The sequence below is a fragment of the Nostoc sp. DedQUE07 genome (assembly GCF_034530975.2).
Taxonomy (GTDB): Bacteria; Cyanobacteriota; Cyanobacteriia; order Cyanobacteriales; family Nostocaceae; genus Nostoc.
This window is the reverse complement of record NZ_JAVRCC020000007.1, coordinates 1-57,671: the sequence shown is the minus strand read 5'-3', so window position 1 is coordinate 57,671 and position 57,671 is coordinate 1. Positions and strand designations below refer to the sequence as shown.

Annotated in this window: 45 protein-coding genes, 1 tRNA gene and 1 pseudogene (1 of these 47 running past the window's edge); 32 read left to right on the top strand and 15 right to left on the bottom strand. The window is 41.4% G+C overall.

The window, feature by feature from the left end:
- Positions 1-633 carry the 3' portion of a universal stress protein gene (locus RMZ95_RS07895; protein ID WP_322686228.1) on the top strand. The gene continues 516 nt to the left of window position 1, outside the view, so 633 of the gene's 1,149 nt are visible here — the last part of the coding sequence; its start codon lies beyond the left edge, outside the window; its stop codon occupies positions 631-633.
- A 4-nt stretch (positions 634-637) separates the two neighbouring features.
- Here RMZ95_RS07895 and RMZ95_RS07890 read toward each other — a convergent pair whose 3' ends face one another.
- Positions 638-2,134, bottom strand: a complete 1,497-nt coding sequence (locus RMZ95_RS07890) for a carotenoid oxygenase family protein (RefSeq protein ID WP_322686176.1) — start codon at positions 2,132-2,134, stop codon at positions 638-640.
- A 130-nt stretch (positions 2,135-2,264) separates the two neighbouring features.
- A complete protein-coding gene (locus tag RMZ95_RS07885; RefSeq protein ID WP_322686175.1) occupies positions 2,265-3,680 on the bottom strand; it encodes a folate/biopterin family MFS transporter in 1,416 nt (471 codons plus the stop codon).
- A 454-nt stretch (positions 3,681-4,134) separates the two neighbouring features.
- Between RMZ95_RS07885 and RMZ95_RS07880 the strand changes: the two are divergent.
- Positions 4,135-4,378, top strand: a pseudogene (locus tag RMZ95_RS07880) (hypothetical protein); the annotation flags it as partial.
- A gap of 251 nt (positions 4,379-4,629) precedes the next feature.
- Here the strand turns inward: RMZ95_RS07880 and RMZ95_RS07875 are convergent.
- Positions 4,630-4,995, bottom strand: a complete 366-nt coding sequence (locus RMZ95_RS07875; protein WP_322686174.1) for a hypothetical protein — start codon at positions 4,993-4,995, stop codon at positions 4,630-4,632.
- A gap of 1,955 nt (positions 4,996-6,950) precedes the next feature.
- Here RMZ95_RS07875 and RMZ95_RS07870 point away from each other — a divergent pair.
- The 6 genes from RMZ95_RS07870 to RMZ95_RS07845 all read left to right on the top strand — a co-directional run bounded on the left by RMZ95_RS07870 (position 6,951) and on the right by RMZ95_RS07845 (position 18,259).
- Entirely contained in the window at positions 6,951-9,758 is a 2,808-nt protein-coding gene (locus RMZ95_RS07870; RefSeq protein WP_322686173.1) for a calcium-binding protein, read from the top strand.
- A 402-nt stretch (positions 9,759-10,160) separates the two neighbouring features.
- Entirely contained in the window at positions 10,161-11,645 is a 1,485-nt protein-coding gene (locus RMZ95_RS07865; RefSeq protein ID WP_322686172.1) for an ABC transporter substrate-binding protein, read from the top strand.
- 12 nt (positions 11,646-11,657) lie between these two features.
- The gene (locus RMZ95_RS07860; protein ID WP_322686171.1) at positions 11,658-13,103 is read left to right on the top strand and encodes an ABC transporter substrate-binding protein; all 1,446 of its coding nucleotides are present in this window, start codon (positions 11,658-11,660) and stop codon (positions 13,101-13,103) included.
- 94 nt (positions 13,104-13,197) lie between these two features.
- On the top strand, positions 13,198-15,678 hold the full coding sequence (locus tag RMZ95_RS07855; protein ID WP_322686170.1) for a hybrid sensor histidine kinase/response regulator: 2,481 nt from the start codon (positions 13,198-13,200) through the stop codon (positions 15,676-15,678).
- Positions 15,679-15,904: 226 nt separating this feature from the next.
- A complete protein-coding gene (locus tag RMZ95_RS07850; RefSeq protein WP_322686169.1) occupies positions 15,905-16,717 on the top strand; it encodes a response regulator in 813 nt (270 codons plus the stop codon).
- 882 nt (positions 16,718-17,599) lie between these two features.
- Positions 17,600-18,259, top strand: coding sequence for a sigma-70 family RNA polymerase sigma factor (locus tag RMZ95_RS07845; RefSeq protein WP_322686227.1), 660 nt, complete (start codon positions 17,600-17,602; stop codon positions 18,257-18,259).
- 161 nt (positions 18,260-18,420) lie between these two features.
- Here the strand turns inward: RMZ95_RS07845 and RMZ95_RS07840 are convergent, their stop codons facing one another.
- From RMZ95_RS07840 to RMZ95_RS07825, 4 genes are all read right to left on the bottom strand, one after another.
- On the bottom strand, positions 18,421-18,627 hold the full coding sequence (locus RMZ95_RS07840) for a hypothetical protein (protein ID WP_322671657.1): 207 nt from the start codon (positions 18,625-18,627) through the stop codon (positions 18,421-18,423).
- A 129-nt stretch (positions 18,628-18,756) separates the two neighbouring features.
- Positions 18,757-19,149: a hypothetical protein gene (locus tag RMZ95_RS07835; RefSeq protein WP_322699241.1), complete on the bottom strand. Its 393-nt coding sequence runs from the start codon at positions 19,147-19,149 to the stop codon at positions 18,757-18,759.
- A gap of 319 nt (positions 19,150-19,468) precedes the next feature.
- Positions 19,469-21,043, bottom strand: a complete 1,575-nt coding sequence (locus RMZ95_RS07830) for an AAA-like domain-containing protein (protein ID WP_322686167.1) — start codon at positions 21,041-21,043, stop codon at positions 19,469-19,471.
- Positions 21,044-21,048: 5 nt separating this feature from the next.
- Positions 21,049-22,491, bottom strand: coding sequence for an AAA-like domain-containing protein (locus RMZ95_RS07825; protein WP_322686166.1), 1,443 nt, complete (start codon positions 22,489-22,491; stop codon positions 21,049-21,051).
- Positions 22,492-23,140: 649 nt separating this feature from the next.
- On the opposite strand from RMZ95_RS07825, the gene RMZ95_RS07820 reads away from it, so the two are divergent.
- The 10 genes from RMZ95_RS07820 to RMZ95_RS07775 all read left to right on the top strand — a co-directional run bounded on the left by RMZ95_RS07820 (position 23,141) and on the right by RMZ95_RS07775 (position 36,895).
- Complete coding sequence (locus RMZ95_RS07820) at positions 23,141-23,671, top strand: AbfB domain-containing protein (RefSeq protein WP_322686165.1); 531 nt, start codon at positions 23,141-23,143, stop codon at positions 23,669-23,671.
- Between the two features lie 347 nt (positions 23,672-24,018).
- Complete coding sequence (locus RMZ95_RS07815; protein ID WP_322686164.1) at positions 24,019-24,831, top strand: class I SAM-dependent methyltransferase; 813 nt, start codon at positions 24,019-24,021, stop codon at positions 24,829-24,831.
- Positions 24,832-24,966: 135 nt separating this feature from the next.
- Positions 24,967-26,943, top strand: coding sequence for a CHASE3 domain-containing protein (locus RMZ95_RS07810; RefSeq protein ID WP_322686163.1), 1,977 nt, complete (start codon positions 24,967-24,969; stop codon positions 26,941-26,943).
- Complete coding sequence (locus tag RMZ95_RS07805; RefSeq protein WP_322686162.1) at positions 26,912-28,459, top strand: sensor histidine kinase; 1,548 nt, start codon at positions 26,912-26,914, stop codon at positions 28,457-28,459. The genes RMZ95_RS07810 and RMZ95_RS07805 overlap by 32 nt, the downstream gene beginning before the upstream one ends.
- 198 nt (positions 28,460-28,657) lie before the next feature.
- The gene (locus RMZ95_RS07800) at positions 28,658-29,101 is read left to right on the top strand and encodes a response regulator (RefSeq protein WP_322686161.1); all 444 of its coding nucleotides are present in this window, start codon (positions 28,658-28,660) and stop codon (positions 29,099-29,101) included.
- A 64-nt stretch (positions 29,102-29,165) separates the two neighbouring features.
- Positions 29,166-31,958: a response regulator gene (locus tag RMZ95_RS07795; protein WP_322686160.1), complete on the top strand. Its 2,793-nt coding sequence runs from the start codon at positions 29,166-29,168 to the stop codon at positions 31,956-31,958.
- Between the two features lie 258 nt (positions 31,959-32,216).
- Positions 32,217-32,984: a class I SAM-dependent methyltransferase gene (locus RMZ95_RS07790; RefSeq protein WP_322671667.1), complete on the top strand. Its 768-nt coding sequence runs from the start codon at positions 32,217-32,219 to the stop codon at positions 32,982-32,984.
- Positions 32,985-33,441: 457 nt separating this feature from the next.
- Positions 33,442-34,527, top strand: a complete 1,086-nt coding sequence (locus RMZ95_RS07785; RefSeq protein ID WP_322686159.1) for an ABC exporter membrane fusion protein — start codon at positions 33,442-33,444, stop codon at positions 34,525-34,527.
- The gene (locus tag RMZ95_RS07780; protein ID WP_322686158.1) at positions 34,524-35,732 is read left to right on the top strand and encodes an FtsX-like permease family protein; all 1,209 of its coding nucleotides are present in this window, start codon (positions 34,524-34,526) and stop codon (positions 35,730-35,732) included. Before RMZ95_RS07785 ends, RMZ95_RS07780 begins: the two co-directional genes overlap by 4 nt.
- Before the next feature lie 26 nt (positions 35,733-35,758).
- Positions 35,759-36,895 (top strand): ATP-binding cassette domain-containing protein, encoded by a 1,137-nt coding sequence (locus RMZ95_RS07775; RefSeq protein WP_322686157.1) that lies wholly within the window; start codon positions 35,759-35,761, stop codon positions 36,893-36,895.
- A 41-nt stretch (positions 36,896-36,936) separates the two neighbouring features.
- Here RMZ95_RS07775 and RMZ95_RS07770 read toward each other — a convergent pair whose 3' ends face one another.
- On the bottom strand, positions 36,937-37,902 hold the full coding sequence (locus tag RMZ95_RS07770; RefSeq protein ID WP_322686156.1) for a class I SAM-dependent methyltransferase: 966 nt from the start codon (positions 37,900-37,902) through the stop codon (positions 36,937-36,939).
- A 369-nt stretch (positions 37,903-38,271) separates the two neighbouring features.
- Between RMZ95_RS07770 and RMZ95_RS07765 the strand changes: the two genes are divergently transcribed.
- Together RMZ95_RS07765 and RMZ95_RS07760 are read left to right on the top strand one after the other, a co-directional pair.
- Entirely contained in the window at positions 38,272-38,970 is a 699-nt protein-coding gene (locus RMZ95_RS07765) for a glutathione binding-like protein (RefSeq protein WP_322686155.1), read from the top strand.
- Between the two features lie 59 nt (positions 38,971-39,029).
- Complete coding sequence (locus tag RMZ95_RS07760; protein ID WP_322686154.1) at positions 39,030-39,626, top strand: GNAT family N-acetyltransferase; 597 nt, start codon at positions 39,030-39,032, stop codon at positions 39,624-39,626.
- 99 nt (positions 39,627-39,725) lie between these two features.
- On the opposite strand, the gene RMZ95_RS07755 is transcribed toward RMZ95_RS07760, so the two are convergent.
- Positions 39,726-40,046: a cytochrome P450 gene (locus RMZ95_RS07755; RefSeq protein ID WP_322686153.1), complete on the bottom strand. Its 321-nt coding sequence runs from the start codon at positions 40,044-40,046 to the stop codon at positions 39,726-39,728.
- 188 nt (positions 40,047-40,234) lie between these two features.
- Between RMZ95_RS07755 and RMZ95_RS07750 the strand changes: the two genes are divergently transcribed.
- From RMZ95_RS07750 to RMZ95_RS07735, 4 genes are all read left to right on the top strand, one after another.
- On the top strand, positions 40,235-41,539 hold the full coding sequence (locus tag RMZ95_RS07750) for an O-acetylhomoserine aminocarboxypropyltransferase/cysteine synthase (RefSeq protein ID WP_322686152.1): 1,305 nt from the start codon (positions 40,235-40,237) through the stop codon (positions 41,537-41,539).
- Between the two features lie 259 nt (positions 41,540-41,798).
- Complete coding sequence (gene metX, locus RMZ95_RS07745) at positions 41,799-42,878, top strand: homoserine O-acetyltransferase (RefSeq protein WP_322686151.1); 1,080 nt, start codon at positions 41,799-41,801, stop codon at positions 42,876-42,878.
- A gap of 447 nt (positions 42,879-43,325) precedes the next feature.
- Positions 43,326-43,901: a YybH family protein gene (locus RMZ95_RS07740; protein ID WP_322686150.1), complete on the top strand. Its 576-nt coding sequence runs from the start codon at positions 43,326-43,328 to the stop codon at positions 43,899-43,901.
- A gap of 8 nt (positions 43,902-43,909) precedes the next feature.
- Positions 43,910-45,190 (top strand): glycosyltransferase, encoded by a 1,281-nt coding sequence (locus RMZ95_RS07735; RefSeq protein WP_322686149.1) that lies wholly within the window; start codon positions 43,910-43,912, stop codon positions 45,188-45,190.
- Between the two features lie 198 nt (positions 45,191-45,388).
- Here the strand turns inward: RMZ95_RS07735 and glmM are convergent, their stop codons facing one another.
- Positions 45,389-46,861: a phosphoglucosamine mutase gene (glmM, locus tag RMZ95_RS07730; RefSeq protein ID WP_322686148.1), complete on the bottom strand. Its 1,473-nt coding sequence runs from the start codon at positions 46,859-46,861 to the stop codon at positions 45,389-45,391.
- 571 nt (positions 46,862-47,432) lie between these two features.
- On the opposite strand from glmM, the gene RMZ95_RS07725 reads away from it, so the two are divergent.
- From RMZ95_RS07725 to RMZ95_RS07700, 6 genes are all read left to right on the top strand, one after another.
- Entirely contained in the window at positions 47,433-48,149 is a 717-nt protein-coding gene (locus RMZ95_RS07725; protein WP_322667120.1) for a heme oxygenase (biliverdin-producing), read from the top strand.
- A 385-nt stretch (positions 48,150-48,534) separates the two neighbouring features.
- The gene (locus tag RMZ95_RS07720) at positions 48,535-48,708 is read left to right on the top strand and encodes a hypothetical protein (RefSeq protein WP_322671681.1); all 174 of its coding nucleotides are present in this window, start codon (positions 48,535-48,537) and stop codon (positions 48,706-48,708) included.
- A gap of 114 nt (positions 48,709-48,822) precedes the next feature.
- Positions 48,823-49,920 carry a dimethylsulfone monooxygenase SfnG gene (sfnG, locus tag RMZ95_RS07715; protein WP_322671682.1) on the top strand — a complete coding sequence of 366 codons (1,098 nt, stop codon included), beginning with the start codon at positions 48,823-48,825 and terminating at the stop codon, positions 49,918-49,920.
- A 151-nt stretch (positions 49,921-50,071) separates the two neighbouring features.
- Entirely contained in the window at positions 50,072-51,280 is a 1,209-nt protein-coding gene (locus RMZ95_RS07710; protein WP_322671683.1) for an SfnB family sulfur acquisition oxidoreductase, read from the top strand.
- Between the two features lie 478 nt (positions 51,281-51,758).
- Positions 51,759-52,799 (top strand): cobalamin biosynthesis protein CobW, encoded by a 1,041-nt coding sequence (gene cobW, locus RMZ95_RS07705; protein ID WP_322671684.1) that lies wholly within the window; start codon positions 51,759-51,761, stop codon positions 52,797-52,799.
- A gap of 111 nt (positions 52,800-52,910) precedes the next feature.
- Entirely contained in the window at positions 52,911-53,381 is a 471-nt protein-coding gene (locus RMZ95_RS07700; protein ID WP_322686147.1) for an ABA4-like family protein, read from the top strand.
- Between the two features lie 68 nt (positions 53,382-53,449).
- Here RMZ95_RS07700 and RMZ95_RS07695 read toward each other — a convergent pair whose 3' ends face one another.
- The 3 genes from RMZ95_RS07695 to RMZ95_RS07685 form a co-directional block, all read right to left on the bottom strand.
- The gene (locus RMZ95_RS07695) at positions 53,450-53,665 is read right to left on the bottom strand and encodes an acetyltransferase (protein WP_322671686.1); all 216 of its coding nucleotides are present in this window, start codon (positions 53,663-53,665) and stop codon (positions 53,450-53,452) included.
- 276 nt (positions 53,666-53,941) lie between these two features.
- Positions 53,942-54,250 carry a DUF3181 family protein gene (locus tag RMZ95_RS07690; RefSeq protein WP_322667128.1) on the bottom strand — a complete coding sequence of 103 codons (309 nt, stop codon included), beginning with the start codon at positions 54,248-54,250 and terminating at the stop codon, positions 53,942-53,944.
- Between the two features lie 119 nt (positions 54,251-54,369).
- Entirely contained in the window at positions 54,370-54,627 is a 258-nt protein-coding gene (locus tag RMZ95_RS07685) for a hypothetical protein (protein ID WP_322667130.1), read from the bottom strand.
- Positions 54,628-54,751: 124 nt separating this feature from the next.
- Here RMZ95_RS07685 and RMZ95_RS07680 point away from each other — a divergent pair, with 124 nt between their 5' ends.
- Positions 54,752-55,465: a Uma2 family endonuclease gene (locus RMZ95_RS07680; protein WP_322686146.1), complete on the top strand. Its 714-nt coding sequence runs from the start codon at positions 54,752-54,754 to the stop codon at positions 55,463-55,465.
- 87 nt (positions 55,466-55,552) lie between these two features.
- Here the strand turns inward: RMZ95_RS07680 and moaC are convergent, their stop codons facing one another.
- Positions 55,553-56,062: a cyclic pyranopterin monophosphate synthase MoaC gene (gene moaC / locus RMZ95_RS07675; RefSeq protein ID WP_322686145.1), complete on the bottom strand. Its 510-nt coding sequence runs from the start codon at positions 56,060-56,062 to the stop codon at positions 55,553-55,555.
- Positions 56,063-56,096: 34 nt separating this feature from the next.
- On the opposite strand from moaC, the gene RMZ95_RS07670 reads away from it, so the two are divergent.
- Positions 56,097-56,170, top strand: a tRNA-Arg gene (locus RMZ95_RS07670).
- A 39-nt stretch (positions 56,171-56,209) separates the two neighbouring features.
- On the opposite strand, the gene RMZ95_RS07665 is transcribed toward RMZ95_RS07670, so the two are convergent.
- Positions 56,210-57,463, bottom strand: coding sequence for an MFS transporter (locus tag RMZ95_RS07665; protein WP_322686144.1), 1,254 nt, complete (start codon positions 57,461-57,463; stop codon positions 56,210-56,212).
- Between the last annotated feature and the right edge of the window lie 208 nt (positions 57,464-57,671).

The window sequence follows — 57,671 nt, the reverse complement described above, 5'->3', positions numbered from 1 at the left end:
ATTATGGATGAAGCAGATGAAATAGTGGTAGTAGATGTCACACCAGAGACACTGCAAGAACGGTTATTAGAAGGGAAGATTTACGCACAGCCAAAAATCCAACAATCCCTCGATAATTTTTTCCAACGCCGTAACCTGATTGCTTTGCGGGAGTTGGCTTTGCGGGAAGTGGCAGACAACGTGGAAGAAAATGCGATCGCCTCTACTCCCAACGGACAATTTTGTAATATTCACGAGCGGGTTTTGGTGTGTGTATCCACTTATCCCAACTCAGTGCAATTGTTACGTCGGGGTGCGAGGTTGGCTAACTATATGAACGCGCCGCTTTATACCTTGTTTGTTGCCGATCCAGAACGCTTCCTCACTAAGGAGGAAAGCTTGCATATCCACACTTGTGAGAAACTTTGTAAAGAATTTGAAGGTACTTTTCTTCGTGTTACCAACAGTAATATAGCTAATGCGATCGCCCAAGTCGCCGAGAGACACCGGATTACTCAAATTGTAATCGGTGAAAGTCAGCGATCGCGCTGGCAAATGCTCCTCAAAGGATCTTTGACGCAAAAATTGGTGCGCTTGCTCAAAAATATAGATTTGCATATTATTGCCAGCGAAAAAATGGTTTCACCCAAATAGGGGATCAAATTTCCCCAAAAACCTCAGAAGTAAAGCTTCCATGCAGACCATAGGGGATATGATGCTTCAGATGTAACCGTGCAATTACTCCTTTAGAGAAATCACTAGCATCCAAAATTACCAAATCTGAGCGGTGATGAGCAGCATCATAAACCAAAGCTAATATCCAACCATCATCTTCCTTTTCGGAATTTGGACGCGGGACAAAAATTGGTTCACCTACAAAACCACGGGGTGCAGCACTCCAAAATTGTCTTTCTCCAGACTCTAAATCAATTTTCAACAATGCTTGTAAGGGAGCATTACCAGTTTCTGCATGAGCCGCACCTATATATAGATATCGATAAGGGCGTCCCACATTCGCCGGATGTATACTGGGAAATTCACAACATCGGCTCTCAATCAATTCCCGCCGTACTATCCCATCCTTTAAATTCAGAGAAAATCGCCAAAGTTGCCCAGGTGAAGAAGCTTCAAAATCAACTTGTCGAAAATCACTGTTGGGTTCCACTTCTGGCAAATTTTGGTAACAAATGGAGTCAATCAAAACTTCTCCTCCTACCTCAAAAGCATTAACGTGGTGGAAGACAAAACCCGACTGAGTTTCCAGAAATTTTATCTCTTCTTTCCCTGCTTTGGGGAAGCGGGGAATAATTAGAATTTGAGTTGGCTGATTTGGCTGAAATTTGATACATTCTCCCGCCGCACGTATTCCCAAAGCGAAAGGTATGGGATTAAATTTAACAGGATTTTGAAAGAAGATGCAGTAATTAGGAGTAATGACAAAATCGTGAATGAAACAGAAACCTGGAACCTTATGAGCGTGCTGTCTGACAATTTCACCCGCTGGGTTTAGCTCAAAAATAGTAATTGTGGTAGATAATCCCGGCTTAATCGAGAAGTTGACTAGGCAAGGTGCGCCCCCATCTTGCTCACAATTATTTTCCAAGCGGGGATGTGCAGCGAAAGCTTCACCTGCTGACAAAGCACCATTAAAATATTCATTTCCTAGCGTTTCAAGAGTATAAGGATCGAGACGATATGCTTCAGCCGCTTCCCACATTGCTAGCAGTTTACCGCCCCAATAGATAACATTTGTATTGGCGATATTTTTGAGTTTAAAGTTAAAAATATTAGCTAACCAACCGCCGGGTTTTTGAGTACCAAAAGTACCGCGATAGAGAATTTTTCCCGCCTTTTGCTCTGCCAAATAGCCAGTTGTGCGGACAAAGCGATTGCGAAAATGAGCGCGATCGTTTGTAAAGGTAATTTTGCTAATCATCCCATCCCCATCAAAGGGGTGATGAAGAGGTTGCCCATTCACATCTAGCAAACCGGGGCCATTTCTAAACAGCGTACCTTGTAATTGTTTGGGAATTTGCCCTTCTATATCATCAATCCAATAATCAAACTCTTCGGTGATAGATTGATATCCTCCTTGCCAATCTGCACGGGTGTAGGATTTTTCTGTAACTGAGGTTTCTTGACTTTTCAAACGCATATACTTGGTTTTTTCTGGTTATTTTGGACGAAAATATGTAGCCGCTAATAGTTTTTTTGCGGCTTCACTATGCCAGTTGCTAACACGGCAAGGCAGCGCAATGGCTTGAATTGGCGTGATATTTATTACACTATTCGACTATTTCTGACTTTGGTTCTCTCAGTACCAACTCAGACATCAAATCTGGCAAAAACGCTTGTTCCTCATTTTTGAGTGTCTCAGTTTGCTCTTCAGCAGCAGGTAGCCATTTGATAAATGGTAAGGGTAACAGCGTGCTGAGGTTAGTAATTAACACCAAGAGCCAAAGTGACTCAAAGTTTGTTGCGGTGATCCCCAGCCAATAGGTGATTAATGCTCCAATTGCATGGGAAACCGTTCCGGCTGAATTATAGACTGACATTAGCAAGGCAAATAATGTCGCTTCCACACCAGAAGGACAAAGCCTTGCTGTTAGCACCATCACTTGCATAAAGGCAATTTTTCCCATCACAGTCAAAATCAGGCTATCACCCAAACTAAACCAGTGGTCATCTATACCCAATAGCCTGTTTGTGTGAGTTACCAACAACAGCATCGTCATCCCCAAAAGTGACGAAAGCACAGTACTCCAAGCAAAAATCACGCGAAAAGGGATGCTTTTGAGGAAACGTTGAAAAATCCAAACACCTGCCAAAGAAGCGAAACTTCCCACCAAGTTTACTCGCCCCAAAAATTCTGGTTCAAAGTGGAGTTCGTTGGTAGCGAAGTAGAAAAAGGCTGAGTCAGCATTTGGGGTAGCTTGCCAAATGAAGATAAACGCCGTTGGTAGCCAAATTGTTTTTTGGCTAATGGCTTGGCGTAGCTGTTCCAGTTGATGTTTGATTGGTACAGAGTTAGTCTGATTACTATCTTCAGGATCTTTGCTAACGGGGGACTCAGCAATTAACCAAGCCACCCCTGAAACGATCAGCGGAAATAAAGCGGTAATCCCAAAGACGGTACGGGTAGTAAAGTATTGAAGTAGTAGACCGCTACAGTAGGCTGTTATTAAACCTCCGATCGCAGAAGCACCCCAACAGAGAGATTGTAATGAACCGGCTTTTGCTTGCGATTCGCCTCTGGCTCGTTCTACAACTAGCGAGTCAACGATAACATCACTCATGGCGACACTAAGAGAACCAAGAGCGATCGCTAAGGTAGCTGCCCAGCTAGTATGAACTATTGTGGCCAGACTCATCCAAGAAGCAGTTCCCAGTATCCCGGATAAAATCAAGTAAGGACGGCGACGATAGCCAAATATAGGCAAGCCATCAGAGATGAAACCAAACACCGGCTTGATCATCCAAGGTAGGAAGACAATTCCCAATAGCGCCGATACCTGGACTGGACTCAGGAGTAGTTCATCTTTGAGAAAAAAGCTAACGGCTAGACGCGATAGCCCTAAAATTCCTTGGACAAAGTAAACGGTGAGAATTGCAATTAACTCTGCATTAGGTTCATTACCCAAGAAGAGTTTTTGTGTTATTGAGTCTTTGACCTTGGACAAGCCAGATGATTGATCTACCATTCGATAAATATTTTTTAAATTTTGTTTACTTGTCTATCATATCGATTCTTAAGAGGTGGGTTTTTTCTCACCTTTTCCTTTGGTTTCTTCTTTGAGTATTATTTAACGTGAGTTCGATGAACCTCTCCCTCCCAACCTCCCTCTCCCACGGGGAAAGGGAGGAGCAACGAGAAATTAGGGTTTTGGCTCCCCTCTCCGTGTCGGAGAGGGGTTGGGGGAGAGGTCAAAAAAGGGCTTGTCGAACTCACGTTATTTAAGGCTTTACTAACAACTTTTCTTTCTTATAGCAAGATGTTCTCGTTTCTGAACGGCTATTCGCCTTTGAATTTGGGACATCAAATACAGTTCTATCTACTGCGATAATTTGCTCTAGTTGCTTGTATGAAAAAACACATACAAACTGATGTTACTGGTTTGAGAACAATAAATTTAGAAATCACCAGGGTTTAGCAGTATGGTCAGTATTCCTGGATACGACATAAGTAAAGAAATCTACAATGGTTCCAGAACTCTAGTTTCTTGTGGGTACTGAGAAACTGACTCATTACCTGTAGTAATATAAACTGCTCAAAAATTCATATCCCAGTTTCAGCGATCTGTTGCAGTTTTGCAATCAGTACACAATTGCCAAAAATCTTAACTCATCTGCGATCGTCCAAATCTACAGTCTGGAAGCGTATCAAAATAGTTATGCGTTACAAGGGTTTTTAACCCTCTGCGAAAGTAGGTTTTGATTGTGTAGGCGTGATTTCCAATCACTTAGGCAAGTAATAAATGAGACTTTTCAAACAACCTCTAATAGCAAAAATTGGTTGAAACGGACTAATAAAGTATTTTTAGTCCGTTTCAACCAACTTGAGCTAATAGCCTGAAAATAAATTTTCGGGCGGTTTTTAAGCTTTTGTAACAGCTTTTAAGATGGTGGTTCTACACATATTCATGTCGGGAATTAGGAATACTTAACATCTAGAAAAGGCAGTTGCTTGGAACCATTAGCACCAATAACTTCAATACCTTGTTTGCCACGAATGCCGTCTACTGGCAGAGAAACTATATAAGGTGCGATCGCTGGTAGTCCAATTCCAGGCAAAGTACCAACGACCTCCACTCCCCAATATTCAGGTTGCTGGACGTATACAAGTGGCACAAGATTCACTTCCAAATTCAAGTATGGTTTCGTTCCTCTGACAATTAAAATATAAGTGTCATTTACTATACCAGGACGAATTTCTGCTTCTTCAAAGTCAATTAATCGAGATGACTCTGGTTTTGGTAAAGCTCGGAATTGACTAAGACTTTGCTCTAATGTACTCATTTTTTCTCCTTTAGAAGAACTATGTTGTTGAAGCAACTAATTAAGGAGATAACAAGATATTTTCAATCTTGTACCTTCAATTTTTTAGTTTCTTAGTTAATTCATCAAGCTAGAAAGCAAAGTTTATGCAATGCCAACTTCTTCTTTACATTTATTTATCAAGCTCAGAAATTACCATACAAGGTGGTTAATCTAAAAGAATCCTTGCATTGACAGTGATGTACCATCGATCTCTTCGTTTGCGATCGCAGATCCTTGAAATCATCAGAGTTCCTACATTATCCGAATAACGATCTCAAACAGTTCGCGTGCAGAGATACCATCGGGGGTGAATTATATGCAGCTTCACAAATAAACGGTATTACAGCAGTTTTCATGTATTTGAATCATATCTGTCGTAGGGACGCAAGTCCTTGTACCCCTACTGCGTGGTCTATTTACCTGAAAATAGCTGTAAACAAAAAGCACATACTACGTTAAATCGATACACAAACAATTGTAAACGCATACAATACTGATTGTATGAAGAATTAATGAAGTGAAGAGGAATAAATTTATATATCTATAAGTACTATAAAACTCATATTTTATTTTTGAAAAAAACTCAGTACAACTTTATTCCTTCTTCCCAGTCCCCAGTCCCCAGTCCCCAGTCCCCAGTCCCCAGTCCCTAGTCCCTACGATTAACTCAGAAATCAAATCAGATTGCTATAGTTGACCTTCACTGTCATCTATATGAATACTATACTGATGCCAATTTAAAAAATTTTTGCTAATCAGAACGCACACTCGCACACTCTCTTATATCTATATATTGATATTGCATTCTTTTTTCAAATTGGCATGGTTAAAGAAATCCACTATATTAATACGCCTTCATTTCCTGACGACTGTTTTTTTGAATAAAAATCTATTTTTGTCCAAAACTTCCTAATATAATCGAGTTTCAGATTCACCGTCCTCAGTAATTTCTTGGCTATGGTTAGGACGGGCTACGCCTACGCTACGAGAGTATGTTTGGTGGAGGTTATTCTTAAGTAGCTCTTGATAATATGGCAATCCTTTGGAGCGATCGCTTTCAACTCCTGTAACTTATCGTCATAAACTCACAGTATAACCCCAGATTTCAAAAACTCTTACAGCTTGCTTGTTTACTAAGGGCAACGACACGCTACACGAGCAAATAAAACAACTGTTTAGCTGCTGTTTAGCTGCTGTATTCTAGATTATTAGTGGTTTTCAGACATGAAGAATATATAAAGATAAGTACTGAGATTATACCGATCGGCAAATAATGTAAAGAGTATGCAAAGATATGTCTATAAGTGTGGACATCTCAGTAAATCTTCAGATATGGTTATCAAAGTGTTATTTAGATGTTCCCTATTTTTAAGCTACACACTTACGGGCAATAGCCCACAACAACTGCATAAAAATTATTTCCCTATCGAAAGTGAATTATTCTCTATATTTACCACAGTAGGGCTACGCTTTGAGAAGAAATATGAAGTGTGGGTTTTAGGCATTCAAGCTTGATTTTTCGACACTTTGTCAGTGATGGCTAGGTTGATCTGCGGATCGAGAATGATAAAAAAGTGTGAAACCATCTGTTTTCCTAAATACACGCTCATAAATATGTACAATGCTAAGACTTAGATAGTCTTAACTAGCATTATTAACGGGTACACAAATAACGAATGAAAAAGGAAATAGGGAATAGGCAAAGAATTTAACTTTGAATCTCCTGCCTCCTAACTTTTTCAAGTCAGTTAGATAAGTCCTACTTACAAGCTCATCAATAGGGTAAATCTTCGAGAAAATGCTAACCCTCAAGGGTGGCATAACAGTATGTCGAAAGCGTCAACTCTCGGCGATTTCCGTGTGTCCTCAAACAACATTAACAACAAGTTAATAGCTGAAGTTACTCAAAATATCGATTCAGGAAGGTAAGAGTTATGGTGAATATCATTGGAACCAACGGTAAAGATACTCTATTGGGTACTCAGGACGCAGATACAATTAACGCTAAAGTGGGTGATGATATCATCGATGGCAAAAATGGCAACGACCTTTTAAGCGGTGATGCCGGAAATGATACCCTCATTGGTGGTGCAGGCAATGATACTCTCCTTGGTGGTACGGATAACGACTCCCTCCGTGGTGGTACAGGTAACGACTCTCTCCGTGGTGGTACTGGTAATAATCTGGTGCGGGGTGATGAGGGAAATGATACCCTTGATGCTTCCTATTCTTCTGGAAATAACATCCTCAGTGGAGATGCAGGAGATGACTACCTTGATATTAGCTATTCTGCTGGCAACAATACGGTTTCAGGCAAAGACGGCGATGATTCCTTTTACGCCGATGAAGTCCGGGGTAGAAACACTCTAAATGGAGGCGCTGGTAATGATGACTTCCATTTGTCCGCCTCAAAAACTGCCCCCTCTTCCTTAACGACTCAAAGTGTAAATGGAGAAACAGGTCAGGATTCTTTGTCTGTATATTACACCCGTGCTACTAAAGGAATCACTTCGAGTTTCGATGCTGCTACTAACACTGGCTCAATTCAGGCTGGCACAAATCGGATTAACTACACCAATATCGAACAATTAGAAATTAGAGGTACAACCTACGCTGATTTTATTGTCGGAAGCAATGGCAACGATTTACTCTTCGGAGGCAGTAGTGGCAACGATTCAAATTATGGCAATGATACAATTTTTGGCGGTGAAGGTAACGATTACTTGAATGTTGATTATTCAACAAGCGATAACATCCTTAACGGTGGTGTTGGTAACGATCAATTCAGTGCTACCTCTTCAACAGGCGATAACATCCTCAATGGAGAAGATGGCAGTGATAATCTCTCTGCGTCTAAGACAGATGGCAATAACACCCTCAACGGTGGTGCTGGTGACGATCAATTAGATGCTAACTTTTCAACAGGCGATAACATCCTCAATGGAGGAGATGGCAATGATTCTCTTAGTGCCTCTCGCGAATACGACTATTCCGCCTCTTTTACCTCTGGTGATAACACACTCAATGGTGGTGCTGGTGACGATCAATTGAGTGTTAACTATTCAACGGGCGATAACATCCTCAATGGCGGGGATGGCAATGATTCTTTCTTTGCCTCTGGCTACTACGACGACAAAAAAGCCGAGGGTAGGTTTGGTAATAACATTTTCAATGGAGAGAATGGTAATGATTCCTTCTCTTTCGTCCTATATACTTCTCCACTTTCCTTAGCGACTCAAACAGTAGATGGGGGAACAGGTAACGATTTGTTAAGCGTTTCGTATATCTATCCTAGTGGGGGAATTACAACAACATTCAATGCTGCTACTAACACTGGCTCGATTAAGGCGGGCACGGATCTGATTAACTACAAGAATATCGAAGGATTACATATCTCAGGTACAGCCTACAATGACTTGATTGTGGGGAGTAATGGCAACGATACTATCTCGCTCTATGCCAATAGTAGCAATGATACTATCGATGGCGGAAAAGGTGATGATTTATTAGAAGGCTATTATTACAGTAATTCTAGCGGGGGTGAGGGAATCACTTCGACATTCAATGCTGTTACTAACACTGGCTCCATTACATCAGGCACGAATCAGGTTAGTTACAAGAATATCGAACGATTAAATATTTCAGGTACAGCCTACGATGATTTGATTGTCGGGGGCAATGGCAACGATACACTCACCGGAGGCGATCGCGGCAAAGATACTATAGATGGAGGGAAGGGTGATGATTTGTTGTCTTTCTATAACTATTCCATCGGCCAGGGAATCACTTCAACATTCAATGCTGCTACTAATGCTGGTTCGATTACAGCAGGCCCGAATCAGGTGAGCTACAAGAATATCGAACAATTAAATATCTCAGGTACGAACTACGATGATTTGATTGTGGGGAGCAATGGCAACGATACCCTCGCTGGGGGACGTGGAAATAACACGATTCTCGGCGGTGCAGGTAAGGATTACTTGAGTGCTGACTATTCAAATGGGAATAATTCGCTCTCTGGTGGTGATGATAATGATTCTCTTAACGTCTCTGGCTCCTATGACGACTACCGAGGCGATTTTGATCTCGATGCAATCTCTGGTAAGAACACCCTCAATGGTGGCGCTGGTGACGATAACTTAGTTACTGACTATTCATCAGGCAATAACCTACTGAATGGGGGCGATGGCAATGATACTCTCACAGCCGCTGGTTCAGCCTCCTTATATTCCTCATACGGAGCTTATACTGTCTCTGGCAATAACACGCTCAATGGTGATGCTGGTGACGATCGCTTGATTGTTGACTATTCATCAGGCAATAATCTACTGGATGGAGGCGATGGTAATGATACTCTCACAGCCTCTGGCGCTTCTGGCAAGAACACCTTCAAAGGTGGCAAAGGTAATGACAACCTTTATGGAGGAGCTGGTACTGATACCTTTGTTTTCAATAGTTTCAGTGAAGGCATTGATAATATTTATAATTTCAACGCGACTAATGAACTGATTCAGGTATCGGCTGTTGGTTTTGGTGGCGCGTTATCATCAGGTTTACTCTCAGCTAGCTCTTTTACCCTTGGAACATCTGCAACAACCAGCAATCAGCGAGTTATCTATAACAACACTACAGGCGCACTATATTTTGACCAAGATGGTAGTGCGGGTGGATTTGCTCAGGTACAATTTGCACAACTATCTGGTGGAGTGTCACTAAGTCAAAATAACTTGGTAGTTGTTTAATCCTCAACCCCACAGTCAAATAGAAATCTTCAGAATGCGAGGTGCTTAATATAACGCCTTGCATTCGATTCATCAATGGAATTATTAAACCACGCGGCAGAATAATTATTCTAATCGGTGCAAATAGGGAGGCGAGGTGCTAGCGCCCCGCTTTGCTAAGGCGCTTCCTTCCGTGCAAAGAGCAAGCAATTGCCCATCTCTTTTAAGAGCGATCGCTTGTAAATTATTGAGAGACCAACAAAAAGCCTTAAATTGAATATACAGTAGATTTCAAGCTGTAAAGTAAACAAGCTAAATCTGTTACTCAGATATAAAGCGTGTTTTACTCCTGAATTCTGACTTCTGAATTCTGAATTCTGAATTCTGCTGTATCTATTCAGTTTAAATATAAGCTCTAGAAGTGTGGTGTCCAGAAAAAAAGCCAGTCAGATTACTCAAGTCTTGAAGAGTCAGCAGAAAGCTAAAGAAGCTTTTAGTGTAGTACCAAGACTAACCAACCGTCGCTACGCACTCATCGCATTAATCCTCTGCTTAATAATTGTTGCTTGCACTAACACATATCAATCCTCGCCTTCCCCATTTAATAAGTTATCTAGTGAAAGTACCGATTTAAGGATTTGGTGGGATAAAGGTTTTACTCAGGAAGAGGATGAAGCTCTCAAGCAACTAGTTAGTGAGTGGGAAAAACAAACTGGCAACAAAATCAAGCTTTCTTTATATTCCACAGATGAGCTAACACGGAAGATTCAAAGAGAAATTCAGGCTGGCAACCTACCTGATATTGTTACCAGTTATACTGCCGATCGAGAAATTATTCCCCGTTTAAGTTGGGAAGGCAAACTAGCAGATGTATCAGATGTAATTGAGCCACTTAAAAGTTTTTATCCAGAAAAAATCCTCAAAACTGTTCAGTCTTATAACAATGTTACTCAAAAGCGAAGCTACTATGCTCTGCCAATGAGCCAAGCAACTATTCACATTTTTTACTGGCGAGATTTGCTAAAGCAAATAGGTCGTAAAGAAAGTGATGTACCAAAAGATTGGGATGATTTTTGGGAGCTTTGGAAACAAATACAGGATGACTTGCGGACAAAACAAATACCAGATAAAAAACAGAATATTTATGGATTAGGATTTACTTTCGGCATTAGTTCTGCTGATACATACTATTTATTTGAGCAGATTTTAGAAGCATACGACGTGCAAATTTTAGATTCTATGGATAAACTCCTTCTTGACGAGCCGAAAGTGCGTCAAGGCATTATTAACAGCTTAAAATGGTACACAAATTTTTATCAGCAAGGCTATGTTCCACCAGATGCTATAAATTGGTTGAATCCAGATAATAATCGTAGCTTACTCAATCAAAGCGTGGTGATGACTCCTAACAACTCGCTTTCAATTCCTGCTGCTGTGCGGCAAAACCCCGATACATATTATCAAAAACTTGGGATCTTAGAGTTTCCAAATAAACCCAATGGCTTGCCAATGCGCTACTTAATTACGGTGAAGGAAGCGTTTTTATTTGCCGATTCTCAGAAACAGAAACTAGCTAAGGAGTTTCTTGCATACTTAATACAACCAGAAGTGATGGGAAATTATCTCAAGGCTTCTGGAGGCCGTCATTTACCAGTTTTAACATCAGCGTGGGAAGATCCTTTTTGGAAAAATTCCAAAGATCCTTATCTCTCGACTGCCATTAATATATTTCTCAACAGAGAAACTCGCTCATTTTATTTTGTCCAAAACCCAGCCTATAGCTTGGTTTTAAAAGATAATGTCTGGGGTAAGGCGCTCAATCGAATTGTTGTAGATAAAATTTCTCCAGAGCAAGCAGCTGATGAAGCGATCGCCCGAATTAAGCAAATTTTTGACCAATGGCAGTAAGCTTTTATAAATATGACATTTAAAACAAAAGCTAGTCAAATTGCTAAAGGCTTTCATAATCAGCCGCAATATTACTATTATTGCAGATATGTGTTCATCGTATTGACACTCAGCTTGATAATTATTGCTTGTAGTAACACCTCTCAATTAAAACAATCTTCAGTCACCCATTCCCCTACTGACAACACCGTTTTAAAGATTTGGTGGGATAAAGGTTTTACTGTCGATGAAGATGAAGCAATCAAGCAGTTGGTGAGCAACTGGGAAAAACAAACTGGTAATCAAGTCAAGCTTTCCTTCTATATTGGCGATGAGCTACCGCAGAAGGCGCGTAGGGCCATTCACGCAGGTAATCCACCCGATATCATGATGAGTTACGGCGCTGAAAGAGCCTTGAATCCGCATTTGGCTTGGGAAGGGAAACTAGCGGATGTAACGGATGTAATTGAGCCAGTCAAAAATCTTTATCCTGAATATGCCCTGCAAGCTGTTAATTATTATAATAATGCTGCAAAAAAGCGAAGCTACTATGCAGTTCCAATCAATCAGGCAACGGTTCATATTTTTTACTGGCGAGACTTGCTAAACCAAATAGGTCACAGTGAAAGCGATATTCCCAAAGATTGGGATAGTTTTTGGGAATTTTGGAAAAAAGTACAAAATGATTTGCGGGCAAAACAGCAAAAACAGGATATTTATGGACTAGGTTTTCCTTTTTCTACTGGAGCTTCAGATACCTACATCTTTTTTGAGCATATTTTAGAAGCATACGATGTGCAAATTCTTGACTCCAACGGTAAACTGCTAATCGACGATCCAAAGGTCAGACAAAAAATTGTCCAAGCATTAGATTGGTATACCAAATTTTACCAACAAGGTTATGTGCCACCAGATGCACTCAATTGGTTAAATCCAGATAATAATCGCAGCTTGCTCAACCGTGTGGTGATGATGACTCCTAACAACACCCTCTCAATTCCTTGCTCTGTGCGCCAAGATCCCGACACCTATCGCCATAAGCTTGGTATTTTAAAATTTCCCAACAAACCCAACGGCAAGCCAATGCGTTATCTACTCACACTTCGGCAAGCAGTTTTGTTCGCCGATTCCCAGCAACAGAAAAAAGCTTTGGATTTTCTTGCATATCTCACCCAATCACAGGTGATAGGTAAGTATCTGAAAGCTGCTGGAGGTTGTAATTTACCTGTCATCAAGACACTTTGGCAAGACCCATTTTGGAAAAACCCAGCTGACCCACACGTTTCAACTGCGGTCAAGACAGTGACGGAAGGTTCAACGCGGTTATTTTATTATGTCCAAAACCCGGCATACAGCGTAGTGTTAGAGGAGAATATCTGGGGAAAAGCTCTGAATCGAATAATTGTAGATAAAATTTCTTCAAAGCAAGCAACTGATGAAGCAATTAAGCGGATAAAACAGATTTTTGCTCAATGGTAATCAATAATTATTTATATTAACTAAAGGAATAATCAATCTACATGAATAATAAAAAAGATAAATATCTTTAGAATAAGAAACAAGTTGTAAATATATGAACTTCTGGAATCAGCACCTAACTATTAAAGTTGCCAGTTCCTTCTTATTCCTATCCTTAGTAACTGTAGGTGTAGTAGGAGGATTTGCTTTTATCAATGCGAGGGAAGCTTTGAAGCAAGCTGCTTTTGAACGGCTCAGTGCTGCTGCCACTCTCAAAGAAGAAGAAATTACCCGTTGGTTTGAAGACCAAGAACGAGACTTTCTCTTAGTAACTCAGTTTCCAGACGTACAAAATAATTTTCAAATCCTTTTAAATTCCAAACCCGCCGACGCAAATTATCGAAAAGCTTACAAAGTTCTCTCAGATTATCTTGCAAATATGGCTACAATCAAGCCAAGTCTGGGAGAAATTTCCATTCTTGACCGGAGCAATCGGATTATTTTATCTACTAATAAACAGCGTGAAGGTCAATATGAAATTTCAGCTAACATCACCTATATTGAACAGATTCAGCCAGGAGACTCTTTTGCCCCCATCTTTTATGCCTCACCGATTACTGGTAAGCCATCAGTTACTTTTGCAACCCCTCTACGTGATGCAGCCAAGGTACGTCAAGGTGTCCTTTTAGCCGATCTAAATTTAGGCAGAATAGATCAAATTGTACGAGAACGTACAGGCTTAGGTAAGAGCGGAGAAACTTATTTAGTTGGTTCTTTAGTAACTAAAAACGCTTTTATTTCTAAAGATAAAAATAAAACACCGGACTTTTCTCAAGGGGTTAGCAGCCAAGGTATTGATGCAGCAATGGGTGGAATTAGCGGTCAAGGACTTTATCCAAACTATGCTGGAGTGTTAGTAATTGGGGTATATCACTGGCTCAACGATCAAGACCTGGCCTTAATGGTGGAGATGAACCAGGAAGAAGCCTTTGCGCCGGCTCAACGATTAGCAGGAACGATGATGCTAGTGGGATTCTTATCAATGGGATTTCTATTGATTGGAGTGTCTTGGCTAACGCGACAGTTAAAAATTTCTGGCGAACAGTTAGAGAATTATAGCCATAGATTAGAACTAAAAGCCAAAGAAGCCGAAACTGCCAACCGTGCCAAAAGCGAATTTCTCGCAAACATGAGTCACGAACTTCGTACTCCTCTTAACAGCATCCTTGGCTTTACTCAGCTAATGATGCGCGATTCTTCTATCAATGTTTCTCAGTTGGAACATTTAGAAATTATCAGTCGCAGTGGAGAGCATTTGCTTACCTTGATTAATGATGTGTTGTCAATGTCCAAAATTGAGGCGGGTTTAACGACACTGAATAACAATAGCTTTGACTTGTACACTCTACTTGATTCACTTGAAGAGATGTTTCAAATTAAAGCGGAATCCAAAGGTTTACAGTTGATGTTTGAACGTAGACCGGAAGTTCCTAGATATGTGCATACAGATGAAAGTAAATTGCGTCAAATCTTGATTAATCTCCTTGGTAATGCTATCAAATTTACTCAAGAAGGTGGCGTCAGTTTACGAGTTAGAATGAAGGAAGAAAGTAGACTACAGCAACAAGAAGGGACACAAGTAATAAGAAACTCCCATCCTTCATTCTTTTGGCTTCATTTTGAAGTTGAAGATACCGGAACAGGGATTGCACCTGCCGAAATTGAAAAGTTGTTTAAACCCTTTGTTCAAACAGAAGCAGGTCGAAAATCTCAGCAAGGAACAGGTTTGGGTTTAACTATTAGCCAACAATTTGTGCATCTAATGGGGGGAAGTATTACTGTTAGCAGTACTTTGGGACAAGGAACGATTTTTTCTTTCGATCTGCAAATTAGTCTAGCAGAAGTAGCTGAAGCTCCAATTCTACAGCTAAAACGACAAGTAATTGGTTTAGAGCCTAATCAACCAAAATACCGAATCTTAGTAGTTGAAGATAAATGGGAAAATCGCCAACTCTTAGTCAAGATGCTAGTATCCCTTGGCTTCGAGGTACGCCATGCTGAAAATGGTCAAGAAGGGGTGACTCTTTGGGAAACTTGGGAACCGCAACTGATTTGGATGGATATGCGGATGCCTGTAATGGATGGGTATGAAGCTACTAAACAAATTAGAGCTACTTTAAAAGGTCAAGCTACTGTGATTATTGCCCTAACTGCTAGTGCTTTTGACGAGGAACGCTTTGTGGTTTTATCGGCTGGTTGCAACGATTTTGTACGTAAGCCGTTCCGAGAGGAAGTAATCTTGAATATGATGTCTAAATATTTAGGGGTGCGTTATGTATATGCAGATAAACCCCTTCAAAAAGACGAATTTGCTGAAAATTCCGACCTGAAAATTTTATCATTAGAAGAGATGCTGGCTCAGATGCCCACTGAGTGGGTAGCACAGCTCCACCAAGCGGCGCTGTGTACTGATGAAAAGCTGATTTTTAGCTTACTTGAGCAAATTCCTGAAGAATCTGCTCTTTTGACAAACACTCTGTCTGATTGGGTTAATAACTTTCGCATTGATAAAGTTATTGATTTAACACAACTGTAAGAAATGATTTTTGAATCAAAATTCAGAAGTCAAAACAAGAAAGTGGGGGATTGAGACCTGCCACTAATTAAATATCGCTAAATCTTCGTGTAGTGAATGCACTAGAAAGAAGATTTGGTAGGGATCTTATACTAAACTCATTGATTTACCAGTCGGACTCCAATTAAATTCTGAATTCTGATTTCTGACTCCTGAATTATTTTCTAATAAATTATTTCTAATAAATATGGATAACCATCAAGTTCAGCTACCAAAAGCAAATATTCTTGTTGTTGATGATACACCCGATAATCTGCGACTTTTATCCGCTATGCTAACTCAGGTTGGCTATGAAATTCGGAGAGTTATTAACGGACAAACAGCTTTGAAAACAGCACAAGCTGCACCGCCCGATTTAATTTTGCTTGACATCATGATGCCAGAAATGAATGGTTATGAAGTCTGTCAACATTTGAAAGCCTCAGAGAAAACCCGCGACATTCCGGTGATTTTTATTAGCGCCTTGGATGAAGTTTTTGACAAAGTTAAAGCTTTTGCAGTCGGGGGAGTGGATTATATTACTAAACCTTTTAGTGAAGAAGAGGTTTTTGCCCGTGTAGAAAATAACTTGACTATCGGAAGGTTGCAAAAACAACTGACCCAGCAAAATATACTTTTGCAGCAGGAAATTAGCGATCGCCAAAAAGCAGAATCAGCCCTGCGCCTCAGTCAGTTTTATTTAGATAAATTTAAGGATTCTATCTTTTTTGTAAATTCGGATGCCCAGCTAGTTTACGTGAATGAAGCCGCCTGTCGTCATCTTGGCTACTCCCGCGCCCAATTGTTGACCATGACTGTTTACGATATAGATCCAAATTTTTCGACGGTTACTTGGCGATCGCACTGGGAAGAAGTTAGACAAAAAGGCTCTCTCACTTTTGAGTCTAGTCAACGAACTCAAGATGGTCAGGACATAGCCGTAGAAATAACTGTCAATTATCTAGAGTTAAACGGACAGGAGTACCATTGTGCTAGCGTCCGTGATATCATCTCCTACTAATATCATTTCAGCAAGCCGCTAAAGTATTTTGTATCAAAACTTCCGTAAATGAATAAGTAGTCTGAGATTGCTAGAAGATATAGCACAAGCCTTGGTGATTAGGACATCAACAGATGATAAAACTTAGACATAAAAATACTTTTCACCCAGTCCCCAGTCCCCAGTCCCCAGTCCCTCGCTATACCTTTAGTCAAGACTTCTAATCTAAAACTGCTAACACAGGTGGGAAAAAAGATTTTTTCTGAGGTTAGCAACATTTTTTACATAAATTAATAAAACTTTGACAGCAAAATTCCTGACAAATTATGACTTTTTCATGCTGTTAAAAAGTGAGTGATTCACTAAATTAAAGGTATGGTTAAAGTAAACTTCAATCCAAAACCTCAAGAAGGTCTAACTAAGTAGAAGCAGAAGGGAAAAGCCCAACAGTAACAGGTTCTTCTGATTTGCATTTTACATTTAATTATTTCCTCTTACTGAGTTGATTATGTGGATTGAATTGAATCGGCGAACAAAAGTGTATTGCCCATTGCAACCATGCAGTTATCATCTCTGATATCTGACAGATAATCATAGATAGCATCAAAAATCAAGCAAAGAAATGTTTGGCTACTGCATCAAGTCTGCAAAGTATGCCCAAAAAAATGCTTCAGGAAAGAAAATAAGATGCGAAAAAATAGTATAAACCAAGATTTTATCCCGCCTGAAGAAGCAATTCATCGTTGTATTCAGGCATCTGAGCAAGGAAATATGGATAGCATTGCTGTTAAAACTGATAATGCGAGCAATAACTCTTTGACTGTAGAAGATGTTACTACTGATTTGGATATTCAGAGTCATTCACTACCAATAAACCAGGAAGTCAGGTATCCGTTGTCTAGCATTTCAGCTAAGGAGGATCTAAATAAACAGCTAGCATCCTTAGTTAACCAAGCCCGTAGACATTCACCTGGAAGCTCTCAACGTCAGAAGTTGCTCACGCAAATCATTCGTTTGACACAAGGTAAACTCTGGAAGGAAAATACTCCCTACTATCAAGACGCACTGCAACAAACTTGGTTGTATTTCTGCCGCAATGTTTGTGATGGTCTAACAGGTCAAGCCTATGACTCCACTCAAGGTAGTGTGATTAATTGGCTAGATGCTTACCTAAAACGCAGACTACAAGATTTTTATCTCAACCAAAACCGGGAAAAAGCCATAACAGTCTCCTTTGGGGTTCGTCAGTCTAAGTCGGGTGAGATTGGTGAAACTATTGACCCGATAGATAATATACCAGCTACCCCCCAAGCACCTCCTATTTTGGAAAACCTGGAGACATGGGTGGAGACAGACTCGGATATGGAACTACGTAGTACTCACATTAAAGGGCGTCCAGACGTAAATTGTCAGGTATTAATTCTCAAACGCTTACCCCCAGAAGTTAGCTGGAAAGAATTATCAAAAGACTTTGGGCTGTCAATTGCGACATTAAGCAGTTTCTATCAACGTCAATGTCTACCACGCTTGCGGAAATTTGCTGAGGTAGAGGGTTTATTATAAACTAGGCTTTCACCATAGGAAGGTGGCTCACAAAATTCCAGATACTGGCAGCAAAACAATATTTCAACAGATAACCTAGAGAGGCAGTCTAGGATAAATATCGATTTAGGTTTTACCTATTCACGAAATATAATAATGTCCATGCCAAACCTGATACTTTATTAACCTACAATACTCTGAAATAAAAAACCAATAATTAGACCAACTATTCCAGCAATCAAACCGGCACAAAAGAAGTAGAAAAATAATTCAAAACTTGCTTGAGTATTTTGAGTATATCTGAAATAAAATATTGCCCAAATTGCTCCAAGCGTTCCTAAAATTACTGTTGGAATCGTTACGATTGCTATGACACTTTGAGTTTTCATTGATATATGTATAGTATTACGAACCGTAAAATTTTATAGTTAAACACATAACACAAAAGACCAGAATTCGGCGAAAAATCAAAAAATATGCACGAATAGAGCTAAAAAAACGTACTTATACAGAACGGATTATGAATAAAATCTGATGAAAATCAATCCTGGTAAAACTGCTCCTTCAATAATGCCTATAATCCAGAAAATTGAAATCCAAAGAAGCCAGCTGAAGCCTTCAGAACTAATAAAGAAATCAGCTGAAAATCCTTCAGCTACCCTCGAACCAACTAAATTACCAATAAAACCACCAACTATTCCACCAAGCAATCCTCCCAAAAATGAGTAGAAAAATAACTTGAGAGTTACTTGAATATTTTGGCTATACAGTAGATAAATTATTGCCCAGAGCAATCCTATGATTGCTGAGATTACTACCGATACTAATATAGCAAAGATTATCACTTTCATCGCTTTTTTCGTGGTCTTAGCTATGGGTAAAGATATAAGGTTCAGACTTAATAGTAACATGACAAAAAATATCGCTATAAAACGGGAGCATCCCAATGCAAGCAAAAAGAGGGGAAAAACCCAGATTATTCTTTAACTATTATTAGCCGAGAGACTCTCAAAAATAAAATAATTCATTACAGTTTTGTTTGAAATGATTACTATCAATTAAATTTGAGGATGATTTTTAATTATCCTATCAAACTTAGCGGGATAATATAGTTAAAACTGGCTTGATTAATAATCACTAATTATATGTACCAACTAGTGATTATTAACAAATTTTTATATCTGATTTGTTCAGCAGTTTCGCAGCTATAACTAGTCTAAACTCCAGCACTCATGGGTAATGTAGTAATTGCTTTGAGGTTACTGAACAGTGCTTTTTATACTCGAAAGTCACCATCGCCAATCCTAAAACAACTATTAATGCCCAACCGAACGCGCCTATAAAAAATAATCTTTGAAATCTAGCTGCTTTTTGCTCTTGAACTAGTCGAGCTTTAACTTCTTTAGTTCGTTCTGCTTCTAACCATGTCTCAACTTCTCGGCGATCGCATTCTTGGCTAGCTGCTAAAAACTGATAATCTAAATCACTTAAGCTTTTGCCTTGCGACCAAGCTAAAGCTTCATGTAAAGCTGTCCCGCGTAATAGTCGGGAATTATCACAGCGATCTGAGGCTACCCAAGCATTGAATGCTTGGGAGTAGGGTCGTAATTTTGCTAATTGTTTTTCTACCCAAGCTTGATTAAAAACCTCTTCATAAATCCGGTTCTTTACTATTAATTGCCCTTGGTGCTTGGTTACTAACCCCGATAACAGCAGTTCTATTTGTTCTTCTCCATCATCACTAGCTATCTGAATACCTTGTAAAATTTGCTGGTACAATCCTAGTAAACCTCCAGCACGCTGCTCATTTATCAGCAGGCGATCGCGGATTGTTTTCAAATGCTCTGGATCGTCTTTTGCTTCCCATTTCTCAATAATATGGGTTTGCACTAGTTTTTCTAAAATTAACAAGGGAAATTGGTAATAAAAATTTATCAGATGTTGATTAATAATCGGTAAATGGTTATCCAATTTATAACGCTCATCAACTTCTATGCTTCTGTGTTCTTCAACATTTTTGCTTCCAGAGTTTCTTTCTTGCACTACTATCTGACATAGTTTTTGAGTCAGGAATGGCTGACCATTTGTCCAAGCTAAAATTTCTTTGAGAACTGCCATCGGATTAGCCACTTTATTTTCTAAACCTGCCGCTAATGGCTGAACTTCCGATAAATTAAAGCCGTGCAGTTCAATAGATTTACCAATATTAAATGGGGTACAGTTGCGATCGGCAATCAAATCTGAAGGCGTTGCGACTCCGAATAATGCCCAAGTTAGACGGTTATATTCGGAATTTTCGGCTCGTTGATTGTAGCATGAGCGAATTAAAGTAAAAAAATCTACTACCGGGAAATTCAAGCCTAAAACACTATCAATTTCATCAATAAAAATAAATATTTTTTCAGTTTTTAGTTCAACTAACAAAATGTCTTCTACAAATTGGCTCAATCGCTGTAATGCAGGTAAATCTTCACGCTCTGACCACCAGGCTTTTATATTAACTTTGCTAAAGAGATTAAAGCTCCTTAATAAGTCAACTACTATGCCCTTATACCATTGAGCAGGAGTAATATTGCCGTTGCCGATGCGAGTCATATCGATAGAAGCACAACTGTAGCCTGCTTGTTCTAATTTATGTCTTGTTTGTAACCGCAAACTAGATTTACCCATTTGTCGGGAACTAAAGACATAACAAAATTCACCTTGAATTAAAGCATTATAAAGTTCAAAGTCAGCCTGCCGTTCTACATAGCTAGGAGCATCGACTTTGAGACTACCGCCAATTTGATATTCGTACTTATTCATAGCGTTTAGGTTAATTGCTCTTGGAAATATAGCTGGTACAAATCACAGCTAGGCATTGCCTGATTTCCTTCAAGTTTTACCAGACCCATACTTTCTAATTTATAGGCAGCGATCGCTTCTAGTTGTACACTTGTTGGAGAGGTAACTACCCGTTTAAGTGCGATCGCCAGTTCGGGATGTTCTTGAAGATTTGCTAGATGATGCCGTAAATAGTTGCTGTAGATGCCGGCAATTGTCGGAGCCTCTTGTAATAACTCCTCCAGGCTTACTGTTTGATTTCCCAGGTTATAAAGAGCCAGACGAGCTAAATAAGGATGACCACCAATCATTGCTCGTAGAGGAGCCAGCTTTTCCAAACCTTTCTCACCTTTGGCCCAATCGAGTCCATGACGCACTGCCAAATCCTGCATCTGCTCTAAACTAAATTCTGGTAACTTAATCGGTAATCCCACATTGAAGGGGGATTGATTAATATCTAATGGCATATAAGCTTCAGTGGCATGAACTACTACTAATCGGAGTTTTTGCCAAATTTCTAATTCGGAAGCATCTTCATACCAAGAACGCAGTAGTGGGAGAAAATCCCTAGAGATTTCTGGATACTCGAAAATTTGATTCACTTCATCCAAAGCTAAGACTACCGGAGCGTCGATTTTTTCTAGCACATACTCTTGTAAATACAATGTGCAGCTAACTTTGCTGCCAATATCCTCATCCCAATAATCATCCAGTCTGATCTCTAGGTTCAACTGTCGGCTGATATTCGCACAAAACCAGCGTAAGAATTTGTCTAAGCTAGTGAAAACTTGACTATCTGCTCTTTGTAAACCGATCTGTACGGTGTGTACCCCAGTCTGTTTTGCATGAGTAAGAATTCTGTGCATTAGGGATGTTTTTCCCATTTTGCTGGGGGCTTTGATTCTGATTAGACTTCCAGGTTTGTTGATTTCGGTATATGTGCGTTCTTCAATTGGCGGACGCTCTATGTAAAAAAAGGAATTGAGCGGCACTGAGCCACCAGGATTTTCTAAGAAGTCGGGATTAGGGACTGGGGTTTTTCTCTCGTCTTGTTTTTCGATCGTTAAAGAAGACCCTGATATTCCATCTTTGGCTCTACTTGTTGGCTGAGACTGTCTCAAGACTGCTGGCACAGGTTGTAGTTTTTCTGACAAAACGCTATTTTGCGTAGGCAAAGCCCGCCCAAGGCTTCGTCGTCTCAATACTGAGCGAAAATTACTTTTTGTCACCTCTTCCCCGAAAGCTTGTGAAAGTAGCTTCCATAACTTAGAACCAACATCTTTTATATAATTGGCATCATAACCACAGCTTTCGGCGATATCTGGATAAGTTTGCCCTTCCCAAGCTTTACGAAATACTATTTCTTGAACATCACTTAAGCCATGTTCAAGGAATGTATCTAAAATTACTAGTGCTTCTTCTATATTCATTTGTAGAAAGAATAAAGTTTGTTTTAAATAAGACTTTAGCGGAATTTTTCAGATTTTTTTCAGTATTTACTTAAATTTAAACAGTTATACCAATTTAATTAATCTTTGCGACAGATGGATTACTTGTAGGGGCATACAGGTAGCTGCGCATCCCTACTCAGGTATCTGTTGTGTTCTTTTCCCAAATTGGTATTAGCTTTATTTACATCTGCCGCTCCAAGATATTAGGGAATGTCACAATCCCCATTACTTAGGCAGACTAATGGGCATGAGAGTTAATTTACAGTAGTTTTCATGTATTTGAACCACACCTGTCGTAGGGGCGCAAGGCCTTGCGCCCCTAGCGCATTGATGCCAATGGCATTAACAAAAGCTGAAATGCCTATTTTAGTAACATTCAGCCCTGATACTTGGTTCAATCTTTAACTTTCATATAAACATAATTTTACGTAAAATTTGTTTTTTTAGAGTTTAATTAACTCAGTATTAATGCAGCAATTAATAAGAGTATTTTCATCGCACGAAGCTTTAAGCTTAAGACGAATTATGTGAATATTTCTAACTAATTTCTAGCATTTTTAGAATTAATACTACAATTTTTAAGTAAGAGCATTGTTTTGCTAAATGGTCATCTAAAAAGATTGTAGCCATGAAAAATAACCTCTTTGCACTAGCGCTAACCTTATCAGCGCTTCCTATATCTATTTCTACATCAATTAATCCTGCGATCGCAGAGTCAACTCCTGTTGAACCATCTGTCTCAATACGAGCATTTAATCTTCGTAGCTACTATATTCGTCATCGCAATTTCCTTGGCGAAGTTAGCCTCATTTCAAGTTCTCTAGACAGAGGAGACGCAAGTTTTAGAGTAAGGTCAGGGCTAGCGTCTTCTAACTGTGTTTCATTTGAATCCTCAAATTTGCCAGGATATTACTTAAGACATCAAAATTTTCAAATTAGATTAGATCGCAATGACAATACTGCACAGTTAAAAGCTGATGCAACGTTTTGTATAAAACCAGGTTTAGCAAGTTCAACAAATGTTTCTTTTCAGTCATATAATTTTCCTACTTACTATATACGTCACAGAAACTTCAAGCTATATATTGACCCGTATACCAGTGCTAGCTTGTTTTTAAACGATGCCACTTTTACACTAGTAGCACCGTTCACTCGTTAGTTAAAGTGGCTTACAAACTTAGTCATTCAATTCCTGATGGCTTGTATAGAGTAAACTGTCTTGGCACGTTGGTACATTACTAGAGATGACAATATTCTTTTGTTAACTCCTTCATCTGTGGTTGCCCAAACCGCCCATTTTTTCTAGCAGACTCTGTACAATTTACATATAGCTATCGTTCCGATGCTTGTTTGTTTTAACCAGCACCCTAATGGATCGATAGCTTTCTTGTGAATTGGCTCAATTAAAAACTGTCTGGAGTATTGCTCTATTATATTTGCAGTTTATTTTTCGTTCCCAGATTGGAATCTAGGAACACCAGTAACGAGTGTAAGTAGGAGATGATTATGCCGAGATGGAACGCAGAAAAAAAACAAGCGTATCGAACCGAGGTAATTCAACGCATCACCGCAGCGATGCCCTCAGTAATGCAGGAATATGCCTCAATTCATTGGGAAGAGGAACTCAAAAGCTACCATACTGAGCATGAATATTACCCTGACTATATCCACGCTCCCATTCATGGGTCAACAGATTCTTACACTAACCCTCAGTCGTGTTTAGCCTGGGATGCTGCGATGGATGCCATTATTCCCCTCAGCCACAATGTTAGTTGCCAGCAGTTGCGCGAGACAATGGCTGAACTAATTCCTGAAGACGCTCAAATTGAGACGGTGCTAGAGCTTGGTGCAGGTACGGGTGGTGGAGCGCTGGCACTGGCACAGCGGTTTCCACAGGCCACCTTTCGCATTACTGATGTTTCACCTTATATGTTGGTGATTAGTCAGCACAAATTTAACAAGGCTGGATTAAGTGAGCGGGCATCCTTCGAGCAGGTGGACGCTCGTAACACTGGCTACCCTGACAACTCCTTCGATCTTGTCACATCATCATTACTCTTTCACGAGACACCTAAAGAGTGGACGCCTAAGATTCTGAAGGAGATGTACCGGATTACCAAACCCGGAGGTTGGGTACTATATGCTGACACTTATCGGGGTGAATACGCGCTGAGTGCTTCTTTTCAAGAACCGTGGTTGGATGACTTTATCCATTTCAACTTCGAGTACGAGTTTGCGAAAGCAGGTTTTACAGAACTCAATTACATCCGCTATGCCGTGGGTTTGTGGTATATGGTTGGCCGGAAGCTAGAAATGTGAGGAAAAAACAATGCCAACTTCTGTTGTCATTGTCCCCTAGACAGTTCTGAAGCTCGTGTTCAAAGCAGCTACGTAAACAAAGTTATTTTCAAGATAGTGTCGTTTACTGTACAAGTGCTGCTATAGCATAAGTAAATGCTACAAATTACTCAAGTTGCATTCAGGCGTAGGTTGATCGGCGCGATCGCTCTGCCAATTATCCTGTTATTGTCATTGTCAGGAGTTTCAATCTGGCAAATTAACCGCCTGCTCAAGGCTATGCAATGGGTCGATCACACTAATCAAGTCATTGCCAGAGCAAATGGCTTACAAAAACTGTTACTGGATCTAGAGACAGGAGTACGTGGATACCAGATTACAAGTAAGCCAGAATTTCTTGAACCTTATCAGCAAGCTAACTCTACCATTAATAATACTTTTGATGAGTTGGGTGATTTAGTTTCAGATAATCCCCAACAAAATCAACGCTTAAGGCAAATCAAGGCAGAGGAAACAGGCTGGAAGAACTCTATTTCTCAAGCGATCGCCCGCAAACAAAGAGGTGAAGCTGAACCCCTATCAGCAATTGAGGTTCGCAAACAGCACATGGACGTGATGCGAAATCAAATTACCGATCTTATTGCTACTGAAGAGCAGCTACGGTATCAGCGCAACCAAGCAGTCCAACAGACTACTGAGCGAGTCATTTTTACTAGCATAATCCTGTCACTTGCTGCTGGTGGCATCCTTGCCTTTTTTATTCGGCGGCAAATTTCCCATGTGTCTAATAATTATGAGAATGCTCTCAAAACTGCCCAAGTACAAACTGAAAATGTTCGGCTTTCTGCCCAAAGACTTGCCGCTTTACATAATATTGACCGGGCAATTTTAGCAGCTGAGTGTATCAAATCTCTAGTCCGAACTGCACTCAAACAAATGCATCAGTTAGTTCCTTATGAGCAAGCATTTGTTGCCCTATTTAATTTTGAGGCAGGTACAGCTGAGATTGTGGCAGGCAGCAGCACTAAAGAATTACAACCGCTTGAAGGCACAAAGATGTCAGTATCAGACTTTGCGCCTGAGCAAAGCTTACGGCAAAACCTTAGTTATGTTAGAGACTTGACAAATGTTGAGCTTTACCCACCTGTTTTAGCACGGTTGCATTTGGCAGGAATGCGTTGTTGTCTGCGGATTCCGATGTTAGTTGAAGAAACGCTGCTAGGAGAACTCAACTTAGCGGCGACTCAGACAGCTGTTTTTGATGCTCAAGCACAAGATGTTGTGGTAGAGGTGGCGGCTCAGTTAGCGATCGCTATCCAACAATCTTTGCTACGGGAACAACTTCAAAATTACGCTTTGGAACTAGAACAGCGTGTTGCCGAGCGCACTGCACAGTTGCAAGAAACCAATCAAGAGCTAGAAGCCTTTACTTACACGATATCGCACGATTTACGCGCACCGTTACGTACTATGCAAGGCTTTGCTCAGGCATTGCAAGAAGATTACACAGACAAACTAGACTCGGTTGGGCAAGAATACATTCAATATATTACAGAGGGTGCAGTCCAAATGGACACCCTAATTTCCGATCTGCTGGCATACAGCCGCCTCAGCCGTTCCCAAATTCAAATACAAAAAGTTGATTTAACTAATGTTGTCGAAGAAGCTTTAAAACAACTCAGCAAACAACTTCAAGAACAGCTTGCACAAGTTACGGTGGCAAAACCTTTGCCGCTAGTGATGGCTCATCGCTTTACGCTTGTTCAGGTAGTAACCAATTTACTCAGCAATGCGATGAAATTTGTGCAGCCTGGAATACACCCAAAAGTACATATCTATGCACAGGAACAGCAAAATTCGATAAAATTATCGATTGTGGACAACGGTATTGGCATTGCGCCAGAACATCAAGAGCGCATTTTTCGGGTGTTTGAACGACTGCATGGCGTTGAAATCTATCCAGGTACTGGTATTGGTTTAGCGATCGTCCGCAAAGGATTAGAGCGAATGAACGGTCGAGCCGGAGTAGAATCGCAATTAGGTACTGGTAGTCGTTTTTGGATTGCACTGCCAAAAGCCGTTCTTCACAGCAACGATGCCAATGACGCAAGTACTTCGCATTCTGATAATTGATGATAATCCAGGCGATCGCGCCTTAACGATCCGAGAACTGAGGCGAGAATTTCCGCAATTTCAACCTCAAGAAATTCGCGAAGCCTCTAGCTTTGCTAGTGCATTAGCAGCAGGTGAATTCGATTTAGTTATTACCGACTATCAACTGGGCTGGAGTACTGGACTAGAAGTTTTATATACAATTAAGCAACAGTATCCAAACTGTCCAGTGATTATGTTTACTAATACAGGTAGTGAAGAAATTGCGGTAGAGGCAATGAAGTCTGGGCTAGATGATTATGTCCTCAAGTTACCCAATCGCTACATTCGGATACCAGCTGCTGTGCGACTTGCACTAGAACGAACAGAAATCAAACGACGAGCTACCTTACTTGAAATCCGTCTTCAAGGTTTGCTTAACCAATTAAAACTAGGTATATTTCGTATTTATCCAGATAGAAATTTTATTGAGTGTAACCTAGCGTTTCTGGAATTGTTAGGGCTGGATTCATTATCACAAGCCTCAGCGATGAATTTATTGAACATCCATGAATACTACTCAATACTACAAAAGCTGCCGCCACCTCAACAGCAAGAGCAAGAGATTCAATTACAACGAGCAGATGGAAGATTTATTTGGGTAGGATTAAGCATAGCTCTAAATACAGTTGAGGGACAACAGGTACTAGATGGCTTAATTGAAGATATTACATCTCGTAAACAAGCTGAAATTGAAATTCAGCAACTCAACCAAACCTTAGAAGAGCGAGTCAGGGAGCGCACTGCTGAATTAGAAGTAGCAAATCGAGATTTAGCGCAGAGAAATCAGGAATTAGCAGTAGCTAATCAAGATTTAGAAGCATTTAGTTATTCAATTTCCCACGATCTGCGAGAACCATTACGCGCTATCCAAATGTTTGGTTCAATCCTCCTAGAGAACCAGGATAGGGAATCTAACCTAGAGAACCAACAAGACTATTTGCAGCGCATTATTGCAAGTACACAGCAAGCAGACAAGCTTGTTCAAGATTTGCTTGAATACAGTCGCCTCAGCCGGACTGAAATGCCATTACAACCTATTAACTTATCTTTATTAATGATACAAATACTGAGACAGCTAGAATTAGAGATAACACAGCGACAGGCGAGAGTGCAGGTTGAAGAGCCTTTAGCTGAAGTTACGGGAAACCCTACTATTTTGATTCAAGTAGTTACCAATTTGCTAACCAATGCGATTAAATTTGTTGCACCGGAAGTTCAACCTCAGTTACGGATATGGACTGAAAAACGTAATCAATTGGTTCGCTTATGGGTACAAGACAATGGCATTGGTATTGAGGAAACACACCACAAACGCATCTTTAATGTTTTTGAGCGCCTACATAGCTATGAAGTTTATCCTGGTAGTGGTATCGGTTTAGCAATTGTCCGCAAAGGAGTCGAACGTATGGGTGGACAAGTTGGTGTAGAATCCCAACCTGGACAAGGAAGCCGATTTTGGATAGATTTACCTATAGTTATAGATGTAAATCCCTAAAATTTTTCAATCCTCTTGATTACGGGCAAACATAAAATTCTTTCTACGGTCTTAAATATTTAGTGCAAAACCCTTGTCCTACGCTCTGGGGCACACAGTAAGTTTTGAAAAACTGTCTTTCCCCCTGCCCCCTGCCTCACTTCGGCTACGCTCAGTGACCACCTGCCCCCTGCCTTTGCCTTTAATGACAAAAATTTCATGAGTAAAGAGCAAGACACTATTTTACTTGTAGAGGATAATCACAAAGATGTGCTTCTGCTGCAACGCGCGCTCCGCAAGGCTAACATTGTCAATCCAGTTCAGGTGGTAAATGATGGCGATGCAGCAGTGTTATATCTGTCTGGGCAGGAACCTTATGGCGATCGCACTCGTTATCCCTTGCCTGTACTAATCTTGCTCGATCTGAAACTCCCCCGCAGATCCGGGGCTGAGGTTTTGATGTGGTTACGGCAGCAACCAGAACTCAAGCGCTTACCGGTCGTAGTTCTCACCTCATCGAGGGAGTATGCCGACATCAATCATATCTATGACATAGGTGTAAATGCTTACATAGTTAAACCAGTTATTTTTAACGAATTAGTAGAAATTGTTATAACCCTCAATCTCCACTGGATTATGTTTAACGAAAGACCGCAATTTTGAACTGTTTGAACATTTTTTGGACTTTCTTCTCACTGCTATCCTTACGTAAATATAATGAAATTAAATGTTACGTATTCTTCTAATTGATGATAATTTGAATGACCGCCTACTGGCGATTCATGTACTAGAGCAAGAGTTTTTTGACCTCCAGTTTCACGAAATTGTTCAAGCAAAAGACTTGGAAGAAGCACTGGAGAAAGGACAGTTTGATTTAGTAATAACGGACTATCAATTACGCTGGAGTGATGGCTTAACCGCGATCCGGGCAATTAAAAACCGTTATCCTGATTGCCCAGTAATAATGTTTACTAGTAGTGGTACTCAGGAAGTTGCCGTTGAGGCGATGAAATCGGGATTGGAAGATTACATCATTAAGTCTCCTAAGCACTATGTTCGATTACCCGCAGCAGTCCGCCGAGCAATAGAGCGGACTGAAGCTCAACGTAAAGCAGTCAGGCTAGAATCACGCTTTCAAACTTTGCTGAATAATTTAAATGTAGGAATTTATCGCTTAACGGCAAATGGTATTTTACTCGAAGGTAATCCGGCATTTCTGCGGCTGTTAGGTTTAAATTCTCTAACTGAAATTCCAGCAAGTCAAACCCTTGAGCCTTATTTCCAACCATTGGACTATGCCCAAGTTCTCAACCAATTAAAGCAAAATAGCGAAATCCGCGATCGCGAAATGCAATTGCGACGAGCGAATGGTAGTTTAATTTGGGTGCGAATTAGTACAACTTTTACCCAAGTAGATGGTACAACCGTTATTGACGGCTTAATAGAGGATATTAGCGAACGCAAACAGGCACAAAAAGCTCTACACCAGAGTGAGGAACGCGCACAGCTTGCCATTAACATCAGTCGGCTTGGGACTTGGCATTATGACCCCAGTACGAACCTCGTCGAGTTTGACAAGCGGATGCGCGAGATTTGGGGCGAACCGGATGACACCGCGCTTATCCCTTTGCCGATGGTAATAGAGCGCATCCACCCAGACGATCGTGAGCGTGTAGTCAACACCATCAGCAATGCGCTCGACCCGATGTCGTCAGGTACTTATGAAATTGACTATCGGATCGTGTGGAAGGATGGAACTGAGCGGTGGCTATTCGCTAATGGGCAGGTGCAATTAGAGGGAGAGGGAGTGTCCAAGCAAGCAGTTGGGTTCCTCGGAACCGCACTCGACATCACCGAACGCAAACGCGCAGAGGAACGGCTACATCTGCTGTATGAAACGACCAGTGATTTACTGGCCACAGAACATCCCATGTTGTTGATGAATAACTTATTTAACAAGCTCTCAGCCCAGCTAGAGTTACATTCTTACTACAACTACATGGTCGAGGAAAAAGACAACCAGCTAATGCTGCATCTGAACAACTATGAAGGGATCTCTGAGGCAACAGCTCAATCGCTGGAATGGATTGAATTTGGTCAAAATCTTTGCGGACTGGTGGCACAAGAGCGGCAGCAAATTGTCCTCGATCGCTCGCAAATCTTCACGCATCCCAACGCGCAGCTTGTCAACTCAATCGGCATTACGGCTTTTGCTGGACAACCGTTGATTGTCCAGGGACGGTTACTGGGGACGCTCTCCTTTGGCAGCTGCACCCGCACCTGCTTTACTCCCGAAGAAATCGATCTGCTGCAATCCACTTGCGAGCAGATGGCGATCGCTATTGAGCGGGCAAATCTGCTGGCTTCAATTCAGCAACAAGCTCAACAATTGCAACAAGCTAACCGAATTAAAGATGAGTTTCTGGCAGTATTATCCCATGAGTTGCGATCGCCCCTTAATCCAATTCTGGGTTGGTCTAAGTTGCTCCAAACCTGTAAGCTTGACGAAGCCAAGACCGCTCATGCCCTGAGTGCGATCGAACGCAATGCCAAGTTGCAGTCCGAACTGATTGAAGACTTGCTGGATGTCTCCCGAATTCTGCAAGGCAAACTTAGCCTGAATGTTTGCCCAGTGGATCTAGTATCGATCGTTCAAGCTGCAATGGAAACTGTACAGTTGGCTGCTGAAAGCAAGTCTATTCAAATTCAGGTGAGGCTTGAACCAAATGTAGGGCAAGTTTTGGGCGATCCAAATAGGTTACAGCAAGTGATTTGGAATCTCCTGTCGAACGCGATTAAGTTCACTGATGTCGAGGGACGAGTCGATATCCAACTCAAGCAAGTTAGCTCTTTTGCCCAAGTCACTGTTATCGACACAGGTCAAGGGATTCACCCTGACTTCCTCCCTTATGTGTTTGAATACTTCCGCCAAGCAGATGGTGCTACAACCAGAAAGTTTGGTGGACTGGGATTAGGGTTGGCGATCGTCCGTCACTTAGTTGAGTTGCATGGCGGAACTGTTCGGGTAGAAAGTGCAGGTGAAGGTCAGGGGACAACCTTTACTGTAAGACTTCCGCTCATGGCAACTCCATCCCAGAAGAACGCGGACAGTAAACCGTCTGAGCCATCCTTAAATTTGCATGGCATCAAAGTTTTGGTGGTAGATGATAACACAGATACACGGGAGTTTATTGCTTTCATGCTAGAGATGTATGGAGCAAATGTAACAACTGTCACCTCAGCCGTTGAAGCTCTCGCTACTTTAACCAAGTACAGAGCAGACGTGCTACTTAGCGATATTGGGATGCCAGAAATGGATGGCTATATGCTGGTACGCCAGCTGAGAGCCTTGCCGTACCAACAGGGCGGGAAGATTCCAGCGATCGCCTTAACAGCATTTGCTGGAGAAATTAACTATCAAAAGGCTATAGAGGCAGGTTTTCAACGGCATGTTCCGAAGCCTATCGAGCCAGTAAAGCTGGTTGAGACGATTACCGATTTGGTTAAACAGAGCCAGTAAGGGGGGTAGGGGGCAGGGAGAGAAATAAAAGCTTAACCCAAGCGTATTGGATCTACAATAGACCTCTTGTAAAAATATATTTTTGCAAGACAGGGAAAAGGGAAAAGGGTAAAGGTTAAAGGGAAAGGATTTTGAGTTTCTTTACCCTTTTCCCCTTTGCCTTTACCCCGACTTTTGCAAGGACATGGAAAATAGAACTACATCCGTGGGTAGAGAACTTCTAGCCTAGACAATTGTTACAAAAATAGTTTTGTAGGTATGAAAATTGATTTTGGTGCAACTGCTACTGATTATGCAAAACACCGCGCTGGGTTTCCTAGTTCATTATTCAACAAATTGTCTGAATATGGTATAGGTTTACCAGGGCAGAATATTGTTGACCTTGGTACGGGAACAGGGACACTAGCGCGGGGGTTTGCTGATAGAGGCGCTTATGTAATTGGCCTAGATCCATCAGCCTCACTTTTAGAACAAGCCAGACTGTTAAGCGAAGCTTTGCAACTTAAAGTAGATTATCGAGTTGCAAGTGCCGAGAATACCGAGTTACCAAACGCCAGTGCAGATGTAGTGACAGCTGGACAGTGTTGGCATTGGTTTGATCGTCCGCGTGCTGTCAAGGAAATTACTCGCATATTGAGAGTAAATGGCTTACTGGCGATCGCACATTTTGATTGGATACCCTTAAAAGGTAATGTAGTTCACGCAACGGAACAACTGATCCAGGCTCATAATCCCGCGTGGAATTTGGGCGGCGGTAATGGTTTGTATCCCCTGTGGTTACAGGATATTGGCGAAGGAGGATTCCGAGAAATCCGCACATTTTCTTACGATGTATTTGTATCTTATACACACGAAGCTTGGCGGGGGCGAATTCGTGCTAGTGCTGGCGTGGGAGCCAGCTTAACACCAGAAAAAGTAGAAATATTTGACCAAGAATTGGCGACATTACTCGAAACAAAATATCCGACACCAATTCTTCAAGTTCACCATAGAGTTTGGGCAGCGATCGCCAAATCACCGCTATGAAAAAGTATATATATAGTTATAGATTTATTAGCAATTGCTTCACAATGGGATCTTAAAACCATTCGGTTAGCTTGTTTTTCAAGGGGAGATACCCCCAACCATTGGTGTCAACTTAAGGTGAAACCCTTATAAAGGCTTGGGCTTGATATTAGACTTCTTGCAAAAGTCCCTTACACCCCACCCCCAACTCCTCCCCGCTTGCGGGGAGGGGAGCGTTTGCGTTAGCAAATGCGGGGTGGGGTTCTTCGCGTTTAATAAGCAATCAAGCGGACACGATCTGACTCAGTTTCTTGCAAAAGTCAGTATATAGCGATTGGCAGTAAAAATGGGAACAATATATATTGTAAGGATAAAAACTTTACCAGATAATTTATGCTTTGATTTCTTACTTTATCAAGGTGAAGTTGACTTATATTCTATATCTAACAATAGTTTTATACTCCAAGCAGGAAGAACTATGACACATTTATTTACTCGGAATGACAATAGTAGAAATACTATATTAACCGTATTTTTAACTACAGTATTTTATGGTGGAATCGCACTTAGTGGAGCGATCGCATATCGGATGATGGGGACGAGTGAAGCAGTTAAACCTCAGCCAGTGGTTGTAACTCCAGTGGTGCAAGCGGTGACGGCTTTGGGGCGTGTGGAACCTGAAGGAGAAGTAATTCAAGTGTTTCCGCCTTCTTCAACGGAATCAGCCCGCATTCAACAGCTACGCGTGCAGCAAGGGGATTGGGTGAAGGCAGGGCAAGTGCTTGCAGTGTTGGATAATTATACTCGTCGTCTGGCAACTGTGAATATGGCGCTAGAAGAGGTGAGAGTAGCCCAAGCGCGATTAATGCAGGTAAGAGCGGGGGCGAAACAGGGAGATTTACAAGCTCAACAAGCGGCGATCGCTCGTTTGGAAGCGGAATTGAAAAATGCTCAGATGGAGGAGTCACGGTATCGCAGTTTGTACCACGAGGGAGCGGTTTCGGCTTCCCAGTACGATAGCAAACGCTTGGGGATGGAAGCGGCACAACGACAGGTGAATCAAGCTCGTGCTTCTTTGAATAGTTTGGCAGAAGTGCGTCCGGTAGATGTGCAGTTGTCTCAGGCAGAAGTGAAACACGCAAAGGCAAAGGTGATGCAGGCTCAGGCGGAATTAGCCTTGAGTGTGGTGCGATCGCCCCGAACTGGACAAATCATTAAGGTGCAAACTTCTCCCGGTGAAATGGTAGGGACGAAAGGCATCGTGAGTTTAGGTAATACGATGCAAATGGTGGTAGTAGCAGAGGTTTACGAAACAGATATCCCCAAAATACATCTAGGCCAAACAGCAACGATTACCAGTCCCAGCCTCACTAAACCGCTCTTTGGAAAAGTATCTCAAGTGGGTTTAGAAATTGGTAAACGCGATGTTTTAGATACAGATGCCGCAACAGATGTGGATGCTCATGTGGTAGAAGTAAAAATTCTCCTGAATCGGGAAAATAGCCGTGTTGTAGCAGGAATGACAAATCTCAAAGTTGATGTATCAATAGGACTTAAAGAATGATTCGACGTTTTGTAATTGAAATTCAAAAAATTCCCATTGCTTGGTTGCAATTGAGATATCAACGCAATCAAACTATAGCGGGAATTGTAGGAATTTTTTGCATTACATTTCTCATTTTTATGCAGCTTGGGCTGAGAAATGCCTTTTTAGAAGGGGCGTTGCAATTACCTTTGAATTTTAATGCAGATATTGTTTTAGTTAGCTCTCTCTCTTCAACTGTATTGCAACCAGTAACGTTTTCCTCCAGACCTTTATATCAAGCACTAGCGTTAAAGAACGTTGAATCTGTCGCACCACTTTATATTACTTCAACCCAATGGTACGACAGAAATCAATCTCTTTATCGTATTAGAGTGAATGTTATAGGTATTCCTTCTAATATACAAACACTAAATCTTCCCGGACTTAAAGAGAATATTGAAAAACTAAACAAGCAAAAATTCGCTTTATTTGACCGTAATGCCAGAAATGAATTTAGTCCCATCATTACTGAATTTAACGAAACAGGAAAATCATCGGCAGAAGTTTTAGCAGGAGCTAATGGCTCGTTGCAACAACTTAGAGTTGTTGGACTTTTTGAGTTAGGGGTTAATAATGCTTATGATGCTAGTTTTATTATCAATCCAACAACTTTTAGTCAATTATTTGGGCGGAGCCTGACAAAAATAGATGCTGGCTTAATTAAATTAAAACCAGATGCTAATTCAGATACCAATATAGAGCAAACTGTTGAGCAATTAAGAAAATATCTTCCGGCAAACATTAAAATATTTTCTAAATCAGAATTAATCGCCAGAGAAAAAGTATTTCATGAAAGCAACTCACCGATGGGTTTTATCTTTCGGTTTATTTTGATTATTGCTATCATTATTAGTATTTTTATTTTATACCAAATACTTTATGTAAAGGTTACGCATAATCTTGCCAATTATGCAACGTTAAAGGCTTTGGGTCTTAACCACAATTCTTTAGTTTCTATAGTTTTTCAAGAGGCAATATTTTTGGTTATTGCCGGATATATTCCAGGTGCAATAATATCATGCTTGGCTTATGATTATCTAGTTAAAACTACAAAAATATTTATCCAAATGACTGTAGAATCAGGATTATTTGTTTTAGGATTAGTCTGCATGATTTGCATAATATCAGCAGGACTTTCCTTACTAAAGGTTAAAGATGCAGATCCAGTGGATGTTTTTAAGTAAATTTAATTCCTTAATTTTATAGGTTTATGAATCAGGTTATAGCCATTAAAAGGCTGAATCATTATTACCGGGAAGGCAGAAGTCAAAGACAAATCTTATTTGGAATCGATCTGGATATTTACCCAAAAGAAGTTGTTATTTTAACTGGAGCATCTGGTTCTGGGAAAACAACGCTACTATCTCTAATTGGCTGTATGCGTTCTGTTCAAGAAGGCAGTCTCAAAGTCTTAGATCGTGAATTGAAGGGAGCCAACGAAATCCAGCGAATGCAAATACGGCGAGGAATCGGCTATGTTTTTCAGCATTTTAACTTACTGGATTTTATGACTGTCCAGCAGAATGTGATGGTTTCGCTGGAACTACAGGATGATTTCACGCCTCAAAAAGCAAAAAGCCAAAGTTCGCAAATTCTGAAAGCGGTGGGGCTAGGGCAGCACTTGAATGCTTACCCAAGGGATCTCTCTGGCGGGCAAAAACAACGTGTGGCGATCGCCCGCGCCCTCGTTCACCGTCCTCGATTACTTCTGGCCGACGAGCCTACATCCGCTTTAGATCGGCAAACAGGGCAAGAAGTCACCGAACTAATGACCACACTGGCGAAAGAACAAGGAAGTGCGGTTTTGATTGTTACCCATGACAGTCGGATCTTTGGCGCTAGCGATCGCATTGTGCGTATGGAAGATGGCAAACTGGATGTGGACTATGAGGGTCAGGTATCTGTTACTTTACCAACCTTAACGGATAAGCAATTAATTCAGTTGATTCCCAGGCTAAAAATGTTGACCTTCCAGCCCGGTGAAATTGTTATCCGCCAGGGTGATGTGGCTGATAGATTTTATATCTTGATTGAAGGGGAAATAGAAATCATTCAAGAGTCTTCAGGTTCAGAATCAAAATTATTAAAAACATTGGGGCCTAATAACTCTTTTGGTGAAATAGGATTACTCCAGCGAAGCAAGCGCACAGCAACAGTACGTGCGGCAAATGACGCAGCGATCAAAGTTATTGCCATTGAGCGTTCTGATTTCTTTGAAATGGTTGTCAACTCAAAAATGACTCATGCACTTTTAGACTACCAGGCAATACAATTGCTCCATCAAGATGAGCGACTGAGGCATGATGAATCGAAGCTCTATGTTTCATCTACAGAAAGCCATGACTAGCAACACATAGACAGTTGCTAGTCATGGCTGATAATACAAAGCTAATTGCCCTTGATAGGTTTGATTCTGGCGATCGCTTGTAGTAACATTTTTGGCAGCCAGAAAAGATAACAATATATTTGTTTTGCCTGACTATAAAGCGAGAATAACTTTCTTTCACTCAATAAAGTAAATGGTCGAACTGCTCTGAGAATTTCTGCAAATTTATCTTCCGTCGCAGATTCAACTGAACCACTTACAAAATAACCTTGTAAATGTGGAGGTAAGCGCCAGTTAATATTAGGATCTGGCTGATGTATTACAGGCTCAACATTTCCCCGCCATGCAACTCCCATAATTTGCATAGTTTGATACACCATTGTGTTCCACCCTTTCTCTTTAAAATAGTCCAAGCCTTGGCCTACATCAGGAGAAGCCAAATCGTGAAATAAAACTAAAGCATCTGCTTCTGCAAATTGTTCGCAAATAATTGCATCATCGAGTGGAGCTGATGCCTCGTGATTACCATCTATAAATATCAATGACCATTTACGTTGAAATTTATTTGCAATATCTTCTACTTTTTGAGGGCTAAATCCTGGTATGAGATTTACAGATTCCTTAACGCCTGCTGATTTTAGTGACTCTGTAACGCTTTCATTAAATAATTGTTCAGATAGCATCGGATCGATTACATCTAACTCTACTCCTCCTAGAGCCAAATGACAAGCTGACCAACCCATCCAGCAACCTATTTCTAAAGCTTTTTTTCCTCGAAATTTTAAGGCTGTATTATATAGAATATGAGCTTCATCTCGGCTTACAAAACCTACCTTTTGCCGTCGCTTATCCACATACCAGTTATGAGTAATATCCCGCCGCAAGTAAAGCCAAAAAGAATCATATTTATTTCCTAAAGTTATATTGGGAAAATATGAATCTGCCTGAATAGTGGAAAATCCTGACGAAACATAATCTCCTTTTGGCAATAAGTTTGCTTTAATCACGCTTACTGTTTTTTCACTCATAAGTTACTCTCTAAGTATTTGAAATTCTAGGTTTTGGGGTGACAATGCAACTTCAACAACTTCTCGAAAAGCGTCATCGTCTCTACAGATGAACTAGTTAATTTTTTTTAAGCATTACGTCTTTTTTTGTAATGCAAAATCATTAATAGCCCAGCAAAATAGTCCAGTATGGGGCTATAGCTCCATTCTGAAAGCGATTTTCCATCTTACCTCTAGGAGAATACTTTTGGGTATAAAGTGCTAAAATGCTGACTGTATATGCATTTTTGCAGCTTTTGCCCTCTTCTTTTCAGATTTTGTGAGAAATCCGAAAAAGCTGTCCGCACTATTGGCTTAAAAAACAATTGCACGATTTTAGGGAAGATAACCATGATCGATCTTTATTATTGGACAACCCCAAACGGTCATAAAATTACGATTTTCTTGGAAGAAGTCGGCTTGCAATATACCATAATTCCTGTGAATATTGGGGCTGGAGATCAATTTAAACCGGAATTTTTAAAGATTTCTCCTAACAATCGCATCCCCGCGATCGTTGACCACGAACCAGCAGATGGAGGTGCGCCAATTTCGGTATTTGAGTCTGGTGCAATCTTGCTGTATTTAGCAGAAAAAACCGGGCAATTAATCCCCCAAAATTTACGCGATCGCACTCAAGTTTTAGAATGGTTGTTTTGGCAAATGGGAGGACTGGGGCCAATGGCGGGACAAAATCATCACTTTAGCGCCTATGCTCCTGAAAAGATTGAATATGCGATTAACCGCTACGTGAATGAGACGGGACGCTTATATGGAGTGCTGAATAAGCAACTAGCAGATAGAGAATTTGTGGCTGGTGATTATTCTATCGCCGATATTGCTGCCTATCCCTGGATTGTACCCTATGAACGCCAAAGTCAGAATCTAGAAGATTTTCCTCATCTCAAACGGTGGTTTGAGGCAATTAAAGCCCGTCCAGCAACAATTCGTGCCTACGAGAAAGCAGAAGCATTGCAAACTCAGCCGCTCGATCCTGATAAGTCACGGGATTTGTTATTTAACCAGTCGGCAAAGACTATTCAACCTTGAGCCTAATGAAATTGTCTTGTTACTGTGGCGATCGCTAAGTAAGCTCTAAAGGAGCAATTATGAGCAACAATTTCTCACTATCTTCCTTTCCTAAATTAGAAACAGAAAGGCTCCTTCTTCGTGAGACAACGTTGCAGGATGCTGAGGCTATCTTTGCTGTATTCTCCGATCCAGGCGTGACTAAGTTTCACGATCTTGATACTTTCACTTCTATTAAAGAAGCGATGTCTACGACGGGCTACGCCTACGCTGTAATTGAACGTAGAGCCAAGCGGTTTGAGCAAGGAGATGCTATTCGCTGGGGAATTGTCCATAAGCAAAACAACATTTTGATTGGTTATTGTGGGTTCCGGGTAAACCCACAAGAACACTCAGCTGAAGTCGGTTATGAGCTTGCCAGTACTTTTTGGAGGCAAGGCATTATGACGGAGGCAGTGAGTACTATCTTGCAATTTGGGTTTCAAAAAATGGATTTGCGTTTCGTTGTTGCCCAAGTCATGCTGGAAAATATCGCTTCTAAAAAGCTGCTAGAAAAGTTAGGTTTTCACAGTCAGGGTGTAAAGAAACAGAATGGCTTCTTCAAAGGGCAATATCACGATCTGGAGCAATTTATGCTTAAAAATAATACCAATTTGGAAAAACAATGCGACAAATAGGCCATCTGTAAAGACGCGATTCATAACATCTTTACCCAAGAATATGTTGCAACCATTAATTGAATTAGTATTAGCAACGGATACAGGATGATGTTGAGCTTAGTTTCTCCGTTCGAGGTTGCTGACTTGCGCCTGTAATTTTCCTTCTACTTGAAACGGTAGTTGATGATAGTTGTTAGGTTCATATTCTGGTGTCACTTTCCAATCATATCGTTGCAGCAACCTTGCCAAAAAAATCTTCATTTCCATCTTGGCAAACTCTATTCCAATGCATATATGTTCGCCACCACCAAAACCAATTAAAGCAAAGGAGTCTTTTTTATCTTCTTCGCGGGGAGGGGCAAAGCGTTCTGGATCAAAACTTTCTGGGTTAGTATAAATCTCGCTCATGCGATGCGTTAATCCTTGAGCAACAATCACCACCCAACCGATAAATTAAGAGGTGTTAATTCCCATTTTCTATTTTCCAACTTGTTGTGCTAGAGATGAGGAATCTTAGATGCAAACAGGTAAAATACGGTAAGCCCTCCAAATTACCGTTGATTTATCCAAAACAACGCTCAATTATTGTTACTTGTTTGTATAATTGGAAACTCAAATAACTGCTTATGTCAGAACAATATCGTTTTGAAACCCTGCAAGTTCATGCTGGACAAGAGCCGGCTCCTGGAACTAATGCTCGTGCTGTACCGATTTACCAAACGACTTCCTACGTTTTTGACGACACCGACCACGGAGCGCGGTTATTTGCTCTCCAGGAATTTGGTAACATTTACACCCGGATCATGAACCCGACGACGGATGTATTTGAAAAGCGGATTGCTGCGTTAGAAGGGGGTGTAGCAGCATTAGCAACCGCTAGCGGGCAAGCGGCGCAATTCTTGGCAATCAGTACCATCGCTCAGACTGGGGATAATATTGTTTCCACTAGTTTTCTGTATGGGGGAACATATAACCAGTTTAAAGTTTCTTTACCACGGTTAGGTATTAAAGTCAAGTTTGTTGAGGGAGATGACCCAGAAAGTTTTCGTCAGGCGATCGACGATCGCACCAAAGCCTTATACGTTGAAACCATTGGCAATCCTCAATTCAATATTCCCGACTTTGCCGCTTTAGCTCACATTGCCCACGAAAACGGCATTCCTTTAATTGTGGATAATACCTTCGGTGCTGGTGGTTATTTAGCTCGACCAATTGAGCATGGTGCAGACATAGTAGTAGAATCTGCAACTAAATGGATTGGTGGGCATGGTACTTCCATTGGTGGTGTAATTGTCGATTCGGGTAAATTTGATTGGGGTAACGGCAAATTTCCTCTATTTACTGAGCCAGCACCCGGCTATCGTGGGCTAAATTTTCAAGAAGTGTTTGGCCCTAGTGGAACATTTGGTAACATTGCCTTTATTATTCGCGCTAGAGTCGAGGGGTTACGAGATTTTGGCCCTTCCTTGAGTCCATTTAACGCCTTTCTGTTACTGCAAGGATTAGAAACTCTCTCTTTGCGTGTAGATCGTCATGCGAGCAATGCCCTAGAATTGGCTCGGTGGTTAGAGCAGCAAGAGCAAGTATCTTGGGTTAATTATCCCGGACTTCCCAATCACCCGTATCATGAACGAGCGAAAAAATATCTTCGGCATGGCTTTGGGGGAGTTTTAAACTTTGGTATCAAAGGTGGACTAGAAGCGGGTAAAGCTTTTATTAATCATGTGAAATTAGCGAGTCATTTAGCAAATGTTGGTGATGCGAAAACCCTTGTTATTCATCCCGCTTCTACAACCCATCAACAGCTAAGTAATGACGAACAGCTTTCAGCAGGTGTGACACCCGATTTGGTGCGAGTATCAGTGGGAATTGAACATATCGACGACATCAAAGAAGATTTTGAGCAAGCATTCGAGCAAGTTAGGATTTAGTTTTTAATTGGGCATGGGGCATTGGGGATTGGGGATTGGGCATGGGGCATGGGGCATGGGGCATGAGGCATGGGGCATGGGGCATGGGGCATGGGGCATGGGGAAGAGACAAGGTAGACCAAGCAAGAAGAGGGGGGAGACTTGGGAGAGACTTGTTCTATAATTCCTTTTTGTCCCCCTTGTCCCCCTTGTCCCCCTTGTCCCCCTTGTCCCCCTTGTCCCCCTGCTCCGTTGCCCCTCTGCTTCCCACACTCTAGTTATGATCTACTCAGACTTCATCTCACCGCAAACCCAGTTCTACCAGCTAACAATACCATTTCAATTAGAAGGCGGCGCAACATTAATTGGGGTTCAGGTTGCTTATCGCACCTGGGGACAGTTAAATGCTCAAGGCGATAATGGGGTACTGATTTGTCATGCCTTAACTGGTTCGGCTGATGCTGATGATTGGTGGGAACCTTTATTTGGTTCAGAGAAAGCCTTCAATCCAGAACGCGACTTTATTGTATGCAGCAACATTTTGGGAAGTTGTTACGGCACAACTGGGCCAACTACTGTCAACCCCATAACGGGAAACCCTTATGGCGTATTCTTCCCTAAAATTACAATCCGAGATATGATTTGCCTGCAAGTTGCGCTATTAGAATACCTGGGTGTTCAATCTCTGCGGTTAGTAATTGGTGGCTCGCTCGGTGGAATGCAAGCACTGGAGTGGGCGTTGTTATATCCAGAAAAGGTGAAAGCGATCGCACCCATTGCTGTTTCTGGCAGACATTCAGCTTGGTGTATTGGATTAAGTGAAGCCCAAAGACAAGCAATTTATGCCGATCCAAACTGGCAAGGAGGGAACTATACTCTGGATGCGCCGCCAAACCAAGGACTAGCAGTAGCGCGGATGATGGCGATGTTTACTTACCGTTCTTGGGATAGTTTTACAAGCCGCTTTGGACGCGAGTATGATGCATCTGAGCAGTTTACTATAACCAGTTACCTACAGCATCAAGGTCAAAAGCTAACAGAACGATTTGATGCCAACACTTACATCACTCTCACCCATGCAATGGATCGCCACGATATTGCACGCGATCGCAACAGTCCTGATTTGTCAGATTATGAATCTATTCTGCAAAGCATCCAGCAACCAACTTTAGTTGTCGGCATTGATTCTGACATCCTCTATCCTCCAGTCGAACAACAAGAATTGGCAAATTTAATCCCTAATGCTCAACTGGCGTGGCTGAATTCAACCCACGGACATGATGCATTTTTAATTGATATGGCTGCATTGAATGAATTGCTGATTTCTTTTCGGCAAAGTTTAGATTTCTCAGCCTCCTAACTCGATAATCTGATTTTGTCGTTTTGTAGGGTGTGTTATCGCGTCAGCGTAACGCACGTTAGAGATTCGAGAGTTAGGAATAATATCATGTCCGCTTGATTACTTATTAAACCCGAAGAACCCCACCCCGCCAAAGCTATGCTTTGTCTCCCCTCCCCGCTTGCAGGGAGGGGTTGGGGGTGGGGTGCAATGACTGTGGGAATCATAACTATTTATCCGGACATGATATAAATTCCACAACGCACCTTATTAAATTAAAGCTTGTGTATATGGAAACAATGTAAAAATTATTTTAATCAGTGCCAGTCAACAGAAGTGGCAAAATGTGCGTATTAAGATTAAAACAATTATCAGTAAGCGTCACCCAATCTACAGGTTTTATAGCTCATGAAACAGAGACAAGTAAGCATATACAAATGCACTCAGCGACTTTGGAGTGTTTTGTTAATGTTAGTAATTTGGAATCTACCCCAATACGCTCTAGCAGATGTCAACCCACAGGAGATAAATGCAATTATTCGCACGCGGGATATTGCCCTGCAAGCCCTAAACACTCGCGATTTTTCCAAAATACAGCCTTACTTGCACCCAAATTTCACAATCACAACAGTTGATAATCAGATATTTCACAAAGTTCCTGAGTTTGAAAAGTACTGGAATCAGCAGTTTTCCAGTTCCATTAAAGATATCAAAATGCAACTAAAAGGAGATAGTCTTAGAACATTTCTCACTCCAGAAATCGATGTTGCCTCTGGAGAAGCGATCGCATCTTTCTTTTTCAAAGATGGCAAAGCGGCTGATATGGCCTTGCGATGGACAGCTGTGCTGCAAAAATTCCAAGATAAATGGACGATTCAATCGCTACATTTCTCCTCCAATCTGTTGAATAACCCAGTGTTGAATGCTGCTCAACAATTAGGGCGGATTCTAGCAGTTGCAGCAGGAGTGGGCGGTTTCCTTTTGGGAGCAGTGACAATGCTATTATTACGTCGCACGACTAAGCCACGAACCGAAAGGATATAGCAAATAAAGTGGGAAGTATTTATCAGTCCAGTAAAAATATTAGCTTTCATCGCCGTCTCAAAGCAACCCTAGTAGTTTTATTTGTCTGGGGTGGCGTGAGTTTACTGCACTGGCTACCAGAAACACAATGGTTGATGCTGGGATTAACGGCAATCCTGACTGTGCAAACGTTACGGATGCTGTTAGCTAAACCAGTGGTGGCGGTGATGGAGAGTGAAATTTATTTACCGTCAGTCTCGATTTTAGTTCCGGCTAAAAATGAAAGCCCAGTCTTGGCTAATCTAGTTTACAGCTTATGCCAACTGAATTATCCCAGCGATTCCCTAGATATTTGGGTTGTTGATGATGGTAGTACCGACGAAACTCCTCAAGTTTTGAAAGAATTACAAACTCAATTTCCAGCTTTACAAGTTCATCGACGGGAATCAAAAGGTGGTAAATCAGGTGCATTGAATGCAGTGTTTCCCTTTACTCAAGGGGAGATTATCTTAGTCTGTGATGCGGATGCTCAGTTAAGAGCTAATTTTCTCCGGCAAACAGTACCTCTGTTTCATAAGCAAGCGATCGGTGCAGTGCAAGTACGAAAAGCAATTTCTAATGCTAATACCAATTTCTTAACCCATTGCCAGCAGATGGAAATGAACTGTGATAGCTTTCTACAAACCCATCGCATTGCTATTGGTGGAATGTCTGAACTGCGCGGTAATGGGATGTTAATTCGTCGGCAATTATTAGAAAAGTGTCAAGGTTGGAATGAGAACACTGTCACCGATGATTTGGATCTTTGTTTCAAACTCTATTTAACAGGTACGCAAATTGAGTTTGTTACAGTTCCATCAATTCAGGAAGAAGGTGTAACTACTTGGGAAAAACTTTGGAATCAACGCTGCCGTTGGGCTGAAGGTGGCTATCAGCGTTACCTAGATTATTTTCCGCAAATTTTTACTTTAGGTTGGGCAAAAGAAATTGATTTACTATTGTTTTTTATATTGCAATTTCTTCTGCCAATTGGACTAATACCCGACTTACTTTGGACAATTTTTTATAGCCATAATCCAGTTCTGTTTCCCCTCCAGACACTACTTAGCATCATTCTGACAATTGCCTTTATTGCTGGACTTTACCAATTTCAAAATTTACGAGGATGGTCTTTGGTTTGGGCAACAATTCAAGGGTCATTATACATGGTGCATTGGATTCCTGTGATGATTGTGACCACTTCAAAGATGTGTGTGCAAAAGGAGCGATCGCGCTGGGTAAAAACTGAACATAGGGGAGGAATTAATTGAAGGAAAAATTATTTAGTAAAACAATGTTGTATCTCTGAATTTTAGTATATTTTCATCAACAATCCTTAAGCGAAACGTATTGGATAATTCGGGTTTAATAAGCAATCAAAATGTTACAGCTTCTAGACATAACCAAGGGTGGTTAATCGTAGAAGCTGTATTGGCGTTTTTTGAAGCTGAAATGAGATATTAGCTAATTTAATCCATCAGATGCTGCTGTACTTTGGCAACTAGTTCATTTGTCCAGTAGTTGGTGAGTTCAGCATTGGCTGCTTCCACCATTACTCTGATCACTGGTTCTGTGCCAGAGGCGCGAACCAAAATTCTGCCGGAATCGCCCATTGCAGCTTCAGCAAGAGCGATCGCTTGTTGCACAGGTTGGCAATCTTGCCATCCCAAACGGCGATCGCGATCGACAACGCGCACGTTCCGCAACAATTGGGGATAGGTTTGGAAGCTTCGATCTACTAATTCGCTCAAGGGAACACCTGCCTCTCTCACCAAAGATGCTATGTGTAATGCGGTTAACAAGCCATCTCCAGTGACGGCATAGTGACGGCAAAGAATATGCCCTGATTGTTCGCCACCTAGCATTCCCCCAGTGCGCTGCATTTCGGCTTGTACGTATTGGTCGCCAACTGCGGTACGAATTAAGTTACCACCAATTTGCTGCCAAGCTTTCTCAAAGCCTAAGTTGGCCATGACTGTAGATACAATCAAGTTGTCTGGCAATTGTTGGTTTTGTTGTAAGTGTCGTCCCCACAGGTAGAGAATGTAATCGCCGTTAACTTGCCTGCCTGTATTGTCTACTGCTAAGACGCGATCGGCATCGCCATCGAAGCCAAAGCCGATATCGGCGTTGTGTTCTTGTACCGTTGCTGCCAAAATGTCTAGGTGCGTGGAACCGCAGTTAACATTAATGCGATCGCCATCTGCCTCGTTATGCAAGCAGATTACCTCCGCTCCCATTTGGGTAAATACTGATGGTGCTAACCCAACTGCGGCTCCCCACGCCAAGTCTAAAACAATCTTCATTCCCTGAAGATTCAAGACACCGTTTAAGGGCTTTTTCAACGCCGAGCTATAATCTTCCACTAACTCGAAACGTGAGTAATGCCGTCCGCAATTACTGACTCTGGCGATCGGTGATATCTTGCCACGCAGTCCCGCTTCAATTTCTGTCTGCAAGATTTGCGGCAACTTCCCACCATTGGCAGCAAAAACCTTAATTCCATTGTCTTCTGGAGGATTGTGGCTGGCAGAAATCATCACTCCGCCAATGGCATCACTGATACTGGTGAGATAGGCAACGCAAGGAGTGGGACATAATCCCAAATACCAAACCTCTAACCCTGCTGCTGTTAACCCTGCACTCAAAGCCATTGCCAGCATATCGCTGGAGTTTCTAGAGTCCTGTCCGAGAATGACTGGCCCTACTTGAGCAGCATGGTTACGTAAAACAATCCCCGTCCAAAAACCAACTTGCAATGCTAAAGGCGCATTCAGTAATTCTCCGACTCGTCCGCGAATCCCATCTGTGCCAAATAAGGGATTTGCTGGTAATGGGATTAAATTCAGTCCAAAACTGCTCTCAATCCCTTTGCCCAATCCCTCAACTTCAGAAGTAGAACCCCCAGAAATGCCCGATGTCCGAGTTATAGATGAAACCATATTTTTAAACACTCCACACAATCACACTGAAAAATAAATAGCACTTAAGACTTTATTCAGCAATTTTGACATGCTTTTTCTCTTTATAAATTCATTTTAGATCGAGCCATCTTTACGTAATAATACTGAATTTTTCTTTCTAAGATTGTAAATCTTTGATAAAGTCAGTATTGGTTTTTACTTTATTAGTAAAGTCTCCACATCTTAGCTGATTATTCCTTTTATGCCGACAATTTTCGTTTTGATTTTTATCTGTATTAGTTCACACTTGATAATGCTATTACCAAATAAGTATGTAATAAATATTACTTTTGGTAAATCGCAAAATTTTTCATCCAAGCTGAGAATGAAAGCAAGATTCAGCTAATAACAACAAAAAATCAAAATCTAAAATCTAAAATTCTGTTCTCTTAGCCTTATCGCTGTGTAAAAAACTACAAAATCATTGCAGCTTAAAAAATTTTAATATAAATTCTCATCAAATAGTTTTAAGGTAACGTTTTAATGGCCTTTTTAGCCGTTAGTAAATCAAAACTCCGGCAGTAAACTTTTTAAAGTTGAGAAATTTAGCATGAGCAGCAATTTAGCAACCAAATTACGTGTAGGCACTAAGAAAGCCCACACAATGGCAGAAAATGTAGGTTTTGTCAAGTGCTTTTTAAAAGGAGTAGTGGAAAAAAACTCTTACCGGAAACTAGTTGCTAACTTCTACTTCGTCTACTCAGCGATGGAAGAGGAAATAGAAAAGCACCGCCAGCACCCAATAGTTTCTAAAATTAACTTTCCTCAGCTAAACCGCAAGCATAGCTTAGAGCAAGACCTAAGTTATTACTTTGGTGCAAACTGGAGAGAGCAAATCAAACTATCTCCCGCAGGTGAAGCTTATGTACAGCGCATCCGAGAAATATCTGCTACAGAACCGGAATTGTTAATTGCCCATTCATACACTCGTTACATAGGTGACTTATCCGGGGGACAAATTCTCAAAAATATTGCTGTAACAGCGATGAATTTGTCTGATGGACAAGGAACAGCCTTTTATGAGTTTCCAGAAATTCCTGATGAGAAGGCATTCAAAACCAAATATCGGCAAACTTTGGATGAATTACCCCTTGACGAGGCGGCAACCGATCGCATCGTTGATGAAGCTAACGCCGCCTTTGGCACGAACATGAAGCTGTTCCAGGAATTGGAAGGTAATTTGATCAAGTCGATCGGTGTGATGCTGTATAATAGTCTTACACGGCGTCGTACACGTGGTAGTACTGAACTCGTCACAGCTGAGTAATCGTGTTGAGATTGCGGAGTCTGGTGTGTGGAGTCATAAATTCAGATAGGCTGATGAAGGATAATTCATAGGTGTTTCTGGCGAAAGAGCGATCAACGCTCAAAATATTTAGGGGCAATAGCCTTGTGACTGCTTTTGAGATGTGAAAGTAAGCATGGGGAGATTGCCCCTCAATTTTGATTGGATTGGGAATTGGGAAGATAAGTATCTGGATTCAAAATCCCAACCAAATTTTGAAATATTTTCTAGTTTAGTAGTTTACACTACCACATTTATCAGTACCGATGCTTTGTCGAGTTCTGACTGAATCAGGCTGATAACCAGCAAATATAAAATAATAAAATACTCAGTAAAAGTCGGCAGTATTCCAAAATGGAATACGGAAATGGAATTTAAGTATATCGAGTCACGACATCGAAAAAATTGTCGCGATCGAGTCCGATTAATTAAAAACTACGGTAATACGATCGAGTTGTGGTATATTACCACCATCAGAAAATTGTCTACTTGTAAACTCAGAATAGTTTTCAGCCGCTCTCAAGCTTTCGATTTTGACTAAAATTTTGCCCGATTGAGTTTTAGCTGATTTGTTAGCGATGACAAATTAGGCTTTGTTACATCACTTGCAAAGTGAGAAAAATAACCAAGCAGTTTCAATTACAAACGCACAATTATGGTAGATATTAAGTTCGCATACTGGATTCCCAACGTTAGCGGGGGGTTAGTTGTGAGTAAAATTCCCCAACGCACAGATTGGACTTACGAATACAATGCTCAACTAGCTCAGACGGCTGAAGAAGTTGGATTTGAATATGCTCTAGCACAAGCCAGATTTATCGCTAGCTACGGCGCTGAGTACCAATTAGAGGCATTAACAACCGTGTCGGCTCTAGCTCCTGTCACCAAGAAATTGAAATTGATTGCAGCAGTTCACCCTGGATTGTGGCATCCGGGAGTAGTTGCCAAAATGGGTGCAAGTATTGATTTTCTCTCTAACGGCCGATTTGCTTTGAATGTAGTTAGTGGCTGGTTCAAAGATGAATTCACTATATATGGTGAACATTGGTTAGATCATGACGAACGCTATCGTCGTTCAGAGGAATTTATCCGCGTTCTCAAGGGTTTGTGGACTGAGGATGAGTTTCACTTTAAAGGCGACTTTTACCGCATTAACGGCGGTTGGGTGAAGCCTAGACCAATTAATCAGAATCCTCACCCGGAGATATTCCAAGGTGGTAACTCCAAAGCAGCGCGGCGCATGGCTGGCCGCGTCTCTGATTGGTATTTCATGAATGGCAATACCATAGAAGGCGTGAAAGAGCAGATTGCAGAGGTGTCTGAATTAGCGAGTCTTCAAGGACGCACAATTAAGTTTGGTTTGAATTCCTTTATCATCGTGCGAGATACGGAAGCAGAAGCGCATGAAGTATTGCGCGATATTATTGCCCAAGCTGATGTGGAAGCGGTGAAAGGATTTGGCGAAGCAGTGAAACAGGCGGGAGCTTCAACTCGTGAACGTCAGGGAATGTGGGCGAATTCCAATTTTGAAGACTTGGTGCAGTATAACGATGGTTTCCGATCGGGGTTGATTGGTACGGCTGAACAAGTAGCTGAAAAGATTCGCCAGTTCCATGAAGCGGGAGTCGATCTAATTCTTGGTGGCTTCTTACACTACACAGATGATTTACCAGCATTTGGTAAGACAGTAATACCAATTGTGCGCGAACTTAAATCTAATCCTCGGACAGCTGATGAGTTGGTTGGAGTGTAGATTAACAGCAACATACTTTGTCGGAGCGGGTTTTGTGGATTGAAGCTGTTGTAGATAACAGCTATATCTGAACGGCACTAAGAAAAATCCAAAGGCTGTCTCATAGTAGTGGCGATTATGAGTCACTCAATCACAATCAAGGAGTTTTACTATGACATCAGTAATTGATGCTGACCAGAAGGCGCATATTATTCAAGATGACAAAGAAGCGATCGCGATCGCTCACGAATTAGCAGCTGAGTTTGCCAAGGGAGACTCAGAACGCGACCAAAATCGGCGTTTACCTGCTGAGGAAGTAGAAAAGTTCTCCCAGAGCGGATTGTGGGGAATTACAGTCCCGAAAGAGTATGGCGGTGCTTTTGTATCGAATGCCACCCTCGCAGAAGTAGTTAAAATCATCTCCGAAGCCGACTCTAGCCTCGGTCAAATTCCCCAAAACCATCTCTATATGGTGGAAGCAGTCCGGTTAGATGGTACAAATGAGCAGAAGAAGTTTTTCTTTGATTTGGTTCTCCAAGGTAAACGCTTCGGTAACGCCTTCTCGGAAATTGGCACTAAGTCTGTGACTGATGTCCAAACAAAATTAACACCAGATGACTCTGACTTCGTACTCAACGGACGTAAATACTACTCTGCTGGGGCACTATTGGCACATTGGGTTCCCGTGATTGCCAGTAATCCAGATGGTAAGACAGTGGTGGCATTTGTCGAAAGAGATGCCGAAGGATTAACCCTACTCGATGATTGGACAAGCTTCGGACAGCGTACCACTGCTAGCGGCACTACGATTATTGAAAATGTGAAAGTTAAGGCAGAACACGTGATTCCGCACTACTTGGCTTTTGAAAGGGCAACACCAATGGGTGCGATCGCCCAAATCATCCAAGCCGCCGTAGACGTGGGAATTGCTAAAGCAGCAGTCCGTGACACCATCTACTTTGTCCGCAACCATACTCGTCCTTGGGTTGACAGCAATTTAGAAAAAGGCTACGAAGACCCCCTGACGCTCTATAACTTAGGCAATGTCCAAATTCAGGTTCACGCTGCGGAAGCATTGCTGCGACGTGCAGGTGAGTTTATCGACATCGCCAACGAGTCAGGCTTAGAAGAACCCAAGGTAGTTGAAGCATCAATTGCAGTTGCCGAAGCCAAAGCCTTAGCCACCGAAGCATCACTACTAGCTACCAACAAACTGTTTGAACTAGCAGGTACTAAATCCACATTAGAAGAATTCAACTACAATCGCCACTGGCGAAATGCTCGTGCTCACACACTGCACGATCCCGTCCGTTGGAAATACTACGCTGTTGGTAACTACTTCCTCAACGGCGTCTATCCCCCGCGCCATCCTTGGTTGTAATTGCAGCATTTTCTACTGGGGTGAAGCTTTCAGAATTAACATTTACCAGAATGCTTTACCCCTGATAAGAGACTTCCAAATAAAAAAATATCCCATCGCTTTGACGGCAGGGGGGCAGGGAGCAGGGGGAGAAAAAATCATTTTGACTCAGTGAAATTGGATAATTTATTTCTTGGAGTCCCTAAATTTATTGATTTGTCATCCCGTTCAATCAAACTCCGCCAAATATTAGCGGGTTCTTCATAATTTTTCACTTATTCGGCAGATGTTGCTTTTTGTTTCAACTCCTCTACCGTTTGTGCAACACTGATTTCAGGAATTAAAGCCAAGCCTAAACTCAACAATAACGGGAATATTTTCCGGCTTACCATAGACTTTCAGCTTAAAATAACTAAGTCAATCTTCAAACCAAGCTTAATCTCAGTATTTAAGTTTGTAACCCGTAAAACTTCTCATACTGAGTAAATCAGGCAAAAATATGGCAACGAAAATTCCTGTCACAGTGATTACAGGCTTCTTAGGTAGTGGAAAAACCAGCCTAATTCGCCACCTGCTACAAAACAACGAAGGACGGCGTATTGCCGTTTTAGTCAATGAATTTGGCGAACTCGGTATTGATGGCGAATTGTTAAAATCTTGTCAAATTTGCCCCGAAGATGGTGAGGGCGACACTAATATCTTTGAATTAACTAACGGTTGCTTATGCTGCACTGTGCAGGAAGAGTTTTACCCGACGATGCAAGAGTTAATCAAGCGACGAGATAGCATCGACTGCATTTTGATTGAAACTTCTGGTTTAGCTTTACCAAAACCACTGGTGAAGGCTTTTCGCTGGCAAGAAATTCGTAACGCCGCCACTGTAGATGCAGTGATTACCGTGGTAGATTGTGCGGCGGTTGCAGCCGGGACATTTGCTAGCGATCCAGATGCGATCGCAGCCCAGCGACAAGCAGATGATAATCTAGAACACGAAACACCTTTGCAAGAACTGTTTGAAGACCAACTTGCTTGTGCAGACTTGGTGGTGTTGAATAAAATTGACTTGGTAGATGCCGAGACAAAAGCCAGAGTTGAAGAATTGATTAAGCAAGAGTTGCCCAGAGTGGTGAAAATTGTCGAGAGCGATCGTTCTCAATTAGACGCATCTATATTATTAGGATTCCAAGCCGCAGTCGAAGACAATTTAGATTCTCGTCCTAGTCATCATGATACTGAAGAAGACCACAATCACGATGAAGAAATTACTTCAGCTAATTTAATTTTGGATCGTACCTTTGACCCCGAAAAGCTGCAACAGCAGTTGCAAACATTGGTACAACAACAAGAAATTTACCGGATTAAAGGCTTTGTCGCAGTACCTAATAAATCCATGCGCTTAGTAATGCAAGGCGTGGGAACCCGATTTGATAAATTTTACGATCGCCCCTGGAAACCAGAAGAAGCTAGGCAAACGCGGTTAGTTTTCATCGGGCGTGATTTGAATTCTTCAGAAATTGAATCACAGCTTGTAGCTTTATAAGTATACCCTGATTCCTGACTTCTTTGAAAAGTCGGGAATCTATCTCTTGAAGTTAATTCAAAACGAAAGCAATAATAACTTCAAATTGCTAACTCATCACTTTAGACAAATATGACGATTTCTCAACTATTTAATATTGCCAATCTTTTCGTATTGCCATTTTGGGCATTGATGATTTTATTGCCTAACTGGAAAATTACACGGCAGATAATGTCATCATATTTACCCTTTGTGCTGTTAGCTGGGGCATATTTGTATTTGTTTATCAACAGCATTACGCCAGAAAATGCTCAAGCTTTATCGAATCCTCAATTAGCTGATATTGCACGATTTTTTGCAGACGAAACAGCTGCGGCAACAGGTTGGATTCATTTTTTAGTGATGGATTTATTTGTCGGTCGCTGGATTTATTGGGAAGGACAGAAAACAGGTGTTTGGACAATTCACTCTCTAGCTTTATCTTTGTTTGCTGGGCCTTTGGGGTTACTGTCTCACATCTTGACTGAGTGGATTACTAAGACATTTTTCCCGAAGTTTCAGCAGAATGAAGGAGTGACGGCAGGAGAAAAAGCTGCGTCATAATCTTACACATAATAGGGTAGCACAGCAGTGCTACCCTATTATTTAGTAGTTACCTGATTTTAAAATCATTAACCGTTGTCGTGTCTATAGTCAGCATCTAACCAACAGCGTGGTAAAACTTCACCTGAAGGAAAAACGAGATTTTCTTTTTTAAAGCTTTCAGGTTGCTGTTCTTCTTGACCTTCTTGGTCTTTTGCGCGAACAACATCATTATTCGGGTCAATTAATTCCTGAATTTCAACAATTTTTACCAATTCGCCACTATCTTTGACTTGTAAAAGCATAGAAATTGCCTCAATGAGTTTGCATGAAAGTTCAAAGCGAGTCTCAACATAAACTCGCTCAAATCTAAACTGATTTTGAACGCGGAGATTCCTTAATTGTTAAAGGAAATTTTTATCAGACCACACAGAAATTACACGAGATTCATCTATGTGTATCTGTAGAGTTAATATTTATAAAATTCATACTGCAAACATCTTCCTCATTCACAAGAGAAACTCGAATCAGGAAATGCTGATTAACAAAATTGTCTAGCCAAGATAAGTTTGTTTTATCTATTAAAAATCGCGTTGATATTTTTCCAAAATATCAACTAATGTTACCTGGCATTGTAGGGGTAGTAAATCGATTAAAGGAACTTCACGTTTCCCGCCGCCAATTTTTACTGGAATCGCTCCCAAGACTTGTAAAACTCGGTCTTCATTGACAGCGTTGGAAGTAATTAAGGGATACAGTTGCTCGGCAACAACTGTATGCAGTTTGGCATTAGATAAATAAAGATGCCATTTGGCAACATCTATGTAGACGTTTTCGCCAATTTCAGCTGCTAGGGCTTCTAGTAGTTCTGTGGTGTTAGTCTTAGCCATAAAAATAACCCTACATTAAGAAAAAGTGCGAAATCTCAGGCTTTTTTATATTATGGCTCAATTAACAGGCTAATCCTACTACCAGAAGTTACAATCGCCCTAGCATGAGTAATCCATCTTCAGGTGGATTTTGGTGGAGTTTCGGTGTAGTTAGCGATCGCACTAATATAAATCAGATGTGCTAACACTATTCCCGTCCAACTTAACGTTACCAAAGGCAGCCACTCCCAGGTAGTGTCTTTCAAAATGTGGAAAAACCACAACCCGGAATTAATACAAGCAGCAATCGCCACATGGATAGCAAAATTCATCCGGTCATCGATCTTGCGGTAATCAGGGTCTTTGCGATCGGGTTTGCGAGGCCAACGAGGAGGCATAAATATTTGTTACAGATTTAAATACACCCTACTCATTCTAAGGTTTTTAGTGCAGTCGTTGCTATTAGACTTCTAGAAGCAGTCATAATTGAATTGGAAGTCAAGAGCCACTGGGTTAAATCCGATGACGATCTTTGAGCAAATAGACCCCGATCTCCTCTATCCAGATAGCGACGGCAAACCAATGGCAGACAATACAGAGCAATATCGTTGGATTGTCTTGATTAAGGAGAATTTAGAGATTCTGTTTGCTAATAATGACAATGTTTTGATTGCAGGAGATTTGCTCTGGTATCCAGTCCGTTCTCGGCTGATTACACCGACTGCACCTGATGTGATGGTTGTCTTCGGTAGATCAAAGGGTAAACGTCGTTCCTATCGCCAGTGGCAAGAAGATAATATTCCACCACAAGTAGTCTTTGAGATTCTTTCTTATAGTAATGATACCAAGGAGATGGAGCGCAAGCTGGAATTTTACGATACCTATGGTGTTGAAGAATACTATTTATACGACCCTGAAAGTTTTCAACTAGATGGCTGGTTGCGGCAAAACAACCATTTGAATAAGCTATGGCAAATGGATGGTTGGATCAGTCCCCGCTTAGGAATTAGATTTCAAACGGGGCTTGGAGAGTTAGTAATTTACCGTCCAGATGGACAGAGATTTTTAAATTCCCTGGAACTCAATCAACGGGCTGAACAGGCTGAGTTATTGGTAGAACAAGAACGCCAACGCGCTGAACAAGAACGTCAACGCGCCCAACAAGAACGCCAACGCGCTGAACAGTTAGCAGCATATTTGCGTAATCTCGGCATTGATCCTGACAATCTGCCGTGACTGGGGAGCAGGGGAGCAGAGGAGCAGAGGAGAAGTAGTAGTATAGATTTTTTCCTTATGCCCCATACCCAATGCCCAATAGCTAGCTTATTGCTCTGCCGGCGAATAATCTCCTGATTTACCGCCACTCTTACTTATTAAACGAATTGATTCAATTTGAATCGACTTTTCTAAAGCTTTTGCCATATCGTATAAAGTCAAAGCAGCGACAGAAACGGCAGTTAAGGCTTCCATCTCTACACCGGTTTCAGCTTTGGTTTTGACTGTGGCTTGAATTTGATAACCCGGTAGTTGGGGATCGGGTGTGATTTCGACTGCGATTTTTTGCAAAGGCAACGGATGACACAGAGGAATTAAAGTGGCTGTTTGCTTGGCTGCCATAATTCCAGCCAATCTTGCAGTTGCCAACACATCCCCTTTTGGCACATTTCCGGCTTGAATGGCAGCGAAGGTGGCTGGCAGCATCCGCACCTGAGCAGCTGCTACTGCTTGGCGAATGGTAGGTGCTTTATCAGACACATCTACCATTTGTGCCTGTCCTTGGGGATCTAGATGAGTTAAGTTGGCAAAATTAGATAGAAAATTATCTTGCGCCATTTGGTTAGAACGTGTTAATATAGATTGTCGGTGAGGGCGTGTAGCTCAGTGGACTAGAGCACGTGGCTACGGACCACGGTGTCGGGGGTTCGAATCCCTCCTCGCCCGTTTTTAAGAAGTTAAGAGTTGAAAGTTAGGAGTGAGGAATTAAATTTCATCACTCCTAACTTTTAAGTTTTTCAAGGCGTAGGCATCTGGAGCTAGACCTAGTGCAAAGCGCAGTGAGTTGGATAGGTTTTTGCTTGAATGGGTGAGGAAGAGGATAAGTGCTAGAGAAGTAATTGCAGCACCGTAGCCAAACATATCGCGGTAGCCTACAAGTTCTGCGATAATGCCCAAAAGAGGAGCAGCGATCGCAATTCCCAAATCAAGTCCAGCTATGCAGATAGCAAAAATTTTCCCCCGTTCTTGCGGCAGGGAGCGATCTGCCATCATAGTAACCATCATCGAGAACAGTGTACCACCACCAGCACCTTCAGCGATCGCAGCCAGTAAGAAAACGATCGGGCTGTAAGCCTGCCACAGCAGTATTAACGCTAAAACGTAGCAAAAAATCCCAAAGGTAATAAACAAACCCCGCCCTAAGCGATCGCTTGCCTTACCAGCAAATATCCTAATACTAAAACTAGAAATCGCCGCAGCTGTAAAAAACAGTCCGCCATTGAAGTCCACTTCAGTGGATTTGAGGAACAACGACACAAAAGTATGTACAGCACCAAGGGACAAACCAACCAGCAACATAACTAAAGTTGGAACTCTCACCCGTGGACTGACCAAAATTTGCCAAAAGTTGCGAGCTTCTCCCTCTGTCTGCTCCTGCGTTTGCACTGGCGGATTCGTAACTTGTAAAATCCCTAAGAAGGCGACAAAACCCAATTCAGCAGATAACAGAAATAATATCCCGTAACCACTTGTAGCTTCTAAATACCCTCCTAAGGCAGGGCCAATTGCTAAACCAATGGGAGTTGCTAGGGTCATGTAACCAATGATTTCACCACGAGTTTCAGTGGGAGCTAAATCTGCGACTAAGGCACTGTAGCCAGTGGTAAAAGCGGCAACACTAATGCCGTGAAAAATCCGCACCAAGATTAATAACCCAATAGATCGGGTTGCCAAGTAACCAAAGGGTGCGATCGCAGCTACGATCGTACCAATCAACAAGACAATTTTGCGATCGCGTTCATCGGCTAACCGTCCCAGCATTGGGCGAGAGAGCAATAAACCAATGGCGAAACTGCCCATGACAATCCCAATTTCTTGCTTGCTTGCGCCCACATCATCGATGTAAAGCGGTAGAGTTGGTAAAAGCGAAGACATACTTGACCAGAATAATAAACCTGCCGTAAATAAAATCAGCAGGTTACGCCGCAGTTCGGCATTAAATGTATTAAATGCTTTCAAGGTAGATGCAATTTAACTAGTTTTTTGTCATTTGTCATTTGTCATTTGTCATTTGTCATTTGTCATTTGTCATTTGTCTAGAGTCAACCAATATTTACTGTTAATTATTTGCTAATGACCAATGACCAATACTTCGACTTCGCTCAGTACAAGTGCCCAATGCCCAATGCCCAATGCCCAATGCCCAATGCCCAATGCCCAATGCCCA

What these genes read in the sequence shown, in the direction of transcription:
- RMZ95_RS07840 (WP_322671657.1), bottom strand. Translation starts at nt 18,627, where the DNA reads ATGAAAACTCAAAGTGTCATAGCAATCGTAACGATTCCAACAGTAATT.
- RMZ95_RS07695 (WP_322671686.1), bottom strand. Translation starts at nt 53,665, where the DNA reads ATGCTTTTACAAGTCAAAGATAGTGGCGAATTGGTAAAAATTGTTGAA.
- RMZ95_RS07830 (WP_322686167.1), bottom strand. Translation starts at nt 21,043, where the DNA reads ATGAATAAGTACGAATATCAAATTGGCGGTAGTCTCAAAGTCGATGCT.
- RMZ95_RS07850 (WP_322686169.1), top strand. Translation starts at nt 15,905, where the DNA reads ATGGATAACCATCAAGTTCAGCTACCAAAAGCAAATATTCTTGTTGTT.
- RMZ95_RS07710 (WP_322671683.1), top strand. Translation starts at nt 50,072, where the DNA reads ATGACATCAGTAATTGATGCTGACCAGAAGGCGCATATTATTCAAGAT.
- RMZ95_RS07810 (WP_322686163.1), top strand. Translation starts at nt 24,967, where the DNA reads ATGCTACAAATTACTCAAGTTGCATTCAGGCGTAGGTTGATCGGCGCG.
- cobW (WP_322671684.1), top strand. Translation starts at nt 51,759, where the DNA reads ATGGCAACGAAAATTCCTGTCACAGTGATTACAGGCTTCTTAGGTAGT.
- RMZ95_RS07820 (WP_322686165.1), top strand. Translation starts at nt 23,141, where the DNA reads ATGAAAAATAACCTCTTTGCACTAGCGCTAACCTTATCAGCGCTTCCT.
- RMZ95_RS07860 (WP_322686171.1), top strand. Translation starts at nt 11,658, where the DNA reads ATGACATTTAAAACAAAAGCTAGTCAAATTGCTAAAGGCTTTCATAAT.
- metX (WP_322686151.1), top strand. Translation starts at nt 41,799, where the DNA reads ATGATCTACTCAGACTTCATCTCACCGCAAACCCAGTTCTACCAGCTA.
- RMZ95_RS07875 (WP_322686174.1), bottom strand. Translation starts at nt 4,995, where the DNA reads ATGAGTACATTAGAGCAAAGTCTTAGTCAATTCCGAGCTTTACCAAAA.
- RMZ95_RS07835 (WP_322699241.1), bottom strand. Translation starts at nt 19,149, where the DNA reads ATGTTACTATTAAGTCTGAACCTTATATCTTTACCCATAGCTAAGACC.
- RMZ95_RS07790 (WP_322671667.1), top strand. Translation starts at nt 32,217, where the DNA reads ATGAAAATTGATTTTGGTGCAACTGCTACTGATTATGCAAAACACCGC.
- RMZ95_RS07740 (WP_322686150.1), top strand. Translation starts at nt 43,326, where the DNA reads ATGTTAGTAATTTGGAATCTACCCCAATACGCTCTAGCAGATGTCAAC.
- RMZ95_RS07760 (WP_322686154.1), top strand. Translation starts at nt 39,030, where the DNA reads ATGAGCAACAATTTCTCACTATCTTCCTTTCCTAAATTAGAAACAGAA.
- moaC (WP_322686145.1), bottom strand. Translation starts at nt 56,062, where the DNA reads ATGGCGCAAGATAATTTTCTATCTAATTTTGCCAACTTAACTCATCTA.
- RMZ95_RS07725 (WP_322667120.1), top strand. Translation starts at nt 47,433, where the DNA reads ATGAGCAGCAATTTAGCAACCAAATTACGTGTAGGCACTAAGAAAGCC.
- RMZ95_RS07720 (WP_322671681.1), top strand. Translation starts at nt 48,535, where the DNA reads ATGGAATTTAAGTATATCGAGTCACGACATCGAAAAAATTGTCGCGAT.
- RMZ95_RS07890 (WP_322686176.1), bottom strand. Translation starts at nt 2,134, where the DNA reads ATGCGTTTGAAAAGTCAAGAAACCTCAGTTACAGAAAAATCCTACACC.
- RMZ95_RS07885 (WP_322686175.1), bottom strand. Translation starts at nt 3,680, where the DNA reads ATGGTAGATCAATCATCTGGCTTGTCCAAGGTCAAAGACTCAATAACA.
- RMZ95_RS07685 (WP_322667130.1), bottom strand. Translation starts at nt 54,627, where the DNA reads ATGCCTCCTCGTTGGCCTCGCAAACCCGATCGCAAAGACCCTGATTAC.
- RMZ95_RS07770 (WP_322686156.1), bottom strand. Translation starts at nt 37,902, where the DNA reads ATGAGTGAAAAAACAGTAAGCGTGATTAAAGCAAACTTATTGCCAAAA.
- RMZ95_RS07800 (WP_322686161.1), top strand. Translation starts at nt 28,658, where the DNA reads ATGAGTAAAGAGCAAGACACTATTTTACTTGTAGAGGATAATCACAAA.
- RMZ95_RS07700 (WP_322686147.1), top strand. Translation starts at nt 52,911, where the DNA reads ATGACGATTTCTCAACTATTTAATATTGCCAATCTTTTCGTATTGCCA.
- RMZ95_RS07680 (WP_322686146.1), top strand. Translation starts at nt 54,752, where the DNA reads ATGACGATCTTTGAGCAAATAGACCCCGATCTCCTCTATCCAGATAGC.
- glmM (WP_322686148.1), bottom strand. Translation starts at nt 46,861, where the DNA reads ATGGTTTCATCTATAACTCGGACATCGGGCATTTCTGGGGGTTCTACT.
- RMZ95_RS07780 (WP_322686158.1), top strand. Translation starts at nt 34,524, where the DNA reads ATGATTCGACGTTTTGTAATTGAAATTCAAAAAATTCCCATTGCTTGG.
- sfnG (WP_322671682.1), top strand. Translation starts at nt 48,823, where the DNA reads ATGGTAGATATTAAGTTCGCATACTGGATTCCCAACGTTAGCGGGGGG.
- RMZ95_RS07765 (WP_322686155.1), top strand. Translation starts at nt 38,272, where the DNA reads ATGATCGATCTTTATTATTGGACAACCCCAAACGGTCATAAAATTACG.
- RMZ95_RS07825 (WP_322686166.1), bottom strand. Translation starts at nt 22,491, where the DNA reads ATGAATATAGAAGAAGCACTAGTAATTTTAGATACATTCCTTGAACAT.
- RMZ95_RS07805 (WP_322686162.1), top strand. Translation starts at nt 26,912, where the DNA reads ATGACGCAAGTACTTCGCATTCTGATAATTGATGATAATCCAGGCGAT.
- RMZ95_RS07750 (WP_322686152.1), top strand. Translation starts at nt 40,235, where the DNA reads ATGTCAGAACAATATCGTTTTGAAACCCTGCAAGTTCATGCTGGACAA.
- RMZ95_RS07855 (WP_322686170.1), top strand. Translation starts at nt 13,198, where the DNA reads ATGAACTTCTGGAATCAGCACCTAACTATTAAAGTTGCCAGTTCCTTC.
- RMZ95_RS07815 (WP_322686164.1), top strand. Translation starts at nt 24,019, where the DNA reads ATGCCGAGATGGAACGCAGAAAAAAAACAAGCGTATCGAACCGAGGTA.
- RMZ95_RS07795 (WP_322686160.1), top strand. Translation starts at nt 29,166, where the DNA reads ATGTTACGTATTCTTCTAATTGATGATAATTTGAATGACCGCCTACTG.
- RMZ95_RS07690 (WP_322667128.1), bottom strand. Translation starts at nt 54,250, where the DNA reads ATGGCTAAGACTAACACCACAGAACTACTAGAAGCCCTAGCAGCTGAA.
- RMZ95_RS07785 (WP_322686159.1), top strand. Translation starts at nt 33,442, where the DNA reads ATGACACATTTATTTACTCGGAATGACAATAGTAGAAATACTATATTA.
- RMZ95_RS07870 (WP_322686173.1), top strand. Translation starts at nt 6,951, where the DNA reads ATGGTGAATATCATTGGAACCAACGGTAAAGATACTCTATTGGGTACT.
- RMZ95_RS07775 (WP_322686157.1), top strand. Translation starts at nt 35,759, where the DNA reads ATGAATCAGGTTATAGCCATTAAAAGGCTGAATCATTATTACCGGGAA.